General features: G+C 42.2%; 42 protein-coding genes, 3 tRNA genes and 1 pseudogene. 17 read left to right on the top strand and 29 right to left on the bottom strand.

The features are described 5' to 3' along the window. The 15 genes and pseudogenes from F0227_RS18310 to F0227_RS18240 all read right to left on the bottom strand — a co-directional run. A pseudogene (locus tag F0227_RS18310) lies at positions 1-906 on the bottom strand (flagellin); the annotation flags it as partial. A gap of 742 nt (positions 907-1648) precedes the next feature. Beyond that, positions 1649-2803: a flagellin gene (locus F0227_RS18305; RefSeq protein ID WP_171754692.1), complete on the bottom strand. Its 1155-nt coding sequence runs from the start codon at positions 2801-2803 to the stop codon at positions 1649-1651. A 371-nt stretch (positions 2804-3174) separates the two neighbouring features. Further along, on the bottom strand, positions 3175-4368 hold the full coding sequence (flgL, locus tag F0227_RS18300; RefSeq protein ID WP_171754691.1) for a flagellar hook-associated protein FlgL: 1194 nt from the start codon (positions 4366-4368) through the stop codon (positions 3175-3177). A gap of 10 nt (positions 4369-4378) precedes the next feature. Then, a complete protein-coding gene (flgK, locus tag F0227_RS18295; protein WP_171754690.1) occupies positions 4379-6253 on the bottom strand; it encodes a flagellar hook-associated protein FlgK in 1875 nt (624 codons plus the stop codon). A gap of 277 nt (positions 6254-6530) precedes the next feature. After that, the gene (gene flgJ, locus F0227_RS18290) at positions 6531-7460 is read right to left on the bottom strand and encodes a flagellar assembly peptidoglycan hydrolase FlgJ (protein WP_171754689.1); all 930 of its coding nucleotides are present in this window, start codon (positions 7458-7460) and stop codon (positions 6531-6533) included. Between the two features lie 10 nt (positions 7461-7470). Then, positions 7471-8562, bottom strand: coding sequence for a flagellar basal body P-ring protein FlgI (locus F0227_RS18285; RefSeq protein ID WP_171754688.1), 1092 nt, complete (start codon positions 8560-8562; stop codon positions 7471-7473). 46 nt (positions 8563-8608) lie between these two features. Next, entirely contained in the window at positions 8609-9385 is a 777-nt protein-coding gene (gene flgH, locus F0227_RS18280; protein WP_171754687.1) for a flagellar basal body L-ring protein FlgH, read from the bottom strand. An 18-nt stretch (positions 9386-9403) separates the two neighbouring features. Further along, a complete protein-coding gene (gene flgG / locus F0227_RS18275) occupies positions 9404-10192 on the bottom strand; it encodes a flagellar basal-body rod protein FlgG (protein WP_171754686.1) in 789 nt (262 codons plus the stop codon). Positions 10193-10214: 22 nt separating this feature from the next. Continuing rightward, on the bottom strand, positions 10215-10964 hold the full coding sequence (locus F0227_RS18270) for a flagellar basal body rod protein FlgF (RefSeq protein WP_171754685.1): 750 nt from the start codon (positions 10962-10964) through the stop codon (positions 10215-10217). 205 nt (positions 10965-11169) lie between these two features. Then, a complete protein-coding gene (gene flgE / locus F0227_RS18265) occupies positions 11170-12474 on the bottom strand; it encodes a flagellar hook protein FlgE (protein ID WP_171754684.1) in 1305 nt (434 codons plus the stop codon). 27 nt (positions 12475-12501) lie between these two features. Continuing rightward, positions 12502-13206: a flagellar hook assembly protein FlgD gene (locus F0227_RS18260; protein ID WP_171754683.1), complete on the bottom strand. Its 705-nt coding sequence runs from the start codon at positions 13204-13206 to the stop codon at positions 12502-12504. Positions 13207-13224: 18 nt separating this feature from the next. Next, on the bottom strand, positions 13225-13641 hold the full coding sequence (gene flgC, locus F0227_RS18255; protein ID WP_171754682.1) for a flagellar basal body rod protein FlgC: 417 nt from the start codon (positions 13639-13641) through the stop codon (positions 13225-13227). Positions 13642-13645: 4 nt separating this feature from the next. Then, positions 13646-14041: a flagellar basal body rod protein FlgB gene (flgB, locus tag F0227_RS18250; protein WP_171754681.1), complete on the bottom strand. Its 396-nt coding sequence runs from the start codon at positions 14039-14041 to the stop codon at positions 13646-13648. 408 nt (positions 14042-14449) lie between these two features. Further along, positions 14450-15277, bottom strand: coding sequence for a protein-glutamate O-methyltransferase (locus tag F0227_RS18245; protein ID WP_171754680.1), 828 nt, complete (start codon positions 15275-15277; stop codon positions 14450-14452). Between the two features lie 12 nt (positions 15278-15289). Next, positions 15290-16222, bottom strand: coding sequence for a chemotaxis protein CheV (locus F0227_RS18240; RefSeq protein ID WP_171754679.1), 933 nt, complete (start codon positions 16220-16222; stop codon positions 15290-15292). 104 nt (positions 16223-16326) lie between these two features. Here F0227_RS18240 and flgA point away from each other — a divergent pair, with 104 nt between their 5' ends. The 3 genes from flgA to flgN all read left to right on the top strand — a co-directional run bounded on the left by flgA (position 16327) and on the right by flgN (position 17914). Beyond that, positions 16327-17046 (top strand): flagellar basal body P-ring formation chaperone FlgA, encoded by a 720-nt coding sequence (gene flgA / locus F0227_RS18235; protein WP_171754678.1) that lies wholly within the window; start codon positions 16327-16329, stop codon positions 17044-17046. 109 nt (positions 17047-17155) lie between these two features. Then, entirely contained in the window at positions 17156-17464 is a 309-nt protein-coding gene (flgM, locus tag F0227_RS18230; protein WP_171754677.1) for a flagellar biosynthesis anti-sigma factor FlgM, read from the top strand. A 24-nt stretch (positions 17465-17488) separates the two neighbouring features. Beyond that, the gene (flgN, locus tag F0227_RS18225) at positions 17489-17914 is read left to right on the top strand and encodes a flagellar export chaperone FlgN (RefSeq protein WP_171754676.1); all 426 of its coding nucleotides are present in this window, start codon (positions 17489-17491) and stop codon (positions 17912-17914) included. Positions 17915-17984: 70 nt separating this feature from the next. Here the strand turns inward: flgN and F0227_RS18220 are convergent, their stop codons facing one another. Both F0227_RS18220 and F0227_RS18215 read right to left on the bottom strand, forming a co-directional pair. Further along, the gene (locus tag F0227_RS18220; protein ID WP_171754675.1) at positions 17985-18416 is read right to left on the bottom strand and encodes an LPP20 family lipoprotein; all 432 of its coding nucleotides are present in this window, start codon (positions 18414-18416) and stop codon (positions 17985-17987) included. Positions 18417-18424: 8 nt separating this feature from the next. Then, the gene (locus F0227_RS18215) at positions 18425-19060 is read right to left on the bottom strand and encodes a FlgO family outer membrane protein (protein ID WP_171754674.1); all 636 of its coding nucleotides are present in this window, start codon (positions 19058-19060) and stop codon (positions 18425-18427) included. A 182-nt stretch (positions 19061-19242) separates the two neighbouring features. Between F0227_RS18215 and F0227_RS18210 the strand changes: the two genes are divergently transcribed. Then, positions 19243-20379, top strand: a complete 1137-nt coding sequence (locus F0227_RS18210; RefSeq protein WP_171754673.1) for a flagellar assembly protein FlgT — start codon at positions 19243-19245, stop codon at positions 20377-20379. A 158-nt stretch (positions 20380-20537) separates the two neighbouring features. Here F0227_RS18210 and F0227_RS18205 read toward each other — a convergent pair whose 3' ends face one another. Next, positions 20538-22511: a methyl-accepting chemotaxis protein gene (locus F0227_RS18205; protein ID WP_171754672.1), complete on the bottom strand. Its 1974-nt coding sequence runs from the start codon at positions 22509-22511 to the stop codon at positions 20538-20540. A 228-nt stretch (positions 22512-22739) separates the two neighbouring features. On the opposite strand from F0227_RS18205, the gene F0227_RS18200 reads away from it, so the two are divergent. Both F0227_RS18200 and F0227_RS18195 read left to right on the top strand, forming a co-directional pair. Then, positions 22740-22816 (top strand) — tRNA-Arg (locus F0227_RS18200). 176 nt (positions 22817-22992) lie between these two features. Beyond that, positions 22993-23487, top strand: coding sequence for a Fe3+-citrate ABC transporter substrate-binding protein (locus tag F0227_RS18195; protein WP_171754671.1), 495 nt, complete (start codon positions 22993-22995; stop codon positions 23485-23487). 74 nt (positions 23488-23561) lie between these two features. Here the strand turns inward: F0227_RS18195 and gltX are convergent, their stop codons facing one another. Next, positions 23562-24989 (bottom strand): glutamate--tRNA ligase, encoded by a 1428-nt coding sequence (gene gltX / locus F0227_RS18190; protein WP_171754670.1) that lies wholly within the window; start codon positions 24987-24989, stop codon positions 23562-23564. Positions 24990-25177: 188 nt separating this feature from the next. On the opposite strand from gltX, the gene F0227_RS18185 reads away from it, so the two are divergent. Together F0227_RS18185 and F0227_RS18180 are read left to right on the top strand one after the other, a co-directional pair. Further along, positions 25178-27919, top strand: coding sequence for a heavy metal translocating P-type ATPase (locus F0227_RS18185; protein WP_171754669.1), 2742 nt, complete (start codon positions 25178-25180; stop codon positions 27917-27919). 46 nt (positions 27920-27965) lie between these two features. Further along, positions 27966-28832: a TraB/GumN family protein gene (locus F0227_RS18180; RefSeq protein ID WP_171754668.1), complete on the top strand. Its 867-nt coding sequence runs from the start codon at positions 27966-27968 to the stop codon at positions 28830-28832. 147 nt (positions 28833-28979) lie between these two features. On the opposite strand, the gene F0227_RS18175 is transcribed toward F0227_RS18180, so the two are convergent. Together F0227_RS18175 and F0227_RS18170 are read right to left on the bottom strand one after the other, a co-directional pair. Beyond that, positions 28980-29912 (bottom strand): Gfo/Idh/MocA family oxidoreductase, encoded by a 933-nt coding sequence (locus tag F0227_RS18175; protein WP_171754667.1) that lies wholly within the window; start codon positions 29910-29912, stop codon positions 28980-28982. Between the two features lie 1026 nt (positions 29913-30938). Further along, a tRNA-Pro gene (locus F0227_RS18170) sits at positions 30939-31015 on the bottom strand. A 421-nt stretch (positions 31016-31436) separates the two neighbouring features. Here F0227_RS18170 and F0227_RS18165 point away from each other — a divergent pair. From F0227_RS18165 to rluF, 3 genes are all read left to right on the top strand, one after another. Then, positions 31437-31577: a DUF3149 domain-containing protein gene (locus F0227_RS18165; protein ID WP_171754666.1), complete on the top strand. Its 141-nt coding sequence runs from the start codon at positions 31437-31439 to the stop codon at positions 31575-31577. Between the two features lie 164 nt (positions 31578-31741). Beyond that, the gene (gene smrA / locus F0227_RS18160) at positions 31742-32323 is read left to right on the top strand and encodes a DNA endonuclease SmrA (RefSeq protein WP_171754665.1); all 582 of its coding nucleotides are present in this window, start codon (positions 31742-31744) and stop codon (positions 32321-32323) included. A 91-nt stretch (positions 32324-32414) separates the two neighbouring features. After that, positions 32415-33386 carry a 23S rRNA pseudouridine(2604) synthase RluF gene (gene rluF, locus F0227_RS18155; protein ID WP_171754664.1) on the top strand — a complete coding sequence of 324 codons (972 nt, stop codon included), beginning with the start codon at positions 32415-32417 and terminating at the stop codon, positions 33384-33386. 199 nt (positions 33387-33585) lie between these two features. Here the strand turns inward: rluF and ybaK are convergent, their stop codons facing one another. From ybaK to hemA, 8 genes are all read right to left on the bottom strand, one after another. After that, positions 33586-34056, bottom strand: coding sequence for a Cys-tRNA(Pro) deacylase (gene ybaK, locus F0227_RS18150; RefSeq protein ID WP_171754663.1), 471 nt, complete (start codon positions 34054-34056; stop codon positions 33586-33588). Between the two features lie 92 nt (positions 34057-34148). Continuing rightward, positions 34149-35804, bottom strand: coding sequence for a bifunctional UDP-sugar hydrolase/5'-nucleotidase UshA (gene ushA / locus F0227_RS18145; protein ID WP_171754662.1), 1656 nt, complete (start codon positions 35802-35804; stop codon positions 34149-34151). A 369-nt stretch (positions 35805-36173) separates the two neighbouring features. After that, complete coding sequence (kdsA, locus tag F0227_RS18140) at positions 36174-37025, bottom strand: 3-deoxy-8-phosphooctulonate synthase (RefSeq protein ID WP_171754661.1); 852 nt, start codon at positions 37023-37025, stop codon at positions 36174-36176. A 15-nt stretch (positions 37026-37040) separates the two neighbouring features. Continuing rightward, positions 37041-37850, bottom strand: a complete 810-nt coding sequence (locus tag F0227_RS18135; RefSeq protein ID WP_171754660.1) for a SirB1 family protein — start codon at positions 37848-37850, stop codon at positions 37041-37043. Positions 37851-37853: 3 nt separating this feature from the next. Then, on the bottom strand, positions 37854-38237 hold the full coding sequence (locus F0227_RS18130) for a SirB2 family protein (protein ID WP_171754659.1): 384 nt from the start codon (positions 38235-38237) through the stop codon (positions 37854-37856). A gap of 28 nt (positions 38238-38265) precedes the next feature. Beyond that, positions 38266-39129 (bottom strand): peptide chain release factor N(5)-glutamine methyltransferase, encoded by an 864-nt coding sequence (gene prmC / locus F0227_RS18125; protein ID WP_171754658.1) that lies wholly within the window; start codon positions 39127-39129, stop codon positions 38266-38268. A 4-nt stretch (positions 39130-39133) separates the two neighbouring features. Continuing rightward, the gene (prfA, locus tag F0227_RS18120; protein WP_171754657.1) at positions 39134-40222 is read right to left on the bottom strand and encodes a peptide chain release factor 1; all 1089 of its coding nucleotides are present in this window, start codon (positions 40220-40222) and stop codon (positions 39134-39136) included. A gap of 8 nt (positions 40223-40230) precedes the next feature. After that, complete coding sequence (gene hemA / locus F0227_RS18115) at positions 40231-41499, bottom strand: glutamyl-tRNA reductase (protein ID WP_171754656.1); 1269 nt, start codon at positions 41497-41499, stop codon at positions 40231-40233. 180 nt (positions 41500-41679) lie between these two features. Here hemA and lolB point away from each other — a divergent pair, with 180 nt between their 5' ends. The 6 genes from lolB to F0227_RS18085 all read left to right on the top strand — a co-directional run bounded on the left by lolB (position 41680) and on the right by F0227_RS18085 (position 46340). Continuing rightward, complete coding sequence (gene lolB, locus F0227_RS18110; RefSeq protein WP_171754655.1) at positions 41680-42285, top strand: lipoprotein insertase outer membrane protein LolB; 606 nt, start codon at positions 41680-41682, stop codon at positions 42283-42285. Next, a complete protein-coding gene (gene ispE / locus F0227_RS18105; protein ID WP_171754654.1) occupies positions 42282-43154 on the top strand; it encodes a 4-(cytidine 5'-diphospho)-2-C-methyl-D-erythritol kinase in 873 nt (290 codons plus the stop codon). The genes lolB and ispE overlap by 4 nt, the downstream gene beginning before the upstream one ends. 28 nt (positions 43155-43182) lie before the next feature. After that, positions 43183-44127, top strand: a complete 945-nt coding sequence (locus tag F0227_RS18100) for a ribose-phosphate pyrophosphokinase (protein ID WP_171754653.1) — start codon at positions 43183-43185, stop codon at positions 44125-44127. Positions 44128-44331: 204 nt separating this feature from the next. Then, on the top strand, positions 44332-44922 hold the full coding sequence (gene pth / locus F0227_RS18095; protein WP_171754652.1) for an aminoacyl-tRNA hydrolase: 591 nt from the start codon (positions 44332-44334) through the stop codon (positions 44920-44922). A gap of 10 nt (positions 44923-44932) precedes the next feature. Beyond that, entirely contained in the window at positions 44933-46024 is a 1092-nt protein-coding gene (gene ychF, locus F0227_RS18090; protein WP_171754651.1) for a redox-regulated ATPase YchF, read from the top strand. A 239-nt stretch (positions 46025-46263) separates the two neighbouring features. Next, a tRNA-Met gene (locus F0227_RS18085) sits at positions 46264-46340 on the top strand. Positions 46341-46366 lie beyond the last annotated feature (26 nt).

The following is a 46366-nucleotide window of genomic DNA, read 5'->3' as shown; positions in this document are numbered from 1 at the left end:
GGTGCTTGTTTTGCTTGAGCAAGTACAGAAGTAGATGCTTGTTGCAAAATTTGTGACTTAGTCATAGACGTTGTTTCTTTCGCAAAGTCAGTATCTTTGATTCGGCTCTTAGACGCATTCACATTTTCGTTGATGTTATCTAAGTTGTTGATTGCACTATCAAAGCGGTTCTGGAATGCACCTAGCTCTGCACGGTGACTATCCACATACTTCATCGCTGCATCGACAATCGCTACTGCTTCTTGTGCTCCACCTACGCTACGAACATCAATGGTGTCTACTGATACTGATGTTGGGCCACTCATTCCAAGCTCACCCGCTAGGCTTCCACCAAAGGTCACATTACCTTCAACTGAGTTGTTACCTGCGAATACTTGAAGGTTGCCGCTTTCATCTACTGACGCACTGACTAGGTCTTGTTGACCATTGATGTAAGTTGCTAGCTCTTCAATATCGTCACCTTCTTTCGCATCGATAGTGATTTCGCGAGCCGCACCAAACTGGTCAGTAACACCAATTGTTAGCTGTGCATCTTTCGATACTTCCCAGTTCTTATCAATTTCGCCCGTTGCTTGATACGTTGAGCCACCCATTAGACGGTTGTCTGAACGCATGTCTTTTAGCTCAAGCATTACGGCTTCACCGTTATCCGCACCGATTTGGAACGATTTAGTACCGTGAGTACCGTTAAGTAGCTTGTTACCACCAAAAGACGTGGTTTCAGCGATACGGTTTAACTCATCGTTCAGTGCACCAATCTCTTCTTGAATCGCCACACGCTCTTCTGATGAGTTAGAGCCATTTGATGATTGTAGGTTCCATTGACCCATTAAGGTCGTTTGCTGCGTTATTCAAATGACGTTGTGCTGTCATTGCCGCTACGTTTGTATTTACATTAACTGCCATGGTGATTTCTCCAATTGATTTTCCGGTTGTAACGGTTTCCGACGTCTCGGAAAACCAAGTAGTTCTCTCAAAGTTACTTTCATTAACGGCGTGGCGAATAAATCCTTTAGAAATAATTCCCTTTTTTTTAACTTTTTTTGCTAAAAAACAGTTCAATGTGATCAAGTGCTTAAAACCGTTTTTTTTAAGACAATTAGCGCTAAAGTATGCTGAGAGTTGGTCGATATAGGCGGTTAACTTAAATTTTTGGCCGTGTTAAAGGTGTAAATAGTCGTTATTACCCCGTCATTTCTGAGTACAGAGTTCAGAACGCTATCTATCTATTCAGTGAAACAAAGTTACCTGAAGTAATGCCATCCCTTAGCAAGATTATCCGCACAGAAAAAGGCTGCTGATCCGTAAGCATCGCTTAAGCTGAGTCGCAAAACAGATACTTGGCAGTTGGGAAGATACGATGGAATAACAAAGTATTTAAGGAAGTTTATCTGGGTTTAGAAAAGGAAAAAGCCCCTATCCTTTGAGAGAACCGGGGCCGTTCGCAAGCCAGCTGCCTATGTGGAGATCGAGAGAAATGACACATAACTGGCTTAGCGCTGCACTTTAAACCTTCCAACCTTCAGCAATGAGAGTGAGAGAGCATCAGGTTTTATTATTTAAAGTGCCATTGCCAACCTCAAGTTACTACTGAAAGACCCACGTCTGTGCCTATCAACGACGAGTAATCTGAGGTTCAACGATGCTGTTACTGAAGTAACGACATTGCAGAGTTTGGCAATTGTTTTGCTTGAGCAAGTATGGAAGTACCTGCCTGTTGCAAAATTTGGTTTTTAGTTAATTCTGTTGTTTCTTTAGCAAAGTCAGTGTCTTTAATACGACTCTTCGATGCTTCAACGTTTTCTTGGATATTAGCCAAGTTATTGATGCTGTGACTTAAACGGTTCTGTTTCGCACCAAGATCTGCTCGCTGGCTATCAACATATTTAAGCGCGGCATCCAAAACACCTACCGCATTTTGAGACCCTTTCACCGTGGTAACATCAACATCTTGCGCAGTTGTATTTATCGCTTCAGCACCCGCGATGCCCACTTCACTCGCCAGTGAACCAGAAATTTCTAGGCCACCTGCAACATCAGGTTCAGCAACAAACAGTTGAAGGTTACCGTTTTCACCTACTGATGCCGTCACTTTATCGTTCTGACCATTAATATAGGTGGCAAGTTCTTCAATATCGTCGCCCGCTTTGGCTTGAATATCGATAACGGTTTCTTCATTTTCGCCGTCAGCTGCAAACACAAATTTCAGATCCATTTTGTCTGCTGGAACAACCCAATCTTTACCGATAACCTTACCTTCTGGTAATTCTGCGAAGAATGTCTCTCCACCCATGCGGTAATCGTCGGCTCGGATGCTGGTTAGCCCCATAATCATCGCTTCACCGGAGTTAGAACCAATCTGGAAGGCTGCTTCACCAAATGAACCATTTAGAAGTCGACGGCCACCAAACGATGTGGTTTCTGCAATACGGTTTAACTCATCTTGCAGTGCGCTCACTTCTTCGTTCAATGCTTCACGTTCAGAGAAGGAGTTTGAACCATTCGCTGATTGCAGTGACAAGTCACGCATACGTTGCAGAATCGCAGTCGACTCATTCATAGCACCTTCCGCCGTTTGAGCGATTGAGATGCCATCATTAGCATTACGCATTGCCACGTCTAAGCCTCGTGATTGAGCATTTAGACGGTTGGATATTTGTAGGCCCGCAGCATCATCTTTTGCACTATTAATTTTGTGCCCTGATGACAAGCGTTCCATCGATGTATTTAGATTATCCGTCGCTTTATTCAAATAACGCTGAGACGTCATTGCCGCGACGTTAGTACTTACTGTAACAGCCATATTTTGCTCTCCTGTTGAGTTCGCAAGTAGTTTGCGAAGCGGTCAGCTTAAGTCTCATTTGGATAAGCACTGACCGTATAGTTACTTGCTGAACTTAGCGCTAACGCTAAGCTCAAATCGTATTCATCAATTATGATTTAATACATTCAAGTAGCGTGCCACTTTTTCCATTACTAATTTATTTTTTATTAATTCAATTTAAACAATCACTTATAAGGTACAACTAACGATCGCGCCCCCTATTTTCTTGTTTAACTTGTCAATAAGGCGGCAACTTTTCGAGTTACATATTTTGCCGCTTTATCTTTTGCCACTTAATTTATCCACATTCATTTAGCTCGTACGGCATTTGCACATACGGCATTTCAAAATTAGATGTAGTTAAATAGAGTGAGATCTTTTGTTTTTCCAAACGCTTTTTGTGACGCTTCTAATGCTATCGAGTTCTCATTAAAATCAATCACCGCTTGGGAGTAGTCTAAATCCTCAAATGCACTTTGCGATTTTGCTAATGTCAGCTTAAAGTCCAAATGAAGATCTTTTTGAATATCTAAGGTGTTCATGCGAGCACCAACATCCGTTCTGGCTTTGCCCAAATGAACGAATGCAGCATCAAATTCTTTTGTTATTCGGTGTAGAGCCGCCGTCGCTGAAGAGTCTGAAACGGACGTTTCTGACAGATCAATGGCATCTTTAAAGCTTTCAAATATGCTAAAGGTTTTACGAGGCTCTAACGAAATAGTGTCCCCTGCGGTTATCTGCCCTTTTAGCTGAATAGAAAGGTCTTCAAACTTAATGCCTTTAGCTGGGTCAAATACATCCGCTTGGACAACACTGCCATCTTGTTCCAGTTGATAACCAAATTTTCCAGTCCCCATATCAACGAAGGTGATACGGTAACTTGAATTATCGGCATAATCTAAATTCGTCGCACGCTCTAGCAATAGCTCCGATGCTGTTTGCAATTGATAGCTTGGTTGGTAATCACCAAATGGGTTATCAACCTGCATATACATTTTGCTACCAGGATCATTGGTTGGCATTTCAAGCTGATTGGATATCTTCATTTTGCGCTGGTAGTCATCACCGGCGTAGCTAACATTCCCTTCGTTATCACGAAAGAACGGCTGATTCTTCGGTTTCGTTCCTGCAAAAATATAGTTACCAGATTCATCCTGACTATTTGCTAATGTCAGCAGGTTATTTGAAATTTCTTTTAACTCTCTGGTTTTCGCCATTCGATCTTCAGGAGAGTGTGAGCCGTTAATCATTTCCATAACGGTACGCTTAGCTTTATCAGCATAATCTTCTGAATTTGCCACCAGTACTTCATGGTGTTCTAAGCGATTGCGAACCAAAACAATGGCATCCATATATTGGCGAAGCTGCTCCGACTGCTGACCAATACTTTGTATATAGTGAGTGGCCAATGGATCATCACTCGCGTTGAGTAACTTCTTACCTGACGCAAGTTGTGCTTGATTATGGAAAACCTTGTTCTCTTGACGGCGAAGGTCATTCTGTACAGATTGGAAGTTATGAAAACTTGTGATTCTACCGACCATTTCTCACCTCCTACCTTAACGCCAAAATGGTGTCAAAAGTGTCATTTGCCGCTTGCATAATCCGTGATGACGCCATGTATGACTGCTGAAACTTCATCATATTGGCGGCTTCTTCATCTAGGTTTACACCTGATATTTCTGCCACCCGCTTAAGAGCGGATTCGTTTTCTAGGCGAGCTACTTCAGCCAGCCTAGATGCGGTGGACATTTTTAAACCAACATTGGTATTGAGGTTATGGTAGATCTCTACAATGGTAGAATTATTGTCATCTAAGGTTCTTGCCGTCTGTAAATCTTGCATTTTCAACAAGTTACCGTTATCCCCTTCAGATGCAGTAAGGTTGGCAGCAAATTTATCATTCGCAATAGCCCCTTCCGATAAAGTAAAGGTTGTTCCTTGAACGGTAATTGGCCCAGAAGGTGGATAGCTTTGTGGTTGAAGCAGTACTTTGCCGCTCATATCTAAAACGGCAAATTGGTCACCTTTTGGTGAGACTACAACCTGAAATTCTTTTAATGCACCGGCAGTTAATACGCGAAAATCGGCTTCGCCTTGAGCAAATGTTGCCGAGCTTTGATAACTTTGAGCGGCAATTTTTGCCGGATCATTCATCATCACTTTAATCTGTTCAGCACCAAATCGTACCGGACGAACGATGATTCTTTCACCCGCTTTGGGGGCACTGCCGATCTCTATACGCATACCATCGATATAGAGAGCCGAGTTTTGTGGTTCAGCTTTTACCACATCTCCCGTTGGTTTAATTATTGTGTAGTCACTACCATCATAACGAAGGTGGTAATCACCATGTTGAATCTTACTGATGTCATCGATATAAACCGCCATATCAGCTTCAGAGTCAATTTGTTGCAATACACGATCTCTTGCCACACGCTCTGAATTCACGTCGGTAAACAACAACTCACCCACATTACCTCGTAAATCAAGTCCTTGAGCCTGCAGTTCATTCACGCCATAGGATATCGATGTTGCAACGCGGCCTAGTTCATCTTGAACATAAGGTATTAACTCATCACGCATCTTGAACAGCGAGCCCAAGCGCCCATCAATACCTTCACTCTTAATGACTTTAACGCCTTTACCTTCCACAAGTGCCATTCGACGTTGGTTAGGATCTGGCGAACCATTGACCATAGTAAGACGACTCGCCTCTGTGCCGGACACCAACGTATGTCCACTACCAATATGAACGTTATACCCTTCATTATTGGAACGTGTGGTTACCGTTACCTTAGTATATTCCGATAGCTCTTTGACCAGTTTTTCAAACGTATCCATCAGGTCGTTGTGCGGCCCTGGAGTGCGCATCATCAACTTGTTGATATCGCGAATCTCAGTACCAATTTGATTCACTCGCTCTACCGCCAAATCCAATTTTTTATTGGTGTTTGACGACTCTTGGCGTACGACTTCATAAAAGGTATTCAGGTTCTGGCTAATCAGCCCTGCTTTCTCCATGACGACTTTTCGTGCTCCTAAGTCGTTAGGAGAGTCTGCTAACGTTTTTACTGAGTTGAACCACTCATTAATGTTTTCAGGTATTTTTTTAGACGCCAGAGATGACAACATATTAGTCAGCATATCTAAATGCTCTTCGTCATCTTTGCGAGTAGCGTTGTTGGTGGTGGCGACATTTAACTCATTAACGGCAAATTGATCCCATGAGCGGCGAACATTTTCCACATGTACGCCCATACCGTATGTTTCACCACCATATTGCCTAGGCATATTGGTGCCTTGAATAACCGATTGACGGCTAAAGCCTTCGGTATTCACATTCGATATATTATGACCTGTGGTGTTGAGTTGTCTCTGAGCGGTTAATACGCTCTGAGTACCAACATTCAACAAATCCGATGCCATAAAGCCCCCAAAAAAACCAATTCAATACGATAAATACGTTATCTCTTTACAGTAGATAGCAATTTATGTGCCATTTTGTAATGGTTGAGTGGAAACAGAAGGAATATTGTTAGAAAAAGGCAGAGTTGTTGCGATGAAAAAACTTGGACACAAAAATTGTGCAGCTAAAAGCATTCACTAAAAATCGAAATAAAACAATAATTTAGTTGACTATAAGTCACGACGTGAGTCTACAAAAGGAGATGATGATAAAAAAGGGCAACCGCCCTTTTCCATCTTACATTTGATCAATGCGCTGTTTTACTTTCAACACTTTATCAACGTAGTTAGGATCCGTCGCGTATCCTGCTTTATGGATGCCACGAATAAACGATTCAGAATCACCATTGTGTTTTAATGCCGTCTCATATCGTGGATTTTGGTTTAAAAAGCGCACAAAGTCATCAAAACTTTCTTCATAATTATTGTAAGAACGGAAAGCCGCTTTCTCTTTAACCGGCACGTTGTCATGAAACTCTAACGTTTGTGTGGCGACTTTATCGCCTTTCCAACTGCGGTCGGCCTTAATATTAAATAGGTTATTACTGTTGCCTAGCGAGTTCTTCACCATTTTTTGCCCCCAGCCAGTCTCAAGAGCGGCTTGAGCAATAAGTAGCGATGGGTCTACACCAAGCGCCTTCGCTGCACGTTCAGCATAAGGCGTCATTGAGCTGACAAAATGTTGAGGTGTTTCAAACGAAGACGGTTGTGATGCTGCCGAAGAGGGGGCTTTCATTTGCTCAATCGCTTGTTCTGCTGCTTGATTGGCTTGAACATTGTTCACTGGCATATCTGCTGTTGCATTCAGTGCCGCATTACGCATCACCACTTCCGCATCATCTTGCGGCAATCCAGCGCCCAACTGAGCAACAATCATATCCGCCAAACCTAATGAACCAGATGCGCTTATCTCACTGGCCATCTGGTCATCCATCATTTGTCGATAAAAGTCCTGACTTTGGCTTTTCAACATATCCGATTCAAATGCGGAGTTAGCATCACGCATTGACTTAAACAACATGTTGGTAAAGATAGCTTCAAACTGCTTTGCCGCGGCATGTAGCGCGGCTTTCTGTTCTCCGCTGTCACTATTTACCGCATTTTTTCTTAAAGAATCTAAGCTCGCTATATCATGGATAAAGCCAACATCATTTGCATCGTTTATCATGAAATCACCCTTAGATAATAATCAGTTGGCCTTCAATTGCACCCGCTTGTTTTAGCGCTTGCAAAATAGCCATTAAATCAGACGGTGCAGCCCCAACTTCATTGACTGCTCGAACAAGGTCATCCAGAGTTAAACCGGGTTCAAATTTGAACATTTTTCCTTGTTCTTCGTTCACTTCGATGGTGGAATTGGGTACAACCACCGTCTGTCCTCCAGAAAGCGCATTAGGCTGACTCACCTGAAGGTTTTCTTTGATTGCGACGGTCATACCACCGTGAGTGACAGCGGCAGGTTTTAGCTTCACATGTTGCCCAACAACGATGGTACCGGTACGAGAATTAACAATGATCTTTGCAGAGCCTTCCGCTGGATTAAACTCAACATTCTCAATTGCTGACATAAATGCCACTCGCTGACTGACATCTCTAGGGGCTCGAATCTTCACCGATGTCGAGTCCACTGCTGTCGCCATCTGTGGCCCTAAAAACTTATTAACGGCATCCGCCAGTCTTTGCGCTGTCGTAAAGTCAGACTCCAGTAAATTGAACGTTATATAATCACCACGGCTAAAAGGCGTTGGAATTTCACGTTCAACAGTTGCGCCACTCGAGATAAGTCCAACCGTTGGGTTATTGCCCACCACTTTGGAACCATCAGCACCGGTGGCACTAAAGCCACTCACCACTAAATTTCCTTGAGCGATAGCATACACTTCGCCATCAAGACCTTTTAAGAAGGTTTGCACCAGCGTACCGCCGCGAAGACTTTTCGCCGAACCGATGGAGGAGACGGTCACATCGACTTGTTGTCCTTGCTTAGAAAAAGCAGGCAACTCCGCCGTCACAACAACAGCGGCAACGTTTTTGGTTTTTGGCTTGGTGCCGGGAGGCAATTGAATTCCGAAATTTTGCAACATGGCGTTAAAGCTCTGATCGGTAAAAGGGGTCGACTCCCCTGTTCCCGGCAAACCAGTCACTAACCCATAACCTATTAGCTGGTTACTACGAACGCCTGCAACTTCCGCTACGTCTTTGATTCTCGCAGCATAAGCCGATGTCGTTAACATCATCAGGCTGACTATTGTTAGTACCAATTTCTTCATTGCTAAAACCTTACCTATTGTCAAAACATCGACATTTAATTATCTATCACAAAGAGACATTAAAGAATCGTGCCAAGAATCCTGGTTCTTGCATATCTTGTTGGTTTCCAGTGCCTGAATATTGGATACGAGCATTGGAAATTCGCGTGGAAGCGATTGTATTTTCATAACTAATATCATCCGGGCGAATGGTGCCACTTAGGCGAATATATTCGTCACCAGTGTTAAGGGTAAGCCATTTTTCACCGCGAATGACTAAATTACCATTGGCTAAAACGTCAATAACTTCCACGGTAATCGAACCACTGATGCTATTGCTCTGATTTGCCGTGCTGTTGCCTTTAAATTTATTGTCATTTTTCAGTGCATAGGAAAAATCATAATCATTGATGGTCAAAGGCTTGCCACCCACGGCCAGTGGGTCCATTGAAGCATCATTCGACTTGGATAGATCAGCATCGGCACTTTTTGCCGCTTTTGTCTGTTCATCCATCATGACCGTCACAATATCGCCAATACCGTGAGGCTTGGAGTCATCGTAAAGGTTACTTGCATAACTATCATTAAATAGCGAACCCGTTGCCGCAGCGTAGTGCTGAGGTTTATTCTTAGGTTGGATTGGAGCCCATGCAGGGTCACCTTTCAGCGGATCATTTCTGCCGCGCAATGTATCAATAATACCGGAGCTCTCTTCATCCGCTTTGTCACCTTCAACAGCATCCACTAGAGTCGTACTCTGCTCAACATCGGTTCCTGTATCGTCTGGAGACAACGAGCATCCTGACATGGCGACGACAATCAGTAAGGCTAGATAACGTTTCATATCAATTTACTCTATTTATTAAAGTTGTTGGTTAACAAAGCTTTGCATTTTGTCTACCGCAGAGATGACTTTGGAGTTCATCTCATACACGCGCTGGGCTTCAATCAAATTAACCAGTTCTTCCGTCACATTAACATTTGAGCTCTCAAGCATAGATTGACGAATAGCACCTAACCCTTCCAAGCCGGGGGTCCCTTCTTGAGCTTCACCACTTGCGCCTGTTGGCAGGTACAAGTTTTGTCCAATGGGCTCTAAGCCACCTGGGTTAACAAAATCTACCGTCGTGATCTGTCCCAGCACTTGGTTGTCCTGTTGACCTCTTAAACGGACAGAGACTTCACCATCGGTGCCGATGGTAACGGAAATCGCATCCTCAGGAACGGTAATTTCTGGCTCTAACGCGTAACCAGAACCAGAGGTAACAATCACCCCTTCATCATTTAAAGTGAACTGACCATTACGGCTATAACCAATATTGCCGTCTGGCATCAAAATTTGGAAAAAGCCATCACCCTCTATCATCATGTCCATACTATTAGAGGTGGTTTGTGCATTACCGTTGGTATGAATTTTTTGTGTTGCAACAACCTTTGAACCCGCACCTAACATCAATCCACTCGGTAGCTCGGTATTTTGCGAAGACTGGCCACCAGCCTGATTGATATTTTGATAGAAAAGATCTTCAAATACAGCTCTGCTTTTTTTATAACCTACAGTTGAGGCGTTCGCTAGGTTGTTGGAAATGGTAGCGATGTTCGTTTGTTGAGCATCTAACCCTGTTTTACTTACCCATAATGCTGGATGCATAATTTCTACCCTCGTTAAACTGTTAGCTCATTCTCAGCAATGAATCGGACGCTTTGTCCATATCTTCTGCATTGCTCATCAGTTTGACTTGCATTTCAAACTGTCGCTGTAAATCGATTAAACTTGTCATTTCACCAACGGCATTGACGTTGCTGCCTTCTATAGCGCCAGTCATTATCTTCACGTTAGCATCCGCGGTATAAACACCATTAGGATCCTTACTGCGAAATAGTCCATTAGTATCTTTATATAAATCTCTGTTATTGGTCTGCGTTAATTTAATTCTGTCTACCACTTCCATCGCTTCTGCAGGCGCACCTTGCGGCAATACGGAAATTGTGCCATCTCGGCCAATCTCTACTTTTGCTAATGGGATGGGTAAGGTAATTGGTGCGCCAGTTTCACCTAACACGACGTGACCAGAACCATTCGAAAGCAAGCCAGTTTCGTCAATGTGTAAGTTACCATTGCGCGTTAAACCTTCCTGTCCCGCTTTATCCATCACAGAGATCCAGCCATCACCTTCGACGGTAATGTCTAAGTCTCTTCCTGTGGTGACAACACTACCTTGAGAAAAACTATGCCCCGGACGTTCTGTCATAGCGAATACGCGAGACGGCAAGCCTTCGCCATAAGCCTGCATAGAACGAGCTTGAGCGAGATCGGCACGAAAACCTGTAGTGCTCACGTTAGCAAGGTTATTGGCTCTTAATTGCATCTCTTGCATATTTTGCTTAGCGCCACTCATGGCTAAGAACAGTGCGCGATCCATAGTAAAACTCCAAAGTACTTATATCTAAGGCTAATAAAGCAATAGACATGCCAACTTTTAAAGTTCTTTTATAACAAAGGTTTGAGGGGGAATATAGAAAAAGGAAAGCATTGCCGCTAGGTTATGGATTACGGCTTTGCCGCATCGGGCGGCAACAATAGTAAGCCACAAATAATATTGTGGCTTAACTATTCAGATGATTGTATTAACGAATTTGCAAAATGGTTTGAGCATTTTGGTTATGTACTTCAAGTGAACGTGAGTTCGCTTGGAAGTTACGTTGAGCAGAAATGAGGTCAACCAACTCTTGGGTCATATCAATGTTTGACTGTTCCAACGTACCATTATTAATGGTACCAAAAGAGCCTTTATTTGACTCACCCCAGATTTTATCTCCTGAGAACTGAGTTGAATCCCATTGGGTGCCACCTTTCTTATCCAAACCTTGCTCATTGGCAACACGAACCAAACCTACACGACCTAACGTGACATTTTCACCATTTGAATAGGTACCAAGGATGCTACCATTTTCATCGAAATCTATTTTGGTCAAAAAGCCGGTTGTTGCGCCATCTTCATCAAATTTGGTTAGTTCAAACGGTGCAGCAAACTGAGTTGCACCATCTAACTTAACGCTAATAACTTGAGTGGGATCCGCGCCATTTAAGTCAATAGGGTTGGCACCAGCACCAAGCTGTTCAGTCACAATCGGCTGACCGTTGTTCAAGCTGGCTAAGGTTCCGTCACTGTTGAACTTCATTGTATGACCAATATGACCCGTCGCATTAGTAGCATCACCACCAGTAATGTTGAGCGGTTTCTCACCCGCTTCATCACTCACTGTATAGTAAGTTTGCCATGTATTTGGCTGAGTCATATCTTTTAGATAATAGGTTGTCATTTTATATGACTGACCCATTGAGTCATAAATGGTAGACGAAGTTGAGCGGTTAAACGTTTCGTCATCGGTAAAATCAAAAAGAGCGGGGTCTTTTAAATCACCATTTGCCGGCACGTTCACACCCACTTCTACATTGGCTGTCTGTTTAGGTTTACCAAACTCGGCAGGAACATTTAGGGGAGACGGCTCATAAGAGAGGACATCACCGGTATCTGGGTTCACCTGATAACCTAATAGGAACTCATCGTTAGAGGTCACCATATAGTTATCTTTGTTTAAGTGAAATGCACCATTCCGCGTTAGCTCATTCTGAGACGGCGTCATACGGTCTTTAGATACAGCAAAGAAGCCCGTACCACCGATACGTAAGTCCATCGGGTTATTTGTGTATATGCTCGACCCTTCATGGAATTGTTGAGCCACTTTGTTTGGCTGAACACCACCACCTGGGGTTGTTTTTGCGTTAGTAAATAGTGAACTAGAATACACATCACCAAATTCAGCACGAGACTCTTTAAATCCGTACGTATTTGCATTGGCAATATTATTACTGGTTGTGTTTAAATCTAACTGAGCAGCGGATAAACCGCTTAAAGCTACATATGACATTTTAAATTCTCCTATCTAGCCAGCGTATTACGCTTTGCCAACTTCTAGTACTTCAGCAAGTCGAACTGGCGAATTAAATCCAGCCAGATTGAGCAGTACGTTACCATCACCTTTGCCAAGAAGGACACTATTCACATTAGCGTAAGTCGAAACTTCAAACTCTGTGCTTTGTCCATCCAACAGACCTGCAGCTTTTACATTGTACTTGCCAGCAGGCAATGGATTACCGTTTTCATCTTTACCATCCCATTCAACCTTGTTGTCACCAGCGGACTTAGCACCAACATCAAGTGTTCTTACTAATTGCCCTAACTCGTTTTCAACACGGACGAATAAGTTATCTACCGATTGAGGCAACTTAACCATAGCCGCCATTCCCGCATTCTCAGGCTTAATGCCCGCAGCACCAGGAACCAATACATCACGACCAACAAGAGACGACGCTTGTAAAGCCTGATTAGAGGTCATAGATGAGTTTAAGCTTTCAAACTGTCCATTCATCTCAGTGATACCATCAACGGTCGCAAATGAAGCCATTTGCGCAATCATCTGGTCATTACCAACCGGCTTAAAAGGGTCTTGTTGAGCAAGTTGCTTGGTGAGCAATGATAAGAAGTCCTCTTGTTTGAGTTCTTGCTTACCTGTTGTCTCAGCAGGCTTATTCTGCTCCTGAAGACTTTTAAGCTGGTCAAGGTAGGACAAACCGTTCTGACCAACATTGTTGACTGCCATTACGTTATCTCCTTATCCCTATTGACCCATCTGCAGCGTACGCAGCAGCATTTGTTTACTAGCATCGGCAACTTGAACATTCGTTTGATATGAACGAGAGGCCGATATCATGTTCGCCATTTCTTCCATCACATTGACATTGGGCTTATAAATAAAACCATCATCGTTAGCGAGTGGGTGGTCTGGATTGTATTCAGCTTGCAACGGCTTATCACTCTCAACAATACCTAATACTTTTACTGGTACGTTATCGTCTCGATTATAACGAGCCTTACTTAGCTCAGCGCCAAAAACTGCATGTCGTGCTTTATAGGTTTCTTTCGCAGAACCACTAACACTGTCCGCATTAGCAAGGTTACTTGAGGTGGTATTTAAACGAACAGACTCAGCACTCATGGCAGAACCTGTCACATTAAACACATTAAATAAACTCATCTAATTACTCCCCTCTAATTGCCTTGCTTAAGTTTTTGAATTTACTTCCTAAGAAGTCGAGTGATGCTTGATGCCTAATTTGGTTTTGCATAAATAAATTACGCTCCAAATCAAGGTCAACGGTGTTGCCATCACCCGTATCAGGCTGAGTTGGCATGCGATACTTAACATCCCCAGTCACATTGGTAGTGGCAGCAATATGCCGTTCATTTGTTCGGCTTAGACCAAAGTTTGCCTCTGACGTTGCCGTCGCTAGCGCTCTTTGGAAGTCCATACCTTTTGACTTAAACCCAGGTGTATTCGCTTGCGCAATGTTAGTAGAGATAACCTCTGCATTGCGTTCACGCACACCAACTGAGTGTTGATGTATACCTAAAGCGTTGTTAAAAGAAATGGCCATATTATGCCTCTACCATCAAAAAATGACTTACTAAGTAAATAAAAGCAATCTTCATGCCAAAAGTTTTAAAATTGCTTTTTTATGCTATTTCGATTCAATTATCGTTCGTTTTCACAATGACTCATTGAGATTGCACAAATCGGGCCAAGAGCCAATTAATTTAAAATGTCACAGTAAGAATAGTGATAAAAAGGGATTACAGCGAGTTATATACTCAAGTGACCTCAAGATGCAGGATTCAGAGCAACATCAACAACTTCAGTTCAAGAAAGATAATTGAAGGAATGGCATTCCGTTTCAAGATTAGTATAGTGAGAAATAACAAGAAAAGAAAAACGGCCCCATTACAATAAAGGAGCCGTTTAATATATGATTAAGACCTATTAAGCCCAAAGTCCAACTAAGCCATTATTTAAGTTTATAAATAATACCTGGATTACAACGTACCATATCAAATCGATCCGTTAATCCTGTCAATGACTCCGATGCACCCAATAACAAATAGCCACCGGGATTTAGTGAGTTAGCAATAGAGTTAAGCACTTGCGATTTCATGTCCGGTGAAAAGTAGATCAGCACATTACGACAAAAAACAATATCGAACTTACCAAGCAGAGCATAACTTTCCATCAAGTTCTGAGGTCTAAAATTAACCAAACGTTTCACGTTATCTTTAATCTTCATGCGACCATCATCAGCGTCTTCAAAAAAAGTCCGTCGCCTCTCTGGCGATAAACCTCTGCCCAATGCTAGGTTGTCATAAACTCCGGCACGGCACATATCCAGCATACTTGCTGAGATATCCGTTGCCGTAATCGAAACACTTGGCAACATACCAGGTCGTTTTGATTGCGTCTCAAGGACCGTCATCGCCATTGAGTATGGTTCTTGTCCCGAAGAACTTGCCGCAGACCAGATCTTAATTGGTCGCTTTTTCTCAGCGACTTCAGGTAGCAACTTATCGGACAAAACGCTAAATGGGTAACTATCCCTAAACCATAATGTTTCATTGGTGGTCATCGCATCAACCGCGGCAATTCTTAGTTCACGATTACGACCAGTTACAACATTACGGAGTAAATCAGACAAGGATGCAAGGTTAAACTTGGTTACAAGCGGACTTAATCTACTGCGCACCAAATACTGCTTGCTATCACCCAAGACGATGCCACATTGTGATTCCAAAAACCGGCTAAAGTCTCGGTATTCTTGATCGCTTATCGAAATTGCTGTCATTTACTTCTCTTTTTATTTGCTGACTGCTGCTTTTACCGCTGCGCCTAACTCATCAGGATTAAACTTGGCAATAAATTCATTAGCACCTACACGCTCAACCATTGCTTGGTTAAATACACCACTTAAAGACGTATGTAAAATAATATGTAGATCTTTAAATTCTGGATGACGGCGAAGCTCTGCCGTTAAAGTATAGCCATCCATTTCCGGCATCTCTATATCTGAGATAACCAAAGAGATCTGTTCGTAGATACTGCCTTCAGATGCCATTTCAATTAATTTATCATAGGCTTCTTTGCCGTCTTTTACCAAAATAGCTTCAAAACCGATGGATTCTACTGCGCGCTGAACCTGTTTTCTTGCCACAGTTGAGTCATCTGCAATAAGAATACGACGCACAATCTCTTTATCCGCTTCTTTTTCTACTTGTGCAATCTCTTCTGCTAAGTTGGCATCCATCGCTTCTTCAACCGGCGAGATTTCCGCTAAGATTTTCTCAACATCAATGATCTCTACCAGCTCGTTATCAATATTTGTTACGGCAGTTAGGTAGTTGCCCTTTCCTGCACCTTCCGGTGGCGGAAGAATGGCTTCCCAATGCATATTGATGATGCGCTCTACCGAAGTAACTAAAAACCCTTGTACCGTACGGTTAAACTCAGAAATGATAACGAAACAGTCATGTGGGTCTTGAGTTGGTCGTCCACCAATCGCTAAACTTAAATCAATAACCGATATGGTATGCCCTCGAATATGAGCCACCCCAATAACATTAGGGTTGAGATTGGGCATAGATGTTAACTTAGGGCACTGAAGTACTTCTTTTACTTTAAATACGTTAATTCCGTAACGCTGACGTCCCATTAAACGAAACATCAACAGTTCTAGTCTATTCTGACCTACTAACTGCGTTCGTTGATTCACAGAATCCATGATACCGGTCATAAACTCAACTCCATCTCAAACTTCTGATTAAAAAATGTTAAACTGTATACGCTACTATAAAGAAAGCACACAAATTAGCCCTCGTACAGTTAGGTGTATCCATAATGTATTCTATCTCTAAGTGTAAAGCTTTATACAAATTTCTTGATAAATCTATCGGCTTTTTCGCATTTTTCTTTAGTTTATCGTGTTTTGCTGCAACACCTGAACAAATTTTAGCCATTCAAGCCGCGGCTGAACATCATGCTAATAGCATTATAGACGTTCCTGAAAATGGTGAATTGGTAGTACGCGCTGCAAAGCTCGATTCTCGTATTAAAGCATCAGATTGTGATCAACCTTTAGCTGCATCCTCATCAACAAAAAGTAGCACAACTAGCCGGATTACCGTACTTGTAGAGTGCAAAAATGGAGGTTGGCGAGTTTATGTACCAGTAAAAACGTCGTTATCATTGCCTTTAGTTACTGCCAATCGCTCCCTTGCAAGAGGCGAACTTATCTCTTCATCTGACTTATCTCTAACAATGATAGAATTAAATGCCTATCGTAGACAAGGGTTTACTGATATACAACAAGCGATAGGTGCAAAGCTAAAGAAAAATATTCGCCAAGGAGAAGTACTCGAGCGCAATGATATTTGTGTAGTATGCCGCAACGAAAAGGTCATCATTAAAGCCGTGAAAGGCGAAATGATCATTACAACCAAAGGAACGGCACTCAGTGATGGTTCAACTGGTGAACAAATCCGAGTGAAAAATGACAAATCTAAACGTATAATAGAGGGAGTTGTGACGGGAATAGCTGAAATTACAGTATATTTTTGATTTTTTTTCCCGCAAACTAGATATATCGATAAAAAAGTCTAAAGCTTAGGCAATTTTGGTCGATACTCTGTATACAGAATTCACACATTTAAGCGAAAAGGCTTTTTATATGGCAGGCATTGACAATATTCGCACCGGACAAACTATGAACACCAGTCGTAGTCCGTCTCGTCCAGAATCCGGAGCGTCGCGCTCAGGTTCTGTAGCTGAATCTAAAAGTAATTCAGATTCAGTGTCACTAAGCCAGCAAGGTAAAGCTATGGGTAAGCTTCAGCAGAATATGGCCGCACAGCCTAGTTTTGACAGTGCAAAAGTCGCAGCGATTAAAGAGGCCATTGCTAATGGTTCTTACCAAGTTGATCCGGACAAGCTGGCAGATAATATGATGAAGTTTGAAAAAGAGTTAGGTGGGCTGTAATCAGCTCTACAGTATAACGTTACCATGGCAAAACTGGCTGATTTACTCGACTACCAATTGCAGAACGCTCAAGCACTTTCCTCTTTACTTGAAAGTGAGAAAGTGGCTATTACCTCGCGTGTTTCTAATGATATAGAGACATTAGCTAAAGAGAAACTGGTTCTCATTTCTCAGCTTCAGCAGACCGATCAGCGTATTGCTAGCCATGATGATGTTGCGTTGATCACGGAAGATGACAGCTATAAAGATAAAGTAAACCAAATCCGTTCTATTGTTCATGATTGCAAACAGAGCAATGAAGTAAACGGAGAAGCACTGCAAAGAGCTCAACTAAGCTACAACAAGCTAAGTAATCTAATGCAACAAAGTCGCGGCAAAATAGGCATGACTTATACCTCCGGGGGACGCACCAGCACGGTATCCACCTTGGGAACTGATATAAAAGCATAGCATTGGTAAATTATTCATATAAAAAAACGGCAATCATTGCCGTTTTTTTATATCTGGAGAATGTAACTGATTAGAATAGTGTCTGTTGTCTCTTTGATGGTACTTGCTGCACTTCACCGTAATCTCGTAATCGATTCATTTTATCGATATCCAGTTCCAGTTCAGTCACATAGCTATCACCAACAGGATAACTTCTCACAACTTCCGCACCTCGAATAACACCGTCCACTGATGCTGATGTTGTCTCTACACCTAGACGTTGATCTTGTAAGTTTGCCCGTCCACTGACTCGCATACCATAAATCTGCTCAGCAAGTTCGCGATAAGCGTCCATTTTCGACGCTCGCATCGCTCTGACGCGTTTCTCTTCGTCTGTGCGGCCCTTTTGTTCACTGACACTGGCATAACCCACTGCCGTCAATATGCTGGCGGAATCCATGTTCTGTAATGGCTGACATCCCGCAGCAACAAATATAAAAGCAATAACTAGTAACTTTTTCATAGCCACTCCTACGGACGTAAAATAATAGTATTCTTGGAACTACGAGTTGGATCTGAACGAATAATCAAACCATCTTCTGTACGGATTGTATTCAGCGTATCCAAGTCTCGCCCAATTCTGTCGGCTGGTAAGAAACCTTGTGCTGTTGCCACGACAACTCGGCTACGCATCGCTACCACGCGGGCATTTACGATTACACCGCCTTCTTGTCTCAGCATTGTGCCAGTAAGGACATACGTCACCTGCTGCTCTTGAGCTAAATCTTGCCAGTCTCTGCTTAACGCGAAATCACCTTGTTGTGTCACACGAATAGAGCCAGTGGTTTTAAAATCAACCACTTTAAAACCGCGTTGTTGCAGTTGAAAAATAAATGCCTCAGATACCGAATTACCTAACCAACTCGTGGTATCCATATTCTGTAAGTCCACAAAGGAGGTTACCGCTATCGGCGTTCTTGCTGAAATACTGGTATTCGTCTCAACCAGATCTTCAGTTAAACTCTCTACAAAGTAATCCATTGTATGACGAGGATTTTCCATCAGCATAAACCGACTACCGGAATAGGGTTCCTTGCCGTTATAAATGGGCGAATATGAGCAGGATGCTATCAGCATCGTCACTGCTACAATAAACCATTTTTTCATTTTCTTGATCTCCAGATATACTTGATGCCACATACAAGAGAATTGATTTCATAACTTAGTTATCTCTCTTTAACAGTTATGGAACAATCTTTGCTTTCTCTAACTTAGCAATTATCAGAAAGTGACATCTAAATCAGTTACCAAGATTACAAGCAAGAACCATACCCAATTGGGAAAATTAAATGAAAAAACAGATAATCAGCGCAAGCATGGCATTATTTACGACCATTTTCAGCACGTTAGCTCATTCGGAATGGTATGAAGCAAGCGGAACGGCCGACTATGTCTCATCGAAGGAAACGGCAAGGATCAATGCTCTAGAAGATGCACTTTATCAAGGAATGAAGTTTTCCGGAGCCGATATTGGCTCGCTAAGCGCTTTGCGACCATTTCTTGAAGAGAGCAGCAGTGAATATCAGTTCACTAACCATGAAGTTCGCTATATACGAGTAGTAGAATCCAATGCGGACGATGGAAAAATGACGCTTCGTGTCCAGATGGATATTTACCCTTCGGCAACAGGTTGCCATGTTAACCAATATAAAAAGACATTTTTGGTTGGTAATATCGATTTAGCCTCTCCTCAACAAGCCGTCATGGGACAGATATATAATATTGGTGATGATTTTAGCCATATTGTAAATAGACGACTAAAACAAGAGTCCGTTAGCTTTGTCTCTGTGGGGACAACCGATTATGAGATCGATAAAGATAATCCTTCGGTGCTTAAGATGATCGCACAAGATACAAACGCTCAATACATTATCGGAGGGGCAATTACTGACCTTAGTGCAACAGTAAAGCAAAACCTGCTTAAAGATGACACTATTAATCGTCAGTTTGCTTTAGAGATGCAGATTTATGATGGCAAAACAGGCCAAGAGGTGTACAACAAATCTTATCGAGAAGTAGCGACGTGGCCATTCCCTAAATCTAGCCAAGTGGATACACGAAGCGCTCGTTTTTGGGCCTCAACATATGGTCAAATGATGCTGCGTGTAAGCCGCAATATCATGTTGGATTTAGAAGCTGAGCTGTCATGTAAAATTACCCTTCCTCAAGTCGTTGCCCTTCGCGACAATATCGTCACTATGGACTCAGGTAGAGTTCATGGCGTTGAAGTGGGTGATAAGCTACAGCTTTGGCATACAGGATCATTTATTGACCAAGCAGGTATTCCAAGAAACCGTGTGTCTCAAAGTGAAATCACCTTAACGGTCACAAGAACCTATGATCAAGAGTCTGAACTGGTAATCGACCAGCCGCAATTGGCTCAAAGCATTCAATTAGGTGATGTAATGCACAAAGAGATCCAATAACTTCCCGTAAGCTATAAATGCTCCTGAACAGAAAAGGTCTATCAATCAAACGGTTGATAGACCTTTTAAATACTTAAGCTATTGCAAGTCTGGATATGTCAGTTTCCACAGCACGATGCAAAGTGACCCATTACTGACCTAACCCTTCCGAGGATAATTTAAGCAAGTTTAAATTTCCCTGCTAGATCTTGCAGTTTATCAGCTAAGCCCGTCTGTTCTTGAGCTGCTAGTGCAATCTGTTCACCACTCTCCGCCGTTACTTGCACGCTATTACTAATATCCTGAGCACTAACCGAGATTTCACTACTTACAACTACTTGCTCTTCAGCCGCGGTAGAAATTTGAACCGCCATTTCGCGAATATGATCAATGGATTCAACCACCGTTTCCAGTGTTGACTTAACATCGGCAGATTTTTCAACACTTGATGTCGCTAACTGCTTAGCGCCTTGAACTTGTTCAAAGGCACTATCACTGTACTGTTGCAGTTTTTTCACCATACCTTCGATCTCTAATGTCGATTCCTGTGTGCGCTGAGCTAACGATCTAACTTCATCAGCCACGACGGCAAAACCGCGCCCTTGCTCCCCTGCTCTTGCCGCTTCGATAGCCGCATTAAGCGCCAACAAGTTGGTCTGTTCCGCGATACCTTGGATAACATCTACAACGCTAGAGATACTACCGCTACTTTCATGCAGCTCTGAAATGGTTTCAGAGACAGAATCTATTCGAACCGAAACATCATTAATAGACTGAGTAGATTCATCAACAATCTTACTACTCTCAGTGATAAGTTCATTAGCAGAATTGGCCTCGTCAGAGGTCAATTTAATGTTGGCGGCGACTTCTCGTATGGATGTGCTCATCTGCTCCATCGAATCAACAACATTAAGCACCTGAACTTGCTCTTTCTTCAACAGGTTAGCGTTTTCTTTCACCGTAACCGTCGACTCCTCCGAGGCTGTCGCCAACTGTTCACTTGAATCGGCAATAATGTGCACGGTTTCGGTTATCGAATCTAACATTCTATTTAAGTTATTCGCTATCATGCCCAACTCATCATGACTAACCGCACTACAACGTGTTGCTAAGTCTTTATCAGCAGCCTTTTTCATCGTCTCTTTAAGCGCATTTATTTGCTGAGTAAAGCTTCTCAATAACATGAAACTGAAATAACAAGAACTGAGAAGAATGACACTTGAAACTATCAAATATAACCAGAAACTGTTTTGACTAGAGGTAACGGTATCACTAGAAAGCGATAGTATCTCCTCCGTCAACATCTCTTCTTCCTGCTTAAGTAAATTGATCCGTTTAGTTGATTGAGCAAACCACTCTTCAGCATTCTGATTCATGTCATCCGCAAACGCTTTACTACGATAACTTTCAACCTGTTTCACTGCTTCATTGCTCAAGGTCTTTTTGTAAGAGATAGCCTGTTCTGCTGACGCATAAATAAGAAACGAAGAGAAATAAGTGTTTTGCTCACTCACTAAAGTAACAAACTTGCGAAACATGCCCGGGCCAAACTTACCCTGACCAAATGAATTACTTAGAACCGCTCTTTCAATGCCTGCACGCTCTTTACCTTGGAGAAATTCATAATAGGCAGCCAGCGCACGACTGATTTCTGCTACCTCAGATATAGAAACGGCGAGTCCGGGAATAGAAAGCAGTTTACCGTTCAAGGTCGTATAGTATTTTAATGCTTCACCTATAGGCGTATTTAAAGCGGTAATACCACTTCGCATGGATTCAATCTGGTTAATCATAGTATTCGCAGCTTGTACCACTTGCCACAATTCACCGTAACTTTTTAAACCACTGCTATGTTGCTCAAGATAGTTTTTAAGATCCGCTAAACGTTTGTCTGTCTCTTTACGCTGCAATGGCAGTTTGCTTGAGAAACTCTTTCCTTTTGATCCAAGGTAGCCTGCCGACATTCCTCTCTCTTTCTGCAATTCATGAACCAGACGGCTATTAAATGCTGATAATTCTACAAAGGAGTATATGGTACTGGCTGACGTTTTAGCGTGGCTATTGGTATATACTTGCATGCTGGCGAAGTAGCACAATGTGGCTAGAATCGGCAAGACAACCAACATCAATTTTATTCTGACGTTTAACTGCATATGAAGTCCTATAGAAAATAGTTAAAACTTATCGGCACATGTTATTATATGTTAAGTGTACGTTATCAACAGGGCGAAATGTAACAAATATTATTTTTTACAGCTTTCTCGTTAACACTTTTCAACAAAAGCTATGTAAATTGACGGATAATCAATCAGTTGTTCTATTCAATCAGAAAAAATCGTTAAATTTCAGAGCGAATCCCGATATAATCACCAGCAAGTTACGTCCCCTTGGCACAGCTGGATAGCGCGACTCCCTCCTAAGGAGTAGGTCACAGGTTCGAATCCTGTAGGGGACGCCACTCTTCTTTTCTTTTACCAATCTCACTGACTGTCTTTAGCGTTACTCGTTGTTACTATTGGTTATTTCCTCTACTTCAAACAGGCTCTGTTGATAATTTTTCGTTGTCAGCTTCAAATTTAGTTCAGAATGGCTTACTCTTTATATTAATAAATATGTCATTTAGATAGCTGAGTAATGAGTAAAAGCAACCTAACGACAAATACGGGTCATCGGTTTATCTCCAAAGGTAAAACTGCATATAAGATCCATATTCATACCCCAGAAGATAAGATACTGCACCGCTCGGTGGGGTTTATTCGCTTGGGTGAAGAGAAAGCGCTAAAGAAAGCCATCGAACAGAGAAACGATCTGGGCAAAGAGATGTGGGGAAAACATTGGAACCGACTTCTAAAAGACCCTTTTCTGATGACCCGACTGCCCCATGATTTAGAGCCTAAAATAGTTTATAAGTCTAGAAATCCCGCAACAAGTGAAGGCTATTATATTGCCAAATGGCGGGAGTATTTAGGAAATGGTGAGTTTAAGTATCGCAGCAAAGTTTGCTCTATTGATAAACATGGAAAACTGGCTGCTTACTCCATCGCGAAACGAGCACTTCTCGAAGCGCATAAAGATGTTATCGATATATTGATGTTTATGGGACGCTTAAACAGTATTGATTTAAAGTAATCAAAGATAATGGCACAAAAAAATCGGTCTGCTTTCAAACAGACCGATTCACTTTAAATCATCAGTACTTTTTATTACTGAGCATTCGCCTCACGTTTAGCAATATACTCTAACGCCATTTGAATACGGCTAATAACACGCTCTTTACCGATCAACTGCATAACCGCATCAACCGATGGAGATTGTCCACCACCAGTCACCGCAACACGAAGCGGCATTCCGATTTTACCCATACCGATTTCAAGCTCTTCACAAACTTGAGCAATCATATTGTGCAAATTCTCTGTGCTCCAATCACTGATCGCTTCAACCTTGCTTAACGCCAGCATCAACGGCTCTTTTGCAACGCCACGTAAATGCTTTTTCGCTGCCGCTTGGTCGAACTCACTAAAGTCATTGTAGAAATAACCTGACTGTTGAGCCAACTCAACCAAGGTATTACAGCGCTCACCAACCAGTTGGATAACATCTGTAATTTCTGGTCCATTCTCAATATTTATCTCTTGCTGATCAAGATGCCACTGAAGATGAGTCGCAACGTAGCTTGGCTCTGATGTCTTAATATAATGGTTGTTCAACCATAAAAGCTTATCAGTATTAAATGCCGACGCCGACTTACTAATAGCGCCCAAACTAAATAGTTCAATCATCTCTTGCTGTGAAAAGATTTCTTGATCGCCATGAGACCAGCCTAAACGTACCAAGTAGTTATTTAGCGCATTTGGTAAGTAGCCTTCATCTCGATACTGCATAACCGATACCGCACCATGACGTTTAGACAATTTAGCGCCATCATCACCCAATATCATTGCACAGTGAGCAAATGTTGGTACTGGAGCTCCTAGTGCTTGATAGATATTAATTTGGCGAGGGGTATTGTTGATATGATCTTCACCACGAACAACATGAGTAATACCCATATCCCAATCATCAACCACTACCACAAAGTTGTATGTTGGTGCGCCATCAGTACGACGAATAATTAAGTCATCAAGTTGGTCATTTGCAATTTCGATACGACCACGAATTTGATCATCAAATACGACGCTGCCTTCTTTAGGGTTACGGAAACGAATAACACAAGGATCCCCCTCTTTAGCATTAGCGTTAGCAGCAATAATCTTTGCATGACTCGCATCATAACGAGGCATCTCTTTATTGGCTTCTTGCTCTTCACGAATCTCATCTAGCAGCTCTTTAGGTGCATAGCACTTATATGCTTTATCATCCGCTAGCAGCTTGTCGACCATTTCGTTATAACGATCAAAACGTTTTGACTGGTAGAACGGCCCTTCGTCCCACTCTAGTCCCATCCACTGCATACCTTCTAAAATTGCATCAACGGCTTGTTGGGAATTACGTTCAAGGTCAGTATCTTCAATACGTAGAACAAATTCACCGCCTTGATTTTTTGCATAAAGCCATGAATAAAGAGCAGTACGAGCACCACCGACGTGAAGATAGCCTGTTGGGCTTGGGGCAAAACGAGTTTTTACCGTCATGTAATTACCTTAGGGTTATAAAATGCAGCCGTTTGCTGCAAGACAAAGACAAAAGTGGCGGTATTTTAGCACTGTGTACCTCTATATCTCAATTGGGATTTAACGGAATCATTTCGTTGTAACTCTTGACCTTACCCTATAGGCAAGGTTTATCTTGACGTCATTAGTGGATAAAAGGGCATTATTTGATGAATCAGTTTACCATTCCGTTGAGAGGACTAGGGTGCGGCAAGTGCATCAAAAAAGTCACCGAGTTATTTTCCGATACAACGGAAAACACGATTATGTCCCTATCCAAGCACTCTTTGGTATTAGAAACCACTCTTGGTTTAAATGACGTGATACAGCAGATTGAATCTCTCAATTATCAAGCTGGAAACCAAGTTACATTAGCACTTAGCGGTTTAAAATGCGGTAAATGTGTTAATAAGCTAAGCCTGCGCTTAGCCGAGCATCAACAAATAGCCACCTTTAACGTAACTAAAACTGAGCTCACTTTAGTCACAACGTTATCCGAAGCAGACATTATTGACATAGTTTTCGATACAGGTTTTAGCGCCGAGAGCAAACAAGATAATATTGCTGAAGCTGAATCCGTCACCCAATCCACTGAGCAAACTGAGCAAACTGAGCAAACTGAGCAAACTGAGCAAACTGAGCAAGTTACCTTACAACAACAAGCCGCGCAGCAACAAAGTAAAAGTAAAATATCACTAATATTGCAAGGAATGACCTGTGCAAGCTGTGTTTCATCGGTAGAAAAGGCCTGCTTACGCGTGGAAGAAGTTACCCACACACAAATAAATTTAGCGGAACAAACTGCATCCATATCATTGCTGTCAGATACTGCTGAAGTTCGAGATAAGTTAATAAACTCCATAAGCAGTGCTGGATACCAAGCCTCCATTATTGAAGATGAGTCTCAACAGCAGAGCCAACTACAAACGGCAAATATCAGAGCGCAACAGCAGTTTAAGCGAAGTGCTATTAGTGCACTCTCTATCGGTGCCCCTTTAATGCTCTGGGGTGTTATGGGGGGAAACATGATGATCAGAAGCAGTACAGATCAATTCACTTGGGGCATTATAGGTGCCATCTGTCTATTACTGCTATTAACTGCCGGACGCAGCTTTTTCATTAACGCGTGGCAATCTCTAGTTCATCGAAGAGCGACTATGGACACCTTAGTCGCATTAGGTACAGGCTCCGCATGGCTCTATTCAATGCTCGTTGTTGTACAGCCTAGCTGGTTCCCTAGCGCATCTCGTCATGTTTACTTCGAAGCCAGCGCCATGATCATTGGATTGATCTCTTTAGGTCACTATATTGAAGCAAAAGCAAAATATCGTACCACCCAATCACTGCAAGCACTTGTCGGCTTACAAGCCAAGTTTGCAACGGTAAAACTCGAAACTGGCGACCAAAAACTGCCCATTGCAGACATTCAACTTGGTATGCAAATCCGAATAAAACCAGGAGAAAAAGTACCGGTAGACGGCATTGTGATCCAAGGTGAAAGCTACATCGACGAAGCAATGCTAACTGGTGAGCCGATAGCAAAATACAAACAAATTGGTGATAAAGTATCTGCTGGTACGCTAAATTATGATGGCAGCCTGGTTATTGAAGCAACAGGTGTGGGTAGTAAAACCATGCTGGCGCGTATCATTAAAATGGTGAGAGAAGCTCAAAGTAGTAAACCACCAATCGCCAAGCTTGCTGACTCAATTTCTGCTGTATTTGTACCAATTGTGGTTGCCATTGCCGCAATATCTGCGGTGGTGTGGTGGCAATTTGGTCCCGAGCCACAGGCGAGCTATATGCTGGTAGTGTCTACAACCGTTCTCATTATAGCTTGCCCCTGTGCATTAGGTTTAGCTACGCCACTATCCATTACTGTTGGAGTCGGTAAAGCGGCAGAACTAGGAATACTGATTAAAGATGCTCATGTGCTACAAAGTGCGAGTCAAATCGATACCGTTGTCTTCGATAAAACCGGCACCCTAACGGTAGGAAAACCCACCGTACAGGACGTTACTCTACTAAATAACGCCAGTTTAAATCAATTCCTAACCATGGTTTATGCGTTAGAAACTCACTCTCAACACCCTTTAGCTGCCGCTATCTGTGACTATGCTAAACAACATAATACATCGTTAATTGAGGCATCTGAGATCATCTCACTTGGTGGAAAAGGGATTAATGGCACAGTAAATAACGAACAGGTCATTATAGGATCAGTAAACTACCTACAAGCGCAATCTATTGTGCTAGATAAACAGGTCATCAACAGCTATATCGACAAGGCATGGACACCGGTTGTCGTTAGCATTAATGGTATAGCCGCAGGTATTATCGCCATTTCAGATCCACTCAAAGAGGACGCCAAACAAGCGGTAAGTCAGCTAAAGAAAAATGGTCTCGATGTTATATTGCTATCTGGAGATAACCAGACTGTTGCTGAGCATATAGCCACTGAATTGGGAATCACCACCACTATAGCTGAAGTTCTTCCCGATGAAAAAGCCCTACATATAACAAAACTACAAGAGAGTGGTAAGAAAGTCGCTATGGTTGGCGATGGAATCAATGATGCTCCCGCATTAGCACAGGCAGATATAGGTATTGCGATGGGAAGTGGCTCTGATGTTGCGATTGAAAGCGCACAAATGACACTACTAAACTCATCACCTCTGGCTATCAATAATGCCATTGAACTTTCTAAAGCAACCCTTAAAAATATGAAACAAAATCTATTTGGTGCATTTGTATACAATATAATAGGTATTCCTATTGCAGCTGGAGTGCTATACCCAACATTTGGTTTTTTGTTAAGCCCCGTATTTGCCGGGGCGGCAATGGCATTGTCTTCAATAACGGTAGTATCCAATGCGAATCGCTTAAGGCTGTTTAAAGTAAAACAGCCATAATGTATACGTGATATGCTGATACCACCATTGACCAGCAACAGTCGCCATGAGTAATAAACTGCAAACCTTCATAATGTTGACATTGATAACGCTCAGCCAGTCAGTTCTGTCTGAGCCTCTTTTTTGGCATGCTCAAAAAGGGAATAAGCAGTATTTAATACTAGGATCCATTCACATGGGCACGCCTGATATGCATCCGCTTTCAGAAGCCATCTTTCACTATTTAGAGGATAGCGACGGACTCGTCACCGAAATCGATATATCGGATGACAATTACAGTTGGGCAGCTACAACCCCTCCACTACTCACTCAAGATAGTTTGAACAAAGAGCAGCAACAGCAACTTGCAATAATCAATCAAGAACTGGGATATCCAGAAGGTGCTTTCCTAACTGCTCCGGCATGGCAAACAGCGTTGACGCTACAGGTGTCACTATTTAAGCGACTTGGTTTGCAACAAGATTTGGGCATAGACAGAGTCATTACCGATCTCGCCATACAAAAAAACATTCCCATCACTGGCTTAGAAAGCTTAGAGTTTCAGATGGATCTGTTCAGCAAAAACCCTCAGGTCAGCAAGTTACTGCTAACAGATACCATAGATAACTGGCAACAGCATCAACAGATAAGTCGATGTCTACCTAAAGCATGGTTAGCTGGTGATAAGAGTATGATGATACAAATAAGCAGTGAAAGCGAAATAGAAAATCTGATTACAGAACAATTCATCTATCAACGAAACCAAGACTGGGCTAATAAACTTAACTCTATTTCGTTTTTACCAGATGGGCGCTATTTAGTTGTTGTCGGTGCACTGCATTTAGTCGGACAGCAGAACTTATTGTCGCTGCTGTCACAAAAAGGATTTAAAGTTAGCCAACGATCACAATCGCAACAAATCACCTGCCCGTAAAGCGTTTACTCAGAAAGTCACGTCAACATATAGCTTAACGGTATCGCGGAACGACAAAAAAATAGATTGATGTTAAATAGTGAAAAGTAGCAAGAACTCAGCACAACATTACTGGATGGGTCACAGGGTTGTGCTGAGACGCCTAAATTATTTCGAGCAATGACTAACCAGCTTTTGATATAGACTATCAGCAAGCTGATGGGACGCGATGTTTCGGCAAACAACATCGCTGTCTAATTTACCTGAACTAACCACCGCTAACCAATCAGCAATCATCGCATCAAACCCTTTACTAGCAAGCATTGGGGTCCAATCCTTAAGGCTCAATCTAACTTGTTCATTTTCACGCCAGCGATAGCCTTGAGAAAAAGAATCAAATTGATATGACTCTCCTGCGATATTGGCGCTGACTATTTCATTGGTGATTCCATGCTGCCTATTCATCGATGCATGTAACAATTGGTTGTTTTGTTGCCACTGAATATCAACTCTTGCCAATTTATCACCCTGCATTTGATGGGTAATATAAGCATCAGAGATGTCACTCTTACCATAAATATTAACGCTATCTAAAGGGTGAATAAAATCGTCAAATATAAAGTCCTTAATCTCTCCAACTTGATTAAAACGATTCTTCTCCCAGCGGAGTGAGCTCAGTTCAGCACAGTTACCTCTCTGTACCCCAATCATATGCTGGTTATACAGTGGAATATGACGACGGTTAAAGCCAACATACAGAGGCTGCGACTTTATTTCCGCTAGTTCATAAAGCTCTTCACACAAGGCAGCACTATTCGCCAGTGGCTTATCTACAAAAGTAGCGATTCCCTGATGTAAAAAATAGCGAGCAATTTCAGGATGAGCCGACGTAGCGGCATGAATCATCACAGCATCAATATTAAACTGAGGCAGTAATTTATAATCCGTACAGCACTCTTTAACTCGGTACTTGTTCGACAAACGAGCTAACGTGTCACTATTCCGAGTACAAAAAACCAGCTCAACGCCTTCAAGCTGAGTTATAACCGGTAGATAAGCTTTTTGTGCAATATCACCAAGTCCAATAATTGCTATTTTCATTTATATACACTCTGTTGCGTTAACCGTATAAGGCTATCATGAAATACCAAACCATATACAAACGGAACAGAGATAGTTTGATTTTAAATGCACTAAAAAGCTAACCATCTTCCTGCGCGCTAAAACACAAAAAACCCCGCCTTAATGACGATGCTTCCTTAATGGTCGGTGAAGAGCCGAATTCAAGCAATAGCCGAACCCCCGACCCTATAACTCTGCTCTGTCACTGAAGCTGATGCATATCGACAATTCTTATTACGACAAACAGCAAAAAGCCCCAACATTTCTGCTGAGGCTTTTTAAATATGGTCGGTGAAGAGCTGAGTTCAAGGAATAGCCGAACCCCCGACCCTATAGCTCTGCTCTGTCACTGAAGCTGATGCTTATCGACAATTCTTATTACGACAAACAGCAAAAAGCCCCAACATTTCTGTTGAGGCTTTTTAAATATGATCGATGAAGAGCTGAGTTCAAGGAATAGCCGAACCCCCGACCCTATAACTCTGCTCTGTCACTGAAGCTGATGCTTATGGATAATTCTTATTACGACAAGCAGCAAAAAGCCCCAACATTTCTGCTGAGGCTTTTTAAATATGCTCGGTGAAGAGCTGAATTCAAGGATTAGCCGAACCCCCGACCCTATAACTCTGCTCTGTCACTGAAGCTGATGCTTATGGATAATTCTTATTACGACAAACAGCAAAAAGCCCCAACATTTCTGTTGAGGCTTTTTAAATATGATCGGTGAAGAGCCGAACTCAAGCAATAGCCGAAGCCCCGACCCTATAACTCTGCTCTGTCAGTGAAGCTGATGCATATCGACAATTCTTATTACGACAAACAGCAAAAAGCCCCAACATTTCTGTTGAGGCTTTTTAAATATGGTCGGTGAAGAGCTGAATTCAAGGATTAGCCGAACCCCCGACCCTATAACTCTGCTCTGTCACTGAAGCTGATGCTTATCGATAAGTCTTATTACGACAAGCAGCAAAAAGCCCCAACATTTCTGCTGAGGCTTTTTAAATATGGTCGGTGAAGAGGGATTCGAACCCCCGACCCTCTGGTCCCAAACCAGATGCGCTACCAAGCTGCGCTATTCACCGAATATGTTGTTCTATTTGAAATACCACCAGAGGGTCGCCCTCTAGTCCGCTATTCCAAAATCAGGATGCGCTATCAAGCTGCGCCGTTCTCTGATTATATTGTTCTATTTGAAATACTACCAGAGGGTCACCCTCTAGTCCGCTACTCCAAAAAATCAGGATGCGCTGCCAAGCTGCGCTATTCACCGAGAACGGAGCGTATAATACGGATTATTGAACAAGACGCAAGGCATTTTGTACGCTTTTTTTACAATCCAGTCTGTTTGCTTAAAACATCAGCAGCCCAGTATAAAGTGTGAGCAAAAACGCAACAACAGAAACATTCATGTAACTATTTTTCCACAATTGATCTAGATCAGGACATGAATGCTTTACACAAATTAAATTAGTTTTTGTCATCAGTACTTTATTAGGAGCAACTATGGATTTTTGGCTAGAACTTTTATTTGGCAACGCTGTAGGTTTGTCTTCGATGATCGTGATATTTATTACAGTAGGCTTAATGTTATTTTTCGGTAGCTACTTCATATATAAAGTAATGAGTGACAAATCTCCTCACTAGATCATTAGCAATTAGAACTATTGCACCGGAGCAAATTAATATTTGTTCCGGTTTTTCTTTGCCTGTTATTTCTCTTAGCTAAAATAATCTAATTCTTCATCTACTGGCATCTTAACCTTACATGAGTATACTCTCTGTATGGAATACCCAACTGAGATGCCCTTATGTCTCATGATGATGAACTTGACCTCTTCCAGCAGATGATGGGAGACGTTAAACAAATTAAGCAAGACACTGCTGAACTTAAAAAACAACACCAAGTCACCGACGCTCATCTTGCCAGACGAGAGTCTGCTATCTGGCTTAGCGAAAATAATCCAGACTATCTCTCCTTAGATTATGCAGTAATGCTAAAACCCGATGACATCATTGCTTTTAAACGTGATGGCGTACAAGAAGGCGTATTCAAGAAACTAAGGTTAGGCAAATACCCTATCCAAGCTCGATTGGACTTACACCGAAAAACCCTTAAAGATGCCAGAGATGAGGTGGTCAAGTTCTTAAAACAGTGCTTGCGAATGGATATCCGTACTGTAATCATCATTCATGGTAAAGGGGAGCGCTCAAATCCTCCTGCAATGATGAAAAGTTACCTCGCAAGCTGGTTAGAGCAGATCAATGATGTTATGTGTGTCCATAGCGCTCAACAGTTTCACGGTGGAAGTGGTGCGATCTATGTCTTACTAAGAAAAAGCCCCGACAAAAAAGCCGAAAATAGAGAAAGGCATCAAAAACGTATGGGGTGACAAAAATTAATGTTAAACTCCCCACTTTAAATGAAAGCAACTGCCCTCAGTTGCTTTTTTTATCGTTGTGAAACGCCAAAGAGAATATTGTATGTCACAAGAACCGCAAGGCAAACGCCTAAACAAGTACATTAGTGAAACTGGATTTTGTTCCCGCAGAGAAGCCGATCGCCTGATTGAGCAAGGCCGCGTCACTATCAATGATTCAATTCCTGAAATGGGTACTAAGGTAATGCCCGGTGACGACGTACAAATCGATGGCAAGCCGGTAAAAGCAAAAGAAAAACTCATCTATATTGCCCTTAATAAACCGACCGGAATTACCTGTACTACAGAAAGAGACATTGCAGGTAACATCGTTGATTTTATCGGACATCATAAGCGTATCTTCCCTATTGGCCGCTTAGATAAACCTTCTGATGGTTTGATATTTCTGACCAACGATGGGGACATTGTCAACAAGATACTACGTGCTGGTAACAACCATGAAAAAGAGTATGTCGTACGTGTAGATAAGCCTATTACTGCCCAATTCATTGAGAAAATGGCTTCTGGTGTAGAAATACTTGATACCGTCACTTTACCTTGTAAAGTGTCTAAAGAGACCAAGTTCTCTTTTCGAATTGTGCTGACTCAAGGTTTAAACCGTCAAATTCGTCGCATGTGTGAAGCGTTAGGCTATGAAGTGTTCAAGCTACGTAGAGTACGAATTATGAATATCTCTATTGACGGTATTCCTAATGGTAAATGGCGCTATTTAACCGATGCAGAAGTCGCTGAAATCAACCGCATGATATCCGACTCAAGTAAAACTGAAGAAGCATCTCAACTGGATACCAAAGGAAAAAAAATTAGACGCGCAACAGATGCAAAGCTATTTGATAGTCGGGAAGAGAATCAAAGCTCCACCGCGCGTAGAAACCAAAAACATCGTACATTTAAAGGCAGAGATGCCGATGAGTTCCGACACTCACCAAGTAAAAGGCGTGCAAAAAGCAGTTCATATTCAACGGATAAAAAACCGACCAAAAGAGTCTCTGGCACACTCTCTTTAAAAAAATAGCTTCTTACTTTGAACCACTCAATATCGAACTCATTTTAAGCAAACAGTGAGTTCGATTTCTCTTTTATTTAAGAATCATTATCGACCAAGTTGCCATCGCCTAGCCGCAACAAATCAGCAAACTACTCCAATCATGCGCGGAATATCTCTTACTACTGGAAAATACTTGCGACTCTGACTTTGTTAGTCCGAACTAAACTTAAGTAAGCGGGAAAAACGTTGCTCTCGACAACAGAGCAAGGTCATCGGGAGACAACTCAATCTCTAGACCTCTGCGACCAGCAGAGACGCAAATGGTCTCTAGATTACGGGCAGAGTCATCAATGTATGTAGGCAGTGACTTTTTTTGTCCTAATGGGCTTATGCCTCCGACAACATAACCGGTGGTTTTTTGCGCAATATCTGCATCCGCCATGTCCGCCTTTTTTCCATTAACCGCTTTTGCTGCCTGCTTTAAATTCAACTTTTTCATTACCGGAATGATCGCTACAGCTAAATTCTTGGCTTCACCATTAATGCAAAAGAGTAACGTCTTAAATACTTTGTCCGGATCATGTCCTAAGGCGCTCACAGCCTCTAGACCAAAACTGTGCTCGTTCGGATCATGCTTATACTGATGTATGGTATGAGCCACTTTTCTTTTTTTTGCTAAGTTTATTGCTGGAGTCATATCGTAATCACTAGGCTAACTCATTTATAGATAAAAAAACGGCGCTAAATAGCGCCGTTGTATCTTCAATTATTTGTCAGTTAGCGTCAAGCTTACTTGTAAACCATCTCACCTTTAGGTTCGAACTTGCTTACATCAATTGGACTGTTTTTCTCAAGGTATGCTTTAAGCACTTCTGCATCTACAAAGCCAGTGTTTACATGACCAGGGTTAGCAGTAAGTTTTGGATATCCGTCACCACCAGCAGCGTTAAAGCTTGGTACGGTGAAACGATATGTTTTATCCATATCTAGAGGCTTACCACCAATCATAACATTGCTTACTTTACCGTTAGCAACAGTCATTGAAATACCAGCAAATTGTGCATATGCACCTGAATCTACAGGTTTTGTCGCCACAACATTCAGGTAATCAAGAACGTCGCTACCTTTCATGTCATTAGTTGTAATGATGTTAGCAAACGGCTGTACAGTTAGAACGTCTTTATACGTTACATCACCTGCATCGATTGATGCACGTACACCACCAGAGTTCATTACAGCAAAGTCAGCATTAGTACGGTCCATATGAGCCGTAGCAATTAAGCGACCTAGGTTAGTTTGCTTAAATCGAACGATGTTACGCTCACCAACAAGCTTACCATTGGTTTCTGCTACTTTAACTTCTAGTTGAGCTTTACCTTTTTCTTGGTAAGGCTGAAGGAATGCTAATAGTTCAGCATCTTGTGCAATTTCATCTTGGATAAGAACACGTTTCTTCTTACCATCAACCTTGATTTTCTTCTTAAGGTTTACAGGGATTAGGTCATAGCTCACCATTTCTAGTTCACCGTTACGGAATTCATAGTCCGCACGACCTACGTATTTGCCCCACTCATGAGCCTGAACAATCCATGTACCATTTTGGATATCTGGCTTACACTCAGCACCTGGCTTGAAGTTCTTGTTCATGACATTAGGGCCTTCCATACATACAGGCTCTTGTGAGTGTCCACCCACAATCATGTCAAGAGAACCTTCGTCTAGGTAACGAGCTAATGCTACATCGCCAGGAGCGTTCACGCCGCGGTTACCATTTTCGTAGTGACCCATGTGAGTAACAGCGAAGATCAGATCAGGCTTTTCATTTTTCTCAATTTCAGCAATCAGTTTTTTCGCTTCAACTTTAGGATCACGGAACTCTAGACCACTGATAAACTCAGGGTTACCAATTTTCATTGTGTCTTCAGTTGTTAAACCAATAATGGCAATCTTAATGCCTTGCTTATTGATCATTTCATAAGCTTGGTACTTACGCTTACCGGTCTCTTTGTCATAGATATTTGCAGATAGAACTGGGAAGTTAGCCCAATCGATCTGTTTTTCCAGTACTGATAACGGGTTGTCAAATTCGTGGTTACCTAGTGCCATAGCATCATAACCAAGTTTGCTCATACCTTTAAAGTCAGGTTCTGCGTCTTGCAGATCAGACTCAGGTACACCAGTGTTAATATCACCACCAGATAAAAGAAGTACACTACCACCTTCTGCTGCCACTTCTGAACGAATTTGATCGATCAGCGTTTTACGTGCAGCCATACCGTATTCGCCGTATTTATTAGACCAGAAACGACCATGGTTATCATTAGTATGTAGAACGGTTAGCTTGTAAGTTTGGTCTTGCTCCCATGCAGGACTTGTCGCACAACCAGCTAGTGTCGCTAGAATTGCAGTACTTACCGCTGTTTTTAGTAATAGGCGTTGCTTCATCTTGAATTACCTTTCTTAATTATTCGAGGGGATTCCCACTTCTTATGCTTTCTACTATTGTCGAATTCAGCAGAAAATATGACCTAGTTTAAAATAAATAAAGAAATCATCCATTGTGATTTCATCATTATTAAATATTGATCACCTTTATATTACATAAATATTGCAAGAGTAAATGAACATTGCACACAAAACCAAAGCGAATCACAGGCAAACGGTTTCCTATGATGTCGATATTTATGCAGAACATTCAACAACCATTGCAAAGACTGCAACACAATGACTTTTGATATCAACAAACATAAGCTTGAGTATAAACAGTCACAAAAAAGCCAGCTAATTAGCTGGCTTAAAAATTTGACAGAACTCTTATTTAATTTCTATCGGTTCCATACCTTTAATCAGATCATCCAGTGCTTTCATTTGTGCCAAGAAAGGCTCTAATTTATCTAAAGGTAAAGCCGACGGACCATCACACCTAGCTTTTTCAGGATCGGGGTGAGCTTCAATAAATAGCCCTGCAATGCCTGTCGCAAGTCCAGCCTTAGCCAACTCAACAGTTTGCTCTCTTCGACCACCGGAAGCCGCGCCCGAAGGATCACGCATCTGTAGCGAGTGCGTTACATCAAAAATAATTGGGCTACCGTTTGACTCTTTCTTCATGACGCCAAAACCAAGCATATCAACCACAAGGTTATCATAACCAAGACATGAACCACGTTCACACAGAATGATTTTCTCGTTACCGCATTCAGCAAACTTTTCAACAATATTGCCCACTTGGCCAGGGCTCATAAACTGAGGTTTCTTAACATTAATCACCGCGCCTGTTTTAGCCATTGCTTCAACTAAATCAGTTTGACGCGCTAAAAACGCCGGGAGCTGTATAACATCAACAACATCAGCAACAGGTTGTGCCTGAGCTTCTGTATGGACATCTGTGATAATTTTCACACCAAATGTATCTTTCAGCTCTTGAAAAATTTTCATGCCCTCTTCTAAGCCAGGGCCGCGATATGAGTGTACTGAACTACGATTGGCCTTATCAAATGACGCTTTGAATACATAAGGAATACCCAGTTTTTCAGTAACCGTCACATAGTGCTCGCAAATCTGCATTGCTAAATCGCGTGACTCCAGTACATTCATACCGGCAAAAAGAGTGAAAGGTTTGTCATTGGCAACAGGAATATCACCAACATGGACGATTTTTTGTTCCATTGTAGTTCTCTACTTTTAATGAATAGTTACGGAGTTTTCATCCAAGGCATTTAACTGGCTTTTTAGCAGTTCTGCCGCTGGGTCTTCCGGACATTGATCGATAAAAAATTGATAATCATTTTTTGCAATCTGATGGCATTCCAGCTGTTGATAGATAAAACCTCTATCGCGAATCTCATACGGATCATCAGGAACAAAAGATAATGCCAAATCAGTGCATTTCAATGCTAGGGTATAACGCTCTTCCCTTAGCAGCGCACTTTTTAAAATCGCTAACCAGCGACCTATCACTGTTGGGTGATCCGCGGATTCTAAATGCTCAGATTTCAGTTCCGCAAGTGGCCCTTCATGCCCAATAAGCCACGCACGCAAAATGTGCTCAGCAACATATTCACCGTTATAAGGGTTGATATATTGTGGTCGTTCATCAAACCAAGTGACTTTAACGATAAATTGCGTTGGGAAGGTAATTCCTTCCAAGGGAAACCCTAGCTTCCGACCAAAATAGAGCAACAGCGCACCAAGGCTAACTGGGATGCCTTTTTTGCGTTGCAATACTTTATCTATAAAGGCATTTTCAGATGAGAAGTACGCTTCACTGTCACCTTGGAACTGCCAATGGTGGTAAAAAATTCTTAGAAACGATTCAAATTTCTGCTTTTCATCGGTTTCATTAACTAACAGCAGTTCCGCCTCACGAAACAGCTTATCTAACTCTTTTTCAACCCAAATCACTTCTGTTTCAGGATTAACTGCATGGTTTAAGGCAATGGCGCCTTCCACCAACTCTAGCTGATCCAAGTCTTCGTCAAACAGATCAAACATGTTTTATCCCATTAAAGAAGATGTTTTAGTCATCGCGATGTTTGCCGCCATAACCAACCAACCTAATGCACCAAAAAAAGCGAAAATTCTTAATAATTTATTCTTCGCCATTTTTAAGGCAAAAAAGCCTAATGCGAAATACGCCAAAATACAGGTTACTTTTTGGGTGAACCATTCCGTTCCAGCAGTAAAAGGTATAAAGCCTAGTGAAATAATCAAACCAATACCGGTTAACAATAGAACAGTATCAACCACATGTGGGGCAATTTTAATAAATTTCTTGTCTATTAACTGAGAATTCGCCATCACTAATGCAAAACGAACAGATAATAAGATCGCACTCAACGCGATGGATAATAGATGGATGTTTTTTAGTGCCAAATACACGGTATTCTCTCTTTAAACGATAAATTTTTTAATGGAAATATTGACCGAGGGTCACTCTATCATTTCCAGCATAATCTTTCTCAGTCAACACACTAGTATAGCCAAGATCTTGCATAATAAGACGAACAGCCTCTCCTTGTTCGAACCCATGCTCAAACAGCAACCAACCCGCACTATCAAGATACTGACGGGCGCAATTGGCGATATGCTTTATGTCCGCAAGCCCTTTCTCTTCCGCCACTAGCGCTGATAACGGTTCAAACCGAACATCACCTTGCGCAAGATGTGGATCATTTTTCTCAATATAGGGAGGATTAGAGACAATCAAAGCAAACTTTGTTCCATTTTTTTGCTTATCTATAGGTTCAAACCAGCTACCCTGCAAAAACTCAGCATTTTTCATCGCCAAGCTGTTCGCATTTTCTATTGCTAGTTGAACCGCTTCGTCACGCAAGTCCACCCCAATAACACGGCTATCCGGCAGTTCAGACGCCAAAGCTAATGCTATCGCACCGGTACCAGTACCCAGATCCAAAATATCTTGATGTCCAGAAACTGCTTTATCTAACGCCAGTTCCACCAAGCGTTCCGTATCTGGTCTAGGAATTAGAGTAGAAGGCGAGACTTTAAGCGGTAACGACCAGAACTCTCTCTCTCCGGTGATATACGCTACAGGTTCACCGAGTGAACGTCGGTTGAGTAAACGACTAAACTCTTGCTGCTGCTGAGGTTCCAGCTCTTTATCCGGCCAAGTGAGTAGATAACTTCGTGATTTCTTTAAAACGTGGCAAAGCAACACCGCACTATCCAATGATGGCGATTCACTGCCGCTCTGTTGCAAAGAGATAATGGCAGCTTTTAGTGTTGCTTCTATGGTCGTGCTGTCAGACATCCAATTAATACTGTTCTGACAATGCTGCGAGCTGATCCGCCTGATGCTCCTGTAGCACAGGATCAACCAAGCTTTGTAGATCACCTTCCATTATTTCCGCTAAACGATATAGCGTTAAGGTAATACGGTGATCAGAAACACGGCCCTGAGGGTAATTATAGGTGCGGATACGATCACTTCGATCACCCGTTCCTAGTAGGTTACGACGTGTATCTGACACTTCAGCAGCTCGACGAGCCTCTTCAACCTGAATAATACGCGCAGCAAGAACAGACATCGCTTTCGCTTTGTTTTTGTGCTGTGAACGTTCATCCTGACACTCAACAACGGTTCCCGTAGGTAAGTGAGTAATTCGTATCGCAGAATCAGTGGTGTTAACGTGCTGACCACCGGCACCTGATGCCCGGAAGGTATCGATTTTTAAATCTGCGGTTTTAATTTGTGGTAATTCAGCTTCTGGAATTTCAGCCATAACCGCAACAGTACATGCTGAGGTATGAACCCGGCCTTGAGATTCAGTAGCAGGAACACGTTGAACACGGTGCCCACCTGACTCAAATTTCAGTACGCCATACGCACCATCTCCAGACACTTTAGCTATCATCTCTTTATAGCCACCCTGCTCAGAAATATTGGAGCTCATCACTTCCACTCTCCAACCCATCTTCTCGGCAAACTTGCTATACATGCGGAACAGATCGCCAGCAAAGATGCCAGCTTCATCGCCACCAGCACCAGCACGGATTTCAAGGAAACAGTTTCGCTCATCATTCGGGTCTTTAGGAATCAACAGTATCTGCAATTCATCAGCCAGTTTTTCGATTAAAGCCTTGGCATCCTTAATCTCCTCCTGAGCCATTTCACGCATCTCTTGATCGTCTTCTTTCGCCATCTCTTGCGCAGCGATAAGATCATCCTGAGCTTGCTGATAAGCTTGGAAGCATTTTGTCACTTCTTCTAATTGAGAATATTCTTTTGAGAGTGCACGAAATTTGTCTTGGTCACCGATAATACCGGGATCACCAAGAAGATGCTGAACTTCCTCATAACGCTCTACGAGGGTTTCAAGCTTGGTAAGAATGGATGATTTCATAGTCTTCTTTAATTCTGTTGGAGGTCGTCAAGACCTAGACTCTGCCTTATTACAGAGAGTTTTTCTGGTTCACCCTGCTCAGCGGCACTTTGTAGTGCGCGTGTCGGAGCATGGATCAATCGATTTGTCAGTTTGTTGCTTAACTCCAGCAATATTTTTTCAGGATCACCACCAGAAGCAAGTGACTGAATGCTTTTTGCCATTAACTCTTCACGTATGACATTTGCTGAATTGCGATATTCTCGAATGCTATCAACAGCTTGTAAAGAACGAAGCCAAGTCATAAAGACGGCACTTTCTTCAGATACAATCGCTTCGGCTTGGATCGCTTCCACTTTTCGCTGTTCGATATTTTGGTTCACAATAGACTGCAGATCGTCGACAGTATACAAATAGATGTCATTAAGGTCACCTACTTGCTGCTCTACATCTCTAGGTACTGCAATATCAACAATAAGAATCGGCTGTCTCTTTCGCTTGCGAATCGCAGTTTCAACCATACCTTTGCCAATTATAGGCAAAGGACTTGCGGTAGAACTAATTACGATATCGGCTCGATACAAGTGGTCTGGGATCTCTTGCAAGCTAATAACTTCAGCACCAAATTGCTCAGCTAACCCCATCGCTCTTTCGCGAGTACGGTTAGCCACAATGATTTTACTGCAACCATTGTCAGCTAAATGCTTCGCCACCAACTCTATCGTCTCACCTGCCCCAACGAGCAACACTGTTGAGTTCGCAATAGATTCAAAAATATGCTTCGCCAATGTACAAGCAGCATACGCAACAGAAACGGCATTTCCGCCAATATCTGTTTCAGTACGTACTCGTTTAGCGACAGAGAATGTTTTTTGAAAGAGTTTTTCAATCGTTGCATCAACCGACATATCTTCTCTAGCCGACGCATATGATTGCTTAACTTGACCGAGTATCTGTGGTTCGCCCAGCACCAATGAATCCAAGCCACAAGAGACTCGCATTAAATGTTTTATGGCCGCTTGCTCTTCATAGATATAGAGACTCGGTTTTAACTCTTCGGACTTAACCTGATGAAAGTCAGTCAACCATTCAATAACTTTGCTTTTATTGGCAGAGTTTTTTAAATCACAATATATTTCCGTTCGATTGCAGGTAGATATAATCACCCCGCTGTTAACGTATGCACTAGATTTTAGTTGCTGATGAGCCTCTGTCACTTTGTCAGGGGAAAAAGCAACCTTTTCTCGCAACTCAACCGACGCTGTATTGTGATTGATACCAATAGCAAGCAAAGACATTAAATATGAATTCTCAGGTTAGAAAATAAATCAAAAACAGAATTTTACTTTATGGGCTCTTGTATTAAAAGGGTTGGAGCTATTTGTTTTACTGACTTCGTGATTTCGATGATATAGTTACCCCTAAAGTTGTAATAAAAACCTTGTTAATCACTAAAAAACGAACATAAAACCATCAAAATGAAAAATTTCAATAAGTTTATCTTTTTAGTTTTGTCTATTTTGCTTGTGGCAGGTTGTGAAACATTGCCAGAGCAATCGAAAACCACCGTTGAATGGCAATCGCATCAAGCACGCCTAACCGCAATCGAACAATTTGAAGCGTCAGGGAAAATCGGCTTTCGCTCACCAAAAGATCGATTAAGCGTTAGCTTTAACTGGAAACACACCGCTGAGTTGAGCAAACTCCGGCTGATTAATGTGCTCGGTAAAACCATGTTAACGCTAACCATAGATGATCAGGGTGCTAAAATTGTCACCTCAGACAATCAAGTTTATCAAGACAGCAGCGCTAACCGTCTATTCTATCAACTCACTCACATTATGTTTCCAGTAGAGCAGATGCAAGATTGGATTAAAGGCTTACCGACTCAGGCAGACAGCTACGCACTGGACGAGAACCACACATTAAGTTCTCTGCGTAAGACGATTGATGGCAAAAAATGGCGCATGAGTTACTCTCGTTACCAAGACATTGGCAGCACACCACTCCCTAATAAAATGACCCTGAGAGACGCGGACAACGTACTGAATATCGTTGTCTCAAACTGGAAGCTTGGCCAATGAACAACAAGACAGTGTGGCCATCTCCAGCGAAACTGAACCTGTTTCTTTACATCACAGGACAACGAGAAAACGGCTACCATGACCTACAAACTCTATTTCAGTTTATTGATTATGGTGACACTCTCACTATTGAAACGAACGAGACCGGCCATATTCGCATTGAGTCAAAAATAGAGGGATTACCAGAACAGCAGAACCTGATCTGGCAAGCGGCGAAATCGCTACAACAACATTCATCATCATCGAACTTGGGAGCAAACATCTACCTAGATAAGCGGCTTCCAATGGGGGGCGGCATTGGTGGTGGTTCATCGAATGCCGCAACCGCACTTGTTGCATTAAATGTCTTGTGGGGCATTAATTTACCTAAGGAAGAACTGGCGCAACTAGGACTAAAGCTCGGCGCAGATGTGCCTGTATTCGTTCAAGGTTTTGCCGCCTTCGCAGAAGGTGTCGGTGAAAAACTTCAACCCGTTCAAGTAGAAGAAAAAGTTTACCTAGTTGTTCGTCCAAATGTCAGTATATCCACAGCTGATATTTTTAATCATCCAGATCTAACGAGAGATACGCCCAAACGGCCGGTATCAACGTTATTAAGCACACAATACGTAAACGATTGCGAAAAAATAGTGCGAATGCTGTATCCAGAGGTTGATCAGCAACTTTCATGGCTGCTACAATACGCGCCGTCAAGATTGACTGGTACAGGTTCATGTGTTTTTGCTGAATTCGACAACCACTATGAAGCTGAACAAGTATTAAATAAACTTCCTGACAATGTCTCGGCCTTTATTGCCCAAGGACGAAATATATCGCCCTTACATGAGACACTGGCTAACTATAAGTTAGCTAATACCCAACCGACTTAAAACTGGACGCAACCCTGAGGTTTCCACCGTGCCTGATATGAAGCTATTTGCTGGTAACGCTACACCTGAACTAGCCCAACGTATTGCTGATCGTCTCTATATTTCCCTTGGTGATGCTACTGTCGACCGTTTCTCTGATGGAGAAGTCGCAGTACAGATCAATGAAAATGTTCGTGGTAGTGATGTATTCATTATCCAATCTACTTGTGCACCAACCAATGACAACTTAATGGAATTGGTGGTTATGATAGACGCAATGCGCCGCGCTTCTGCGGGCCGTATTACTGCTGTTATTCCATATTTTGGCTATGCTCGCCAAGATCGTCGTGTACGTTCTGCTCGTGTGCCTATTACAGCAAAGGTTGTTGCAGACTTCCTTTCTAACGTAGGCGTTGACCGCGTACTAACCATTGACCTGCACGCTGAGCAAATTCAAGGCTTCTTCGATGTGCCAGTAGATAACATCTTTGGTACACCAGTTCTTCTTGAAGATATGATTGCTCGTGGACTAGAAGATCCTGTTGTAGTTTCTCCAGACCTAGGTGGCGTTGTGCGTGCACGTGCAACAGCAAAAGCCCTTGGCAATGTAGATATCGCTATCGTAGATAAACGTCGTCCTCGCGCCAACGTTTCAGAAGTGATGAACTTGATCGGAGAAGTGGAAGGCAGAGATTGCGTTATCGTTGACGACATGATCGATACTGGCGGTACTTTGTGTAAAGCAGCGGAAGCACTGAAACAACGCGGTGCAAAACGCGTATACGCATACGCAACGCACGCCGTTTTCTCTGGAAATGCAGCTAAAAACATTGGTAGCTCAGTGTTAGATCAAGTAATCATCACTGACTCTATTAAACTAACTGAAGAGATGGCAGCAACAGGAAAAGTAACTCAACTGACTTTATCTAGTATGCTGGCAGAAGCGATTCGTCGTATCAGTAACGAAGAATCTATCTCAGCGATGTTTAACTAAGTTCGAGGTTAACTGGTAAATAAGGCCTAATCTGGCTCTTCACTAGTTAAGGAACTTAGCTGTTAGACAGTTTAAAAAAACGCTTCACGCTAGTGGAGCGTTTTTTATTATTTAGCCTCAGCGCAAGATAAAGTGATATCGCATCTTTCTACTTCCCTGTGCTATCATATCGCGCTTTTTGTTATTGCATGAGAGATCTAAACCGTGAGTCAAGAGATAAAACTACTCGTAGGACTAGCTAACCCTGGCCCTGAATATGCTAAAACCCGACATAATGCCGGAGCATGGGTCGTTGAAGAATTGGCAAGAGTTCATAACGTTATTTTAAAAAACGAAAGTAAGTTTTTTGGATACACCGGAAGAATCACGGCCAATGGACAGGATCTTCGTTTGTTAATCCCCACTACTTTTATGAACCTGTCAGGTAAATCAGTAGCTGCGCTTGCTAAATTTTATCAAATAAAACCAGAAGAGATCATGGTCGCACATGATGAACTCGATCTTCCTCCTGGCGTTGGTAAATTTAAAAAAGGTGGCGGCCATGGCGGACATAACGGTTTACGCGATACCATTAGTAAATTAGGCAATAATAAAGATTTCTACCGCTTACGGATTGGCATTGGTCATCCGGGGCATAAAGACAAAGTGTCAGGCTTTGTATTAGGTAAAGCACCTGCCAAAGAGCAGGAGTGCATTGAGGCGGTAGTGGATGAGTCCGTACGCAGCCTCGACATCTTATTAAAAGATGGCCTAAACAAGGCTCAGAATCGCTTACATACGTTCAAAGCAGAATAAGGTTTATATCATGGGTTTTAAATGTGGCATCGTTGGCTTACCAAACGTAGGTAAATCAACACTGTTCAATGCACTGACAAAAGCTGGCATTGAAGCAGCAAACTTCCCTTTTTGTACCATCGAGCCAAATACAGGCATTGTTCCTGTACCAGATCTACGACTGGATGCATTAGCTAAAATAGTTAACCCACAACGCATACTACCTACAACCATGGAGTTTGTAGATATTGCAGGCTTAGTTGCTGGTGCGTCAAAAGGAGAAGGTTTAGGTAACAAATTCTTGGCTAACATTCGCGAAACCGATGCCATCGGTCATGTTGTACGCTGCTTTGAGAATGAAAACATTATTCATGTTGCAGGTAAAATTTCTCCTTTAGAAGACATAGAAATCATCAACTTAGAGTTAGCTCTAGCGGACCTCGACTCTTGTGAAAGAGCCATTCAACGCCAAGCTAAAAAAGCCAAAGGCGGAGATAAAGACGCTAAATTTGAGATCACTGTTTTAGAAAAACTACTGCCAGTTCTCACCGAAGGTGGTATGGCAAGAACAGTGGCCTTAGCGAAAGAAGAACTAGCCGCAATTGGTTACCTTAACTTCTTAACGCTAAAACCTACCATGTACATTGCTAACGTTAATGAAGATGGATTTGAAAATAACCCATATTTAGACCAAGTTCGCGAATATGCAGAAAAAGAGAACAACGTTGTTGTTCCTGTATGTGCAGCCATTGAGTCAGAACTGTCAGAACTCGACGATGAAGATCGTGCAGAGTTCCTTGAAGACATGGGCATTGAAGAGCCGGGGTTAAACCGAGTTATTCGTTCTGGTTATGAACTGCTTACTCTACAGACGTACTTTACTGCTGGGGTTAAAGAAGTACGCGCATGGACTATTCCAATCGGCGCAACTGCACCTCAATCCGCAGGAAAGATCCACACTGACTTTGAAAAAGGCTTCATTCGTGCAGAAGTTGTTGGCTACGATGACTTTATCCAATATAACGGAGAAAGCGGAGCAAAAGAAGCAGGCCGCTGGCGCCTAGAAGGGAAGGATTATATCGTTAAAGATGGCGACGTTGTTCACTTCCGCTTCAATGTCTAAATAGACCAATTGCTAAAAATTGAACCAGCATTTATTTGCTGGTTTTTTTTGTTTATTGTTTGATAATTGTTATCACTTTTTGGGTAAAAACAGCCCGCTTTGTTTAAAAAAACCTCGAACAGTCAATTCAAGGCGATTTATTCAAAAAAACTATTGACGGTTTTCCTACAGATAAGCATAATGCGCTCCGTTCTTGTCTCTGGGAGACAACTTAGAAACAAGAGCAAAACAGATAAAATGGCTACTTAGCTCAGTTGGTTAGAGCACATCACTCATAATGATGGGGTCGCAGGTTCAAATCCCGCAGTAGCCACCATTTCCTAAGCACTTTTTCGAAAGTCT

Origin of the sequence: Vibrio sp. 99-8-1 (genome assembly GCF_013114595.1) — a bacterium.
GTDB lineage: Bacteria > Pseudomonadota > Gammaproteobacteria > Enterobacterales > Vibrionaceae > Vibrio.
Note: the sequence above shows the minus strand (reverse complement) of the source record. Positions and strands in the feature narration are given on the sequence as shown.

Bases quoted from the DNA above. Each gene is read 5' to 3' on its own strand.
- flgL (WP_171754691.1), bottom strand. From the start codon at position 4,368: ATGGTCGGTAGAATCACAAGTTTTCATAACTTCCAATCTGTACAGAAT.
- flgK (WP_171754690.1), bottom strand. From the start codon at position 6,253: ATGGCATCGGATTTGTTGAATGTTGGTACTCAGAGCGTATTAACCGCT.
- hemA (WP_171754656.1), bottom strand. From the start codon at position 41,499: ATGTCTTTGCTTGCTATTGGTATCAATCACAATACAGCGTCGGTTGAG.
- gltX (WP_171754670.1), bottom strand. From the start codon at position 24,989: ATGACGGTAAAAACTCGTTTTGCCCCAAGCCCAACAGGCTATCTTCAC.
- flgG (WP_171754686.1), bottom strand. From the start codon at position 10,192: ATGCATCCAGCATTATGGGTAAGTAAAACAGGGTTAGATGCTCAACAA.
- ychF (WP_171754651.1), top strand. From the start codon at position 44,933: ATGGGTTTTAAATGTGGCATCGTTGGCTTACCAAACGTAGGTAAATCA.
- flgA (WP_171754678.1), top strand. From the start codon at position 16,327: ATGTATTCTATCTCTAAGTGTAAAGCTTTATACAAATTTCTTGATAAA.
- flgJ (WP_171754689.1), bottom strand. From the start codon at position 7,460: ATGATAAACGATGCAAATGATGTTGGCTTTATCCATGATATAGCGAGC.
- rluF (WP_171754664.1), top strand. From the start codon at position 32,415: ATGTCACAAGAACCGCAAGGCAAACGCCTAAACAAGTACATTAGTGAA.
- F0227_RS18135 (WP_171754660.1), bottom strand. From the start codon at position 37,850: ATGTTTGATCTGTTTGACGAAGACTTGGATCAGCTAGAGTTGGTGGAA.
- F0227_RS18220 (WP_171754675.1), bottom strand. From the start codon at position 18,416: ATGAAAAAGTTACTAGTTATTGCTTTTATATTTGTTGCTGCGGGATGT.
- F0227_RS18305 (WP_171754692.1), bottom strand. From the start codon at position 2,803: ATGGCTGTTACAGTAAGTACTAACGTCGCGGCAATGACGTCTCAGCGT.
- flgB (WP_171754681.1), bottom strand. From the start codon at position 14,041: ATGGCCATTTCTTTTAACAACGCTTTAGGTATACATCAACACTCAGTT.
- flgC (WP_171754682.1), bottom strand. From the start codon at position 13,641: ATGAGTTTATTTAATGTGTTTAATGTGACAGGTTCTGCCATGAGTGCT.
- F0227_RS18175 (WP_171754667.1), bottom strand. From the start codon at position 29,912: ATGAAAATAGCAATTATTGGACTTGGTGATATTGCACAAAAAGCTTAT.
- prmC (WP_171754658.1), bottom strand. From the start codon at position 39,129: ATGTCTGACAGCACGACCATAGAAGCAACACTAAAAGCTGCCATTATC.
- F0227_RS18260 (WP_171754683.1), bottom strand. From the start codon at position 13,206: ATGGCAGTCAACAATGTTGGTCAGAACGGTTTGTCCTACCTTGACCAG.
- prfA (WP_171754657.1), bottom strand. From the start codon at position 40,222: ATGAAATCATCCATTCTTACCAAGCTTGAAACCCTCGTAGAGCGTTAT.
- ispE (WP_171754654.1), top strand. From the start codon at position 42,282: ATGAACAACAAGACAGTGTGGCCATCTCCAGCGAAACTGAACCTGTTT.
- F0227_RS18185 (WP_171754669.1), top strand. From the start codon at position 25,178: ATGAATCAGTTTACCATTCCGTTGAGAGGACTAGGGTGCGGCAAGTGC.
- smrA (WP_171754665.1), top strand. From the start codon at position 31,742: ATGTCTCATGATGATGAACTTGACCTCTTCCAGCAGATGATGGGAGAC.
- ybaK (WP_171754663.1), bottom strand. From the start codon at position 34,056: ATGACTCCAGCAATAAACTTAGCAAAAAAAAGAAAAGTGGCTCATACC.
- flgN (WP_171754676.1), top strand. From the start codon at position 17,489: ATGGCAAAACTGGCTGATTTACTCGACTACCAATTGCAGAACGCTCAA.
- flgH (WP_171754687.1), bottom strand. From the start codon at position 9,385: ATGAAACGTTATCTAGCCTTACTGATTGTCGTCGCCATGTCAGGATGC.
- F0227_RS18165 (WP_171754666.1), top strand. From the start codon at position 31,437: ATGGATTTTTGGCTAGAACTTTTATTTGGCAACGCTGTAGGTTTGTCT.
- lolB (WP_171754655.1), top strand. From the start codon at position 41,680: ATGAAAAATTTCAATAAGTTTATCTTTTTAGTTTTGTCTATTTTGCTT.
- F0227_RS18180 (WP_171754668.1), top strand. From the start codon at position 27,966: ATGAGTAATAAACTGCAAACCTTCATAATGTTGACATTGATAACGCTC.
- F0227_RS18285 (WP_171754688.1), bottom strand. From the start codon at position 8,562: ATGAAGAAATTGGTACTAACAATAGTCAGCCTGATGATGTTAACGACA.
- flgM (WP_171754677.1), top strand. From the start codon at position 17,156: ATGGCAGGCATTGACAATATTCGCACCGGACAAACTATGAACACCAGT.
- F0227_RS18205 (WP_171754672.1), bottom strand. From the start codon at position 22,511: ATGCAGTTAAACGTCAGAATAAAATTGATGTTGGTTGTCTTGCCGATT.
- F0227_RS18215 (WP_171754674.1), bottom strand. From the start codon at position 19,060: ATGAAAAAATGGTTTATTGTAGCAGTGACGATGCTGATAGCATCCTGC.
- flgE (WP_171754684.1), bottom strand. From the start codon at position 12,474: ATGTCATATGTAGCTTTAAGCGGTTTATCCGCTGCTCAGTTAGATTTA.
- F0227_RS18210 (WP_171754673.1), top strand. From the start codon at position 19,243: ATGAAAAAACAGATAATCAGCGCAAGCATGGCATTATTTACGACCATT.
- F0227_RS18270 (WP_171754685.1), bottom strand. From the start codon at position 10,964: ATGGATCGCGCACTGTTCTTAGCCATGAGTGGCGCTAAGCAAAATATG.
- F0227_RS18245 (WP_171754680.1), bottom strand. From the start codon at position 15,277: ATGACAGCAATTTCGATAAGCGATCAAGAATACCGAGACTTTAGCCGG.
- F0227_RS18240 (WP_171754679.1), bottom strand. From the start codon at position 16,222: ATGACCGGTATCATGGATTCTGTGAATCAACGAACGCAGTTAGTAGGT.
- kdsA (WP_171754661.1), bottom strand. From the start codon at position 37,025: ATGGAACAAAAAATCGTCCATGTTGGTGATATTCCTGTTGCCAATGAC.
- ushA (WP_171754662.1), bottom strand. From the start codon at position 35,804: ATGAAGCAACGCCTATTACTAAAAACAGCGGTAAGTACTGCAATTCTA.
- F0227_RS18195 (WP_171754671.1), top strand. From the start codon at position 22,993: ATGAGTAAAAGCAACCTAACGACAAATACGGGTCATCGGTTTATCTCC.